At 26.7% G+C, this 57,671-nt stretch carries 48 protein-coding genes, 1 riboswitch and 3 other annotated features; of the genes, 42 read left to right on the top strand and 6 right to left on the bottom strand.

The features are described from left to right. Positions 1–250: 250 nt before the first annotated feature. Positions 251–2,296: a methyl-accepting chemotaxis protein gene (locus QOZ93_RS11175; protein WP_307356513.1), complete on the bottom strand. Its 2,046-nt coding sequence runs from the start codon at positions 2,294–2,296 to the stop codon at positions 251–253. Between the two features lie 366 nt (positions 2,297–2,662). Beyond that, entirely contained in the window at positions 2,663–4,705 is a 2,043-nt protein-coding gene (locus QOZ93_RS11170) for a methyl-accepting chemotaxis protein (RefSeq protein WP_307356511.1), read from the bottom strand. Positions 4,706–5,099: 394 nt separating this feature from the next. On the opposite strand from QOZ93_RS11170, the gene QOZ93_RS11165 reads away from it, so the two are divergent. The 12 genes from QOZ93_RS11165 (at position 5,100) to QOZ93_RS11110 (ending at position 24,997) form a co-directional block, all read left to right on the top strand. Continuing rightward, positions 5,100–5,807, top strand: a complete 708-nt coding sequence (locus tag QOZ93_RS11165; RefSeq protein ID WP_307356509.1) for a response regulator transcription factor — start codon at positions 5,100–5,102, stop codon at positions 5,805–5,807. After that, the gene (locus QOZ93_RS11160; protein ID WP_307356507.1) at positions 5,797–7,158 is read left to right on the top strand and encodes a HAMP domain-containing sensor histidine kinase; all 1,362 of its coding nucleotides are present in this window, start codon (positions 5,797–5,799) and stop codon (positions 7,156–7,158) included. The genes QOZ93_RS11165 and QOZ93_RS11160 overlap by 11 nt, the downstream gene beginning before the upstream one ends. A 118-nt stretch (positions 7,159–7,276) precedes the next feature. Further along, positions 7,277–7,885, top strand: coding sequence for a signal peptidase I (gene lepB, locus QOZ93_RS11155; protein ID WP_307356505.1), 609 nt, complete (start codon positions 7,277–7,279; stop codon positions 7,883–7,885). A 306-nt stretch (positions 7,886–8,191) separates the two neighbouring features. Further along, a complete protein-coding gene (locus QOZ93_RS11150; protein ID WP_307356502.1) occupies positions 8,192–9,049 on the top strand; it encodes a hypothetical protein in 858 nt (285 codons plus the stop codon). 27 nt (positions 9,050–9,076) lie between these two features. Further along, positions 9,077–10,450: an aldehyde dehydrogenase gene (locus tag QOZ93_RS11145; protein ID WP_307356500.1), complete on the top strand. Its 1,374-nt coding sequence runs from the start codon at positions 9,077–9,079 to the stop codon at positions 10,448–10,450. A 192-nt stretch (positions 10,451–10,642) separates the two neighbouring features. Continuing rightward, positions 10,643–13,678, top strand: a complete 3,036-nt coding sequence (locus QOZ93_RS11140; protein WP_307356499.1) for an insulinase family protein — start codon at positions 10,643–10,645, stop codon at positions 13,676–13,678. 253 nt (positions 13,679–13,931) lie between these two features. After that, positions 13,932–14,462, top strand: coding sequence for a hypothetical protein (locus QOZ93_RS11135; RefSeq protein WP_307356497.1), 531 nt, complete (start codon positions 13,932–13,934; stop codon positions 14,460–14,462). A gap of 218 nt (positions 14,463–14,680) precedes the next feature. Next, positions 14,681–15,541 (top strand): SDR family oxidoreductase, encoded by an 861-nt coding sequence (locus tag QOZ93_RS11130; RefSeq protein WP_307356514.1) that lies wholly within the window; start codon positions 14,681–14,683, stop codon positions 15,539–15,541. Between the two features lie 124 nt (positions 15,542–15,665). Further along, positions 15,666–15,936: a binding site (T-box leader), on the top strand. Between the two features lie 207 nt (positions 15,937–16,143). Continuing rightward, positions 16,144–17,484, top strand: a complete 1,341-nt coding sequence (locus QOZ93_RS11125; RefSeq protein WP_307356496.1) for a sodium-dependent transporter — start codon at positions 16,144–16,146, stop codon at positions 17,482–17,484. Between the two features lie 149 nt (positions 17,485–17,633). Next, a complete protein-coding gene (locus QOZ93_RS11120; RefSeq protein WP_307356494.1) occupies positions 17,634–22,163 on the top strand; it encodes a S8 family serine peptidase in 4,530 nt (1,509 codons plus the stop codon). An 82-nt stretch (positions 22,164–22,245) separates the two neighbouring features. After that, positions 22,246–22,484: a binding site (T-box leader), on the top strand. Between the two features lie 47 nt (positions 22,485–22,531). Beyond that, on the top strand, positions 22,532–23,965 hold the full coding sequence (gene proS / locus QOZ93_RS11115; RefSeq protein WP_307356492.1) for a proline--tRNA ligase: 1,434 nt from the start codon (positions 22,532–22,534) through the stop codon (positions 23,963–23,965). A gap of 81 nt (positions 23,966–24,046) precedes the next feature. Continuing rightward, positions 24,047–24,997 carry a hypothetical protein gene (locus QOZ93_RS11110; RefSeq protein WP_111940740.1) on the top strand — a complete coding sequence of 317 codons (951 nt, stop codon included), beginning with the start codon at positions 24,047–24,049 and terminating at the stop codon, positions 24,995–24,997. Between the two features lie 41 nt (positions 24,998–25,038). Here the strand turns inward: QOZ93_RS11110 and QOZ93_RS11105 are convergent, their stop codons facing one another. Beyond that, entirely contained in the window at positions 25,039–26,592 is a 1,554-nt protein-coding gene (locus QOZ93_RS11105; protein WP_307356491.1) for an ABC transporter permease/substrate-binding protein, read from the bottom strand. After that, positions 26,585–27,715 (bottom strand): ABC transporter ATP-binding protein, encoded by a 1,131-nt coding sequence (locus QOZ93_RS11100; RefSeq protein WP_307356490.1) that lies wholly within the window; start codon positions 27,713–27,715, stop codon positions 26,585–26,587. The genes QOZ93_RS11105 and QOZ93_RS11100 overlap by 8 nt, the downstream gene beginning before the upstream one ends. A 273-nt stretch (positions 27,716–27,988) precedes the next feature. On the opposite strand from QOZ93_RS11100, the gene QOZ93_RS11095 reads away from it, so the two are divergent. The 3 genes from QOZ93_RS11095 (at position 27,989) to tyrS (ending at position 33,436) form a co-directional block, all read left to right on the top strand. After that, positions 27,989–29,785 carry an ABC transporter ATP-binding protein gene (locus tag QOZ93_RS11095; protein ID WP_307356489.1) on the top strand — a complete coding sequence of 599 codons (1,797 nt, stop codon included), beginning with the start codon at positions 27,989–27,991 and terminating at the stop codon, positions 29,783–29,785. Continuing rightward, the gene (locus QOZ93_RS11090) at positions 29,782–31,608 is read left to right on the top strand and encodes an ABC transporter ATP-binding protein (protein WP_307356487.1); all 1,827 of its coding nucleotides are present in this window, start codon (positions 29,782–29,784) and stop codon (positions 31,606–31,608) included. Before QOZ93_RS11095 ends, QOZ93_RS11090 begins: the two co-directional genes overlap by 4 nt. Positions 31,609–31,842: 234 nt before the next feature. Next, positions 31,843–32,124: a binding site (T-box leader), on the top strand. Between the two features lie 109 nt (positions 32,125–32,233). Next, positions 32,234–33,436 carry a tyrosine--tRNA ligase gene (gene tyrS / locus QOZ93_RS11085; RefSeq protein ID WP_307356486.1) on the top strand — a complete coding sequence of 401 codons (1,203 nt, stop codon included), beginning with the start codon at positions 32,234–32,236 and terminating at the stop codon, positions 33,434–33,436. 121 nt (positions 33,437–33,557) lie between these two features. On the opposite strand, the gene QOZ93_RS11080 is transcribed toward tyrS, so the two are convergent. After that, entirely contained in the window at positions 33,558–33,686 is a 129-nt protein-coding gene (locus tag QOZ93_RS11080) for a hypothetical protein (RefSeq protein WP_307356484.1), read from the bottom strand. 104 nt (positions 33,687–33,790) lie between these two features. After that, positions 33,791–33,925: a hypothetical protein gene (locus QOZ93_RS14080; protein ID WP_425544920.1), complete on the bottom strand. Its 135-nt coding sequence runs from the start codon at positions 33,923–33,925 to the stop codon at positions 33,791–33,793. A gap of 146 nt (positions 33,926–34,071) precedes the next feature. Here QOZ93_RS14080 and QOZ93_RS11075 point away from each other — a divergent pair, with 146 nt between their 5' ends. The 27 genes from QOZ93_RS11075 to deoD all read left to right on the top strand — a co-directional run bounded on the left by QOZ93_RS11075 (position 34,072) and on the right by deoD (position 57,345). Next, complete coding sequence (locus tag QOZ93_RS11075; RefSeq protein ID WP_307356482.1) at positions 34,072–34,461, top strand: hypothetical protein; 390 nt, start codon at positions 34,072–34,074, stop codon at positions 34,459–34,461. Positions 34,462–34,502: 41 nt separating this feature from the next. Next, positions 34,503–35,180, top strand: coding sequence for an SMI1/KNR4 family protein (locus QOZ93_RS11070; RefSeq protein ID WP_307356480.1), 678 nt, complete (start codon positions 34,503–34,505; stop codon positions 35,178–35,180). 51 nt (positions 35,181–35,231) lie between these two features. Beyond that, positions 35,232–35,738, top strand: coding sequence for a hypothetical protein (locus tag QOZ93_RS11065; protein ID WP_307356479.1), 507 nt, complete (start codon positions 35,232–35,234; stop codon positions 35,736–35,738). A gap of 87 nt (positions 35,739–35,825) precedes the next feature. Then, on the top strand, positions 35,826–36,014 hold the full coding sequence (locus QOZ93_RS11060; protein WP_307356477.1) for a hypothetical protein: 189 nt from the start codon (positions 35,826–35,828) through the stop codon (positions 36,012–36,014). A 46-nt stretch (positions 36,015–36,060) separates the two neighbouring features. Next, the gene (locus QOZ93_RS11055; RefSeq protein WP_307356475.1) at positions 36,061–36,618 is read left to right on the top strand and encodes a hypothetical protein; all 558 of its coding nucleotides are present in this window, start codon (positions 36,061–36,063) and stop codon (positions 36,616–36,618) included. A 20-nt stretch (positions 36,619–36,638) separates the two neighbouring features. Beyond that, a complete protein-coding gene (locus QOZ93_RS11050) occupies positions 36,639–36,764 on the top strand; it encodes a hypothetical protein (protein ID WP_307356473.1) in 126 nt (41 codons plus the stop codon). A gap of 77 nt (positions 36,765–36,841) precedes the next feature. Further along, entirely contained in the window at positions 36,842–37,510 is a 669-nt protein-coding gene (locus tag QOZ93_RS11045) for an ankyrin repeat domain-containing protein (RefSeq protein ID WP_307356471.1), read from the top strand. 91 nt (positions 37,511–37,601) lie between these two features. Beyond that, positions 37,602–38,234 (top strand): hypothetical protein, encoded by a 633-nt coding sequence (locus QOZ93_RS11040; protein WP_307356469.1) that lies wholly within the window; start codon positions 37,602–37,604, stop codon positions 38,232–38,234. A 242-nt stretch (positions 38,235–38,476) separates the two neighbouring features. Then, positions 38,477–38,851: a hypothetical protein gene (locus tag QOZ93_RS11035; protein WP_307356467.1), complete on the top strand. Its 375-nt coding sequence runs from the start codon at positions 38,477–38,479 to the stop codon at positions 38,849–38,851. A 17-nt stretch (positions 38,852–38,868) separates the two neighbouring features. After that, positions 38,869–39,474, top strand: a complete 606-nt coding sequence (locus tag QOZ93_RS11030; RefSeq protein WP_307356466.1) for a hypothetical protein — start codon at positions 38,869–38,871, stop codon at positions 39,472–39,474. A 343-nt stretch (positions 39,475–39,817) separates the two neighbouring features. After that, entirely contained in the window at positions 39,818–40,546 is a 729-nt protein-coding gene (locus QOZ93_RS11025) for a gamma-glutamyl-gamma-aminobutyrate hydrolase family protein (protein WP_111940752.1), read from the top strand. A 328-nt stretch (positions 40,547–40,874) separates the two neighbouring features. Continuing rightward, a complete protein-coding gene (gene aroB, locus QOZ93_RS11020) occupies positions 40,875–41,945 on the top strand; it encodes a 3-dehydroquinate synthase (protein WP_307356465.1) in 1,071 nt (356 codons plus the stop codon). Positions 41,946–41,995: 50 nt separating this feature from the next. After that, complete coding sequence (aroA, locus tag QOZ93_RS11015) at positions 41,996–43,273, top strand: 3-phosphoshikimate 1-carboxyvinyltransferase (RefSeq protein ID WP_111940756.1); 1,278 nt, start codon at positions 41,996–41,998, stop codon at positions 43,271–43,273. Next, positions 43,251–44,357, top strand: a complete 1,107-nt coding sequence (aroC, locus tag QOZ93_RS11010; RefSeq protein WP_307356463.1) for a chorismate synthase — start codon at positions 43,251–43,253, stop codon at positions 44,355–44,357. Before aroA ends, aroC begins: the two co-directional genes overlap by 23 nt. Beyond that, entirely contained in the window at positions 44,342–44,626 is a 285-nt protein-coding gene (locus QOZ93_RS11005) for a chorismate mutase (RefSeq protein ID WP_162630326.1), read from the top strand. Before aroC ends, QOZ93_RS11005 begins: the two co-directional genes overlap by 16 nt. 76 nt (positions 44,627–44,702) lie before the next feature. Continuing rightward, positions 44,703–45,962, top strand: a complete 1,260-nt coding sequence (locus QOZ93_RS11000; RefSeq protein ID WP_307356462.1) for a hypothetical protein — start codon at positions 44,703–44,705, stop codon at positions 45,960–45,962. 96 nt (positions 45,963–46,058) lie between these two features. Next, the gene (gene aroE, locus QOZ93_RS10995) at positions 46,059–46,868 is read left to right on the top strand and encodes a shikimate dehydrogenase (RefSeq protein WP_307356460.1); all 810 of its coding nucleotides are present in this window, start codon (positions 46,059–46,061) and stop codon (positions 46,866–46,868) included. A gap of 21 nt (positions 46,869–46,889) precedes the next feature. Next, complete coding sequence (locus QOZ93_RS10990; RefSeq protein WP_162630327.1) at positions 46,890–47,390, top strand: shikimate kinase; 501 nt, start codon at positions 46,890–46,892, stop codon at positions 47,388–47,390. 1 nt (position 47,391) lies between these two features. Then, positions 47,392–47,826, top strand: coding sequence for a type II 3-dehydroquinate dehydratase (gene aroQ / locus QOZ93_RS10985; protein ID WP_307356458.1), 435 nt, complete (start codon positions 47,392–47,394; stop codon positions 47,824–47,826). A gap of 88 nt (positions 47,827–47,914) precedes the next feature. Further along, entirely contained in the window at positions 47,915–48,382 is a 468-nt protein-coding gene (locus QOZ93_RS10980; protein WP_307356456.1) for a hypothetical protein, read from the top strand. A gap of 282 nt (positions 48,383–48,664) precedes the next feature. Next, a riboswitch (TPP riboswitch) is annotated at positions 48,665–48,779 on the top strand. Between the two features lie 125 nt (positions 48,780–48,904). Continuing rightward, complete coding sequence (thiD, locus tag QOZ93_RS10975) at positions 48,905–49,708, top strand: bifunctional hydroxymethylpyrimidine kinase/phosphomethylpyrimidine kinase (RefSeq protein ID WP_307356454.1); 804 nt, start codon at positions 48,905–48,907, stop codon at positions 49,706–49,708. 36 nt (positions 49,709–49,744) lie between these two features. Next, positions 49,745–50,578: a hydroxyethylthiazole kinase gene (gene thiM, locus QOZ93_RS10970; RefSeq protein ID WP_307356452.1), complete on the top strand. Its 834-nt coding sequence runs from the start codon at positions 49,745–49,747 to the stop codon at positions 50,576–50,578. Positions 50,579–50,593: 15 nt separating this feature from the next. Next, the gene (gene thiE, locus QOZ93_RS10965) at positions 50,594–51,226 is read left to right on the top strand and encodes a thiamine phosphate synthase (protein WP_307356450.1); all 633 of its coding nucleotides are present in this window, start codon (positions 50,594–50,596) and stop codon (positions 51,224–51,226) included. Between the two features lie 608 nt (positions 51,227–51,834). After that, positions 51,835–53,013, top strand: a complete 1,179-nt coding sequence (gene rpsA, locus QOZ93_RS10960) for a 30S ribosomal protein S1 (protein ID WP_307356448.1) — start codon at positions 51,835–51,837, stop codon at positions 53,011–53,013. A 296-nt stretch (positions 53,014–53,309) separates the two neighbouring features. Further along, entirely contained in the window at positions 53,310–54,617 is a 1,308-nt protein-coding gene (locus QOZ93_RS10955; protein WP_307356446.1) for an amidohydrolase, read from the top strand. A 24-nt stretch (positions 54,618–54,641) separates the two neighbouring features. Then, on the top strand, positions 54,642–56,507 hold the full coding sequence (locus QOZ93_RS10950; protein WP_307356444.1) for a sensor histidine kinase: 1,866 nt from the start codon (positions 54,642–54,644) through the stop codon (positions 56,505–56,507). Between the two features lie 136 nt (positions 56,508–56,643). Then, a complete protein-coding gene (gene deoD, locus QOZ93_RS10945) occupies positions 56,644–57,345 on the top strand; it encodes a purine-nucleoside phosphorylase (protein ID WP_111940777.1) in 702 nt (233 codons plus the stop codon). The last annotated feature ends 326 nt before the right edge of the window (positions 57,346–57,671 follow it).

The raw sequence follows: 57,671 nt of genomic DNA, 5'->3' as shown, positions 1-57,671 counted from the left end.
ATAAATATTAATAGGTAGTATTTAATTTAAGATTTAATTTTATTGTAATATTTGTGAATACTATCATAAGTTTACTATATATATCGAGTTAAATATCAAAATTATAAGAAACAAGAAGAAAAAAATATAAAAATTGTAATGTATGTATAAGTATGTTTTTTGTTGTAAAAAACAAATTTATATAGTAAGAATTAAAAAATAATATCTAATAAAAAACATGATGTCATAAACATCATGTTTTTTATTAGAGTTAATCTATTTTAAATTTATTAACTTGAGCAGTCATATCCGTAGTTCTAGCAGTAAGAGATTGAGCACTTGATGCTACCTCAGTACTGGATTTATTTAATTCATCAGATGAAGCTGCGATTTCTTCAGAGGATGCAGATATTTCTTGAGAAATTGAAGATATATTTTCTATATTGTCTAATATATTTTCTTTATTGGAATTAATACTATCAAATGCAATTGAAATCTCATTAATTCTAGGAGATATTTTTTCAACAGAAGTAGAAATATCTTTAAATGATTTAATGGAACTTTCAACAGTTTGTTTTTGAATATCTAAATCATTATTCATTTTTTCCGTTTGAGTTACTATAACGTTAGTTTTATTTAACAAGTTGCCAATTATGTTATAGATATTAGTTGAAGATTCTTTACTACGTTCTGCTAATACTCTTATTTCATCCGCAACAACAGCAAAGCCTTTACCAGATTCACCAGCTCTAGCGGCTTCAATTGCAGCATTTAGAGCAAGTAGATTAGTTTGTTCAGCTATACTATTTATTAAATCAGTAATTTCGTTTACTGTTTTAATATCTGTATTCATATCTGAAATATTATTTGAAAAATCGGCAAAGTTATTATTGAAGGTTTCTAGTGAAATAATTAAGTTTTCCATATCGGTATTACTTTTATGAGAGTTTTTATTAATGTCATCTGACATTAAATTAATGTTATCAACATGGTTCTTCATTTCATTTATTTGGTTTCCGAAATCATTAAGAGTTTGTAAAATACTACTTAAATCTGAAGCTTGTTTAGTTGTACCAGAGGCAACCTCGTTTATAGCAGTGGATATATTTTGAGTCAATGCCGATAATTCTTCAGAAATAGCAGCTAAATTTGTAGAGTTAGAATCTATATCTAGTGAAGAATCTTTAATAGATTTAATCATAGAACGTATAGAATGTTGAGAGTGTTCCATAGTTCTACAGATATCACCTATTTCATCTTTATTATTTTTTAGTTTTTCATTAGATGCCATGGTGAAATCTCCGTCAGCTATCTTTTTCATATGTTCTTTAATAGAAATTAAACCTTTAGAAAGTACTGAACTAAAGAAAATAATTAAAATGCTCATAATAATTAAAATAGTTATGGTTATCAAAAAACAACTATATTTTAAAGCATCTAATCTACTTAATAATACATCTTCAGGAATATACACTCCAAAAGACCAACCAGTAAGTTTAATAGGACTATATGCAACATACTTAGTTACACCATCAAAAGTATATTTTCCGAATCCCTTTTGTCCTGCAATCATTCTTTTTTCTATTTCAATAAAATCTTTATAAGATTTATCATTGGCACGAGCTTTAATAGTATTTTCACGAGTATCCACTAATTTTTGTACTCTACTAGCTATGTAAATTCCATCTCTATCTAATATAAAAGCTTCGCCTTTAGATAAGAATGAAATTTTATTACACATCTTACTTAATTCATCCCCGGTTTTTACAACAACTAATACACCTACAACTTTATTTTCAAATTTTATAGGAACATTATATGATATAGTAAGTTTGTTATTTATATCATTTACAAAAGGTTCCGAGATATTGCTTTTACCATCTAAAGCTTTCTTAAAGTATTTAGCATCTTTTATATTTACATTCACTCCGTCAGTATATAGTAGGTTCCCAGAAACATCTGAAATACCTATAGCCATATATTTATTTATTTGTAAGTTAGAAGATAGAAATTGTTTTTTTACCTTCCATGGAGTTTTAGGATTTGCAACTGATGGAACATTTGCTAGTGATTCTAAATTTTTCAAGGTCTCATTTAATTCAATTTCAATTTTTTCATTAGCAGTTTGACTAAGTTCCGACATAAGGTCAATGCTACTATCAACCAAAGTTTTTTTTGCATTAAAATAAGAAAAAGAGGAAAGGGTAATACAGGTTATAAGTACAAGTGGTAATAAACAGGTTAACATTTTAGCTTTAATTGTAGTAAGATGAAATGTTGAAAATTTTCCTTTCTTCTTTGAATGTTTAATTTTCATTAATAATCCCCCCGAGTAACTATATGTTTTAGAAAACTATATTAATGGTTTATTTTTATATACAGATCTTAATTTCTAAAAGTTAAAATCCTGTGAGAATTTTTATAAAAATAAACTAAAAATATAAATTCATTTAAAAAGTAATTAATTAGGTTTATTTAAATACTTAAGTTTAAAGTCAACAATATAATATATCGAGTTAATAAAAGAAAATTAAAGACAAAATTGTAGAAAAGTTAAAAAAATTGAAAAAATGAAACGATATAAGCAAAAAATTAAATGTATAGTAATAAAATTTGTCTATAAATAGAGAAAAAATGTAATAAAAAGGCATAAACCCTTTTTAGATCTATGCCTTAAAAAATTTTAATTTATTTTAAATTTATTTATCTCTGTAGTCATTTCAGAAGTTCTAGTAGTAAGAGATTGAGCACTATATGCAACTTCAGAACTTGACTTATTCAATTCATCGGAAGATGCTGCAATTTCTTGTGATGCTGCAGAAATTTCTTCTGAAATGGATGATAAATTTTCTACGTTATTTAATATATTTTCTTTACTTAAATCAATATTATCAAAAGCAATTGTTATTTCATTAATTCTTGGGGTTATGTCTGCAACAGAGGTAGAAATATCATTAAATGATTCTAATGAACTTTCTACAGTGGACCTTTGTTCATTTAATTCTAAATTCATTTTTTCAGTTTCATTAACAATAGCTTTAGTTTTATTTAATAAATTTCCTATGATATTGTATATGTTAGTTGAAGATTCTCTACTTCTTTCAGCTAAAACTCTTATTTCATCTGCAACAACAGCAAAACCTTTGCCTGATTCACCAGCTCTTGCAGCTTCAATAGCTGCATTTAATGCAAGTAAGTTAGTTTGTTCAGCTATACTATTTATTAAATCAGTAATTTCATTTACAGTTTTTATATCTCCATTCATTTCATTAATATTATTAGAGAAATTAGCAAAGTTTTTATTAAAGTTTTCAAGGGAATTTATTAATTTTTGCATATCTTTATTACTCTTTTCAGAGTTTTTATTAATATTTATAGACATTATATTAATTTTATCAACATGTGCTCTAATATCTGAAATTTGATCTCCAAACTCATTTAAATCTTCTAATATAGTCGTTAGGTCAGAAGATTGTTTACTAGTTCCAGAGGCGACTTCCTCAATAGCTGTAGTTATATTTTGAGTTAAAGCAGATAGTTCTTCAGAAATTGCAGCTAAATTGGTTGAGTTAGTGTCTATATCAAAAGCTGATTCTTTAATAGAATTAATCATATTACTGATAGAAAGTTGAGTTTGTTCCATTGTCATACAAATATCACCAACTTCATCCTTATTCTTAGTAAGTTTTTCATCAATACTATTAGTAAAATCTCCACTAGCAATTATGTTCATGTGATTTCTTAAAGTTTTTAATGAATTAGAAAGAACAGAACTAATTAAAAGTATTATAAAACTCATAAAAATTAAAATTACTATGGTAATAAATATGCAACTATATTTTAAAGTGTTAAGTCTACTTAATAAATCCCCATGAGGAATATATACACATAAAGACCAACCTGTTGTTTTTATAGGAGTATATGCCCCAAATTTTTTTACACTATCAAAATTATATGTTTTAATTCCAGTTTTCCCAGCGATCATTTCTTTTTCAAGATCAATAAAACCATTATAGGAACTATCATTACCGTGAGACTTAATAGCATTTTCTCTTTTATCTACCAAGGACTGACTTTTGTCTGCAATATAAGTACCTTCTTTATCTAACATAAAACATTCACCCGTAGATAGGAAAGAAATGTTATTGGTTATTTTGCTTAAATCATCTCCAGCCCTTATTGCGACTAATACTCCAATAACCTTATTGTTCTTATCTTTTATAGGGGTAGAGTAGGCCACTCGTAATTTTTTATCTATATTGCTTACAAAGGGTTCAGAAATAAAACAGGTACCTTCCATTGCTTTTGTGAAAAAGTTTCTGTCACTTATGTTTAGTGAATTACCATTAGTATAAACTATCTTACCAGTAGTATCAGCAATACCTATTAATTCATGTTTATTTATTTCTAAATTAGTATTTAAAAAATCTTTTTTTACTGTCCAAGAAGTTTTGGGATCACAGATACTCGGGGAGCTTGCAAGTACTTCTAAATCTTTTAGTATATCTATTAATTGAGTATCAATTTTGTTAGCGGCATTATTTGCTACTTGTAACATTAATTCAGTACTACTTTCTACTAAAGTTTTTTTTGCATTTATATATGCAAAAGATGATAAAGTAATACAAGTTATAAGTATAATTGGCAATAAACACAATAGCATTTTAGTCTTTATACTTGTAATATTAGTAAGTTGAAATCTTAACTTTTGTTTTGTAGTATTCATTTTTTTCCTCCGTGTTAATTAAGTTTTGTGTAATGTTATTTTTAGAAATATATATATGAATAAGGTAATCTTAGTTAGGTAAATAAATTAAGTTTATATTATGATAAATGCTTCTATAAAATATAATTTTAATTAACCTATAATATGATTTAAAGTTCAATCAGGGATAGTATATATATCGATGAGTTAAAATTGAATTAAAGTATAAATGAATTTAAGATTAAATTGTTAATACAAAATTAAAAAAAATTTAACAAATAATAAGTTATTAAAAAATTTGAGCCAATAGTAGTGACATGGTAAAATAATCAATGAAAGTATGGCACAATATATAAATAAAAAATATGCTAAACAGGATATTAAAATAGATTATAAGTTTAAAGGAGAATAATTTATGAAAAAAATTCTTGTAGTTGATGACGAAAGAGAAATTGTAGATTTAATAGATTTGTATTCTAAAAATAATTATAAAATAATAAAGGCGTATGATGGTATAGAGGCATTGGGAAAGTTAGAAAATGAAAAAGTCGATTTAGCTATTGTTGACATAATGATGCCTAACATGGATGGGTATAATCTAATAAAGAATATAAGAAAAAGCAAAGATTTCCCAATTATAATTATATCGGCAAAAGGAGAAGGATTTGATAAAATTATAGGACTTGATCTAGGCGCTGATGATTATGTAACAAAACCTTTTGATCCATTAGAACTTATGGCAAGGGTAAATGCCCAATTAAGAAGATATAATATAAATGTAGATAGGGAAGAAGCTAATAGTAAAAAAGATGTAATAACAATAGGTGATTTAGTTTTAGATAAAGAAGGATTTTCACTAAAGAAGAATGGAGAAGAGGTTCAATTAACATCAACAGAATATAAAATTGTAGAATTGTTTATGACAAATCCTAATAAAGTATTTACAAAGAAAAATTTATTTGAATCTGTATGGAATGAACCATATTTTTATGAAGATAATGCTATTATGGTACATATAAGCAAGGTTAGAGAAAAGATAGAGGATGATACAAAATCTCCTCAATATTTAAAAACAATAAGAGGCTTAGGTTATAGATTTGAGGGAAATAAGGATGAAGATTAAAAAAAGTATTATACATATTTTTTTGAGTAATTATTTGATTTTTTTTATATCTTTAATTTTAGCCATTTTTATATTTGGTATATCATTTATATATCAAATAGGTTTAAATTTTAATGATGTAGATACTAATGAAACTATTTTCAAAGAACATTATAATGATTTAGATAAAGAAGTAATTTTAAAGAATGAAGGTTGGATTGAAGTAGTTAAAGATAACAAGATTATAAATGTTATAGGAAATAAAAAGGATAATATAAAAGAATATAGTATTGAATCTGTTCTTAATAATGAAAAGCTTAAATCAGATTTTGATATAAAGGTATATGATAAAGATAAAAAAAATCACAATATTATTTATATAGTTAAAATACCTAAGGAGGAAAATAAAGAGCAGAATCAAGTAAAGTTTAAAAAGTTAAATAGATTTACTGTAAATTCTCTGATGGTTTCTATAATATTTATAATTTTAATCATAGTAATTATGGCAACCACATCTATAAATGCAATAACTAAGCCCTTAAACAAAATTAAAATAGCTTTAAAGGAAATGACAGAAGGAAATACTAAGGTTAGATTAAAGTTTAAAAGTTATAAAGAAATAGAGCAAATAAGAGATTCTTTTAACTATATGGCGGATGAATTAGAAAGGGTAAACAAGGAAAAAATCTTGGCAGAAGAAAGTAAGAAAAAGATTATTAGAGATATTTCACATGATATAAAAACTCCAATAACATCTATTATGGGATATTCTAAGGCATTAAGTGAGGATAGGGTAGAAGATAATGAGGAAAGGAAAATTTATTTAGGATATATATATAATAAAACTAGAAAAATAGATTATCTAGTCAATGAATTATTTACCTTTGCAAAATTAGATAGTATTAATTATGTTTTAAATAAAAAAGAAGAAGATTTTTGTGAGTTTTTAAGAGAAACTATTTTATTCTATTATGGAGATATAGAAGAAAAAAATTTTCAACTAGATTTAGATATTCCTGAAAAGGTAATAAAACTTAATTTTGATTCAAAAGAAATGGAAAGAGCAATAGGTAATTTAATACTTAATTCATTAAAATATAATAAAGAAGGTACAAAGTTAGATATATTCTTAAAAGAGCTACAAGATAAAGTTGTACTACATATAAGAGATAATGGTATAGGAATAAAGAAAGAATTAGTATCTACGGTATTTCAAGAGTTCGTAAAAGTTGATGAATCAAGAAACTCTAAAGAGGGAAGTGGATTAGGACTTGCTATAACGAAAAAAATAGTTGAACTTCATAATGGAAAAATAAATTTGATTACAGAAGAAGGAGTAGGTACAGAATTTAAAATTATACTAAATAAGTAAAGACTTATAGTAGGATTATTATAAGATCATGAAAATACTAGTGTATTGCATTGATATTATATAAAGAATATAATATAAGTTATCATAAATCTAGATGTGTGAATAGGAGGGTTTTTGAATGGATAAAGATAATAGTAATAACATAGATAACATTAATGAATCTAGTGATCGAAGTAGAGATGGTGTTTTTCGAGGAAGAAAAGTTAATGAGAAAAAAGGTGTTAAATATTATTTAAAAGAATGGATTTTACCAATAGCCATAGCATTCGTACTTGCTATGATAATACATAAAACTTGGTTTTATCTTATAAAGATACCATCAGGTTCTATGCGTCCTACTATAATGGAAGGAGATAAAATTTTAGTTACAAGAGTTCATAATACAGATAAGCTTAAAAGAGGAGATATTATTGTATTTCACTCAGATGAATTACAACTAGATTTAATAAAAAGATTAATAGGACTTCCAGGAGATAGAATTGAAATAAAAGAAAATGGAGATTTATATATAAATGGACAAAAGCAAAATGAACCTTATGTGGTAAATCAATTGGGAATTGAAAGTAAATTTGAGGTACCAGAAGATAAGTTCTTATTTTTAGGTGATAATAGGGCAAATTCAAAGGATGCAAGGTTATGGGATGAACCTTATATTAGTAAAGATAAAGTTATGGGAAAAGCACAGTTTATCGTTACACCAATAAAAAGATTTGGAAAGTTAAAATAAAAATTAAGTAGATTAAAATAACTATTAAAAAGCCATGTAAATTTATAAAATTTATATGGCTTTTATTTTTTTTTAAATATATAATAATATTGCTATTTAAACATCTATAAATAAAGATGAAAACTTTGGATAAATTAATAATTCTGTAACCATTCAGTGTACGGGTATAGGTATAATATATAGTAGATATGTTAATATTTAATTTTTAGATAAATATATTTTAAATTAATTAAAAAAAATATACCTGTAAAGTTAAAATTATTAAGATATTAAGTAAAGTTGTCTTAAAGGAATAGGAGAATAAGAATGGAAAAAAAGAAGATAATTTTAACAGTTGCTGTGGCTTCAATTATGATTTTAACAGTGACAACAATGGTATTTTTGGGACATAATAAAAAAGAAAATAACAGTGCTACTGATAAAATAGAGATTAAAGAAAGTAAAAATGATAATAAATTTAATGGAGAAAATAAAGGAGAACAAGCCAAAATAGAGAAACATATAAATAAGGAAGAAAGTAAAAATGATATAGAAAAACAAACTCAGAATGAAAAAAAAGAAATAGAAAATAGAAATTCCATAAATGAGAAAAAGAACACTGAAAATAATAAGCATAAAGTAGAAAAAAGTGAAAATAAGAAAAAAGATAATATAAAATTAGACGTAGATAAGGTAGACTTAGATTCTGAAAAAGATCTGATTAATTTAATTAGTAAAGCCTTTAAAAAATATTATGAAGTAAATGTTCCTACAGATGGGAGCATTAAATTTAAACTTAAGCAACCTGTAGTACAAGAAAATAAGGGGGATATAATTTCTGCCGATTGGGTTGGAAAATTAAATGGAACACAATATTATCTTAATATAGTAATAAATAAGGGAAGTAAAAAGATAGAACGTATAGATATGTATGATTATTCAATAGAAGAAAAAGAAAATGAAATATCTGAAGAAGAGGCTAAAAAAATTGCAGAAGACTTTTTTAAGAGAACAGAAAATGAGAAATTAAAGGATATAGAAAGTGTTACTGTCTTACAAAGTTCAAAAGATGGATATAGTGTTGTATTCAAGAAAAAAAATTTTGAAAATAATAAACAAGCTATTATAATAGCAGTTAATCCATATGCCTCAGTTGTAAGTTCTTTTAGTTCATATTGGGATTAAAAATAATTAGTCTAAAGGAGAAAGAAGATGAACTTAGAATTACTTTTAAAAAAGCAAAAGGAGTTCTTTTCTAGTGGTACAACAAAAAATATTCAATATAGAATAAATAAGCTTAAAGATTTAAAGATAGGTATTGAAAAAAATGAACAATTAATATACGAAGCTTTAAAAGCTGATTTAAATAAATCAGCTTTTGAAGCCTATGAAACAGAAGTTGGCATGGTAATTGAAGAAATTAATATAGCTATTAGAAATTTGAAAAAATGGAGCAAAGTTGAAAAAGTAAAAACACCATTAATTCATTTTGGAACTAAAAGTTATATTTATAAAGAGCCTTATGGAATAGTATTAAATATATCTCCTTGGAACTATCCTTTTCAACTTAGTTTAAGTCCATTGGTAGGGGCTATAGCCGCAGGAAATTGTGTTATGTTAAAACCTTCCAGATACTCTAGGAATACTTCTGATGTTTTAGAAAAAATAATAAAAGAAGTTTTTGATGAAGAATATGTAGCCGTAGTAGAAAAAGATGGAGGAAGAGAATCTATATCGAATTTATTAAATTATAAATTTAACTATATTTTCTTTACAGGTAGCCCTTCTGTTGGAAAAGTTATAATGGAAAAGGCTTCTAAATATTTAACCCCTGTAACATTAGAACTGGGGGGTAAAAGTCCATGTATTGTTCATAAGGATGCCGATTTGAGAAAAGCTTCTAAAAGAATAATTTGGGGAAAATTTTTAAATGCAGGTCAAACTTGTGTAGCACCAGATTTTTTAATGGTTCACGAGGAGGTAAAATCAGAACTAATTGGATATATGAAGGAAGATATAGAAGAGTTTTTTGGGATGGAACCTTTTATTAGTGAGGATTTTGGTAGAATCATAAATGAAAGACAATTTGAAAGATTGAAAACATATTTACCAGAAGGATATATAATTAAAGGTGGAGATTATGATGTCAAGCAAAGATATATAAGTCCAACATTAATGGATGGAGTGTCTTTTAGTAGTTCCATAATGAAAGAAGAAATTTTTGGGCCAATTTTACCAATATTAACTTATAATGATATGGATGCATTAATAAAGACATTACATAATAGACCAAAGTCACTAGCTTTATACCTATTTACCCAAAGTAAAACAATCGAAACTAAAGTGTTAGATAGTATATCATTTGGAGGAGGATGTGTTAATGATACTATAATTCATGTTGCATCACCATATATTCCCTTTGGAGGAGTAGGAAATAGTGGTATGGGTGCGTATCATGGAAAAGCTAGTTTTGACTTATTTACACATAATAAATCTATATTAAAGAAAAGTAATATTTTCGATATTAAATTTAGATATGCGCCCTATAAGGGAAAATTGAAATTATTAAAGAAATTTTTAAAATAGAATATAAAAGTTATATTTTGTAAGAGCTTTGTTTAGTTAAAGACGGTATAAAACTAAACAAAGTTTTTTCTTTATAACTTTAAATAGAGCAAAATATTGAAAAATAGTGTTAGAAAAAGAATAGATTACATATAAAATACACAAACTAAGGTACTAGTTAAACAAAGAATATGAAAGGGGAACTTTAAGAGAATGATTAAAAGAAAAAATAAGAGTTTGTGTATTGCTTTAGTAATTATTTTGTCAATGTTTTTTAATATTTGTGCACCTTGTGTTTTAGAAGTAAAAGCATATACACAGGAGGAAAATTCTATAGGAAATTTTACACAAGGGAAAAGATATTATGGTTTTAAATTAGTAGATCAAAAAAAAATACATAATGGAACTGATATATGTAGGAATTTTATTCATGAAAAAAGTGGAGCAAGATTGTTTTCGGTACAAAATAAAGATCCTAATAAACATTTTTCTATATCTTTTAGAACCCCATCCTATAATGATAAAGGAGCTGCACATATTTTAGAACATTGTGTACTTGTAGGAGGATCAAAAAAATATCCCGTAAAACAACTTTTAAAAGAAGTGCTAGAAACTTCCCTAAGTAAGAATTTAAATGGAATGACAACTCCGGATACAACAATATATCCATTTAGTACAACTAATGAAAAAGAATTTTCTAATATTATGGATATATATTTAGATATGGTTTTTAATCCTAGTTTTTATAATGATCAAAGGATTTTTAAAGAAGAAGGATGGTATTATGATATTAACAATGAAGATTTAAAATATAATGGTGTAGTATATAACGAAATGAAAGGATCATTGTCATCACCTGCTAGTCATTTATATAATTCAATTTGCAAAAGTTTATATCCTAATACTACATATGCTTTTATATCAGGTGGAGATCCTAAGCATATACCCGACCTTACTTTTGCAGAGTTAAAGCAATTTCATAAAAAATATTATAAGCCATCAAATAGTTATATATTTTTATATGGAGATATGAATATTAAAGATAAATTAAAATCCTTAGATGAACATTATTTAAATAAATATAAAAAAGAAAAAGTTAACTCAACTATTAGTGAACAAAAACCTTTTAAACAAAAAAGATACGATATTCATAAATATCCTATATTAAAAACTGAAAATGAAAGTGGTAAAAGTTTTTTAACATATAATTTTAGTATAAATACTAAAAGTGCGGAATTAGATATGGCCTTTCAACTTTTAAATGAAATGCTTTTAAATAATCCTAACTCACCTTTACTTAGAAATTTAAGAAAGCATGGATTTAATAATGTATCAGGAGCATATATACCTAATCAAAGACAGGGATTTTATTCTATAATAGTAGGAAATACAGACTATAAAAAAGCTAGTGAGTTCGAAAATGTTGTAAACGCTACATTGAAGGAAATTTGTAATAAAGGCTTAGATAAACAAATTATATTGAATACAATAAATTTTATGGATTTAAATTCAAGATGGAATAGTTCTTATAGGGAAACTACAGGTGATGATTATAATAATGCTGTTTTAAGTAGATGGATTTATGATGAGGATCCTATGAGTGCATTTATAAAACCTTATGAATTTGCAAGAATTTTAACATCTTTAAAGAGACCCTATTTTGAACATATAATAAATAAGTTTTTATTAAATAATACTCATAGCAGTATAATGATTTTACGACCAGAAAAAGGTATGTTGGAGCAACAAAAAATAGATGAATATAGAAGATTAAAACAATATAAAGATTCATTAAGTGAAGATGAATATAAGAAATTAAGAGAAAATACAAGGGAACTTAGAACTTGGCTTAATACTCAAAGCAACGAAAAAGATATAGATAAAATTCCTAGGTTAAAATTAAAAGATATTAATCCTAGGTTAGAGTTAATATCTTTATATAGAAAAAAAGAAAATGGAATACCTATTTTATATCATCAATGGGATACAAAAGGTACTTCATATATAAATTTATATTTTAACTCTTCTTCAATAAAAAAGGAAGAAGTGCCTTATATGCAATTATTAGCTACAATTTTAGGAAATGTATCAACTAAAAAAAGTAGAATAGGTGAATTATATAATAAGGAAATGAATTTAACTACAGGAATAAAATATGAAATAAATTCTTTTTCTTCAGCAAAACAAGAAGGAATAATTAATCCACAGTTTAAAATAGAAGCTCTAACATTATCAGAAAATACAAAAGCAACCCTAGATCTAATAAAAGAGGAAATAACGAAGAGTAAATATAAAGATAAAAAATTACTAAAAAAAATAATTAAGAATATTAGGTTAGAATCAGCAGAAAAGGTGTATGAATATCCACATATCTTAGCATTAACAAGAAATTTTTCTTACTATTCAAAAGGAGAAAAGTATAATGATTCGCTAATTGGAATTGGATACATGGAGTTTATTAAAAGTTTAGATGAACATTTTGATGAAAAATATGAAGATATAGTTAAGAACTTAGATAAGGTTAGTAATAAAATATTTAATAAACACAATTTAACAATTAGTTTAACTTCAGATAAATCTGGATATGCATATTTAAAAAAGGATTTATTAAGTTTTACAAGAGATTTAGAAAAAGAAAAATTAAATAAAGAGGAAATCGAGTTTGTATATAAAAAAAATCAAGAAGCATTCAATCAAAACACAGATGTATTGTATAATGTTCAAGGTTTTAATTATAGAGCATTAGGAGAAAAATATAAAGGATCTATGAAAGTTCTAAAAAATATTTTAGATTTAGACTATCTATGGCCTAAAGTTAGGGTTAAAGGTGGAGCCTATGGAGTAAATTTTCTTTTAAATAAAAGTGGGGTTATGGGGATAGTTTCTTATAGGGATCCTAACTTAAAAGAGACTCTAGAGGCATATAAGGGTATACCTGAATATTTAAAAAAACTTTCTTTAAATGATAAGGAACTAGAAAGTTATAAAATAAGCTCACTTGCAGAGTATTGTCATACAAAAACTACGGAAGAAAAAGTTAAGATTGCAGATAACATGTATTTTTCAGGTATAAAACGTGATGATTTAGAAAAAGAATTAAAAGAAATTAAGAACACCACGTTAAAGGATGTAAAAGGATATGAAGAATTATTTAATAAGGGTTTAAAACAAAATAATATAACCGTTATAGGTAATAGAAGTAAAATACAAAAGCAAAAAGATATATTTAATAAAATAAAAGGCATTTAAAATTAAATACTTATAAAAATGTGTTTATATTGCGTTTTGTAAAATGTAGTATAGACACATTTTTATTATAAGTTATATCAATATTAGCAAGAGTAAGGCGATATAATGAAGAAACAATAGGTAATGTAATATATATTAAAAAATAGAATACAGATTATTTAAATTTAGGTTGTTTAAAATTTAAATAAATGGTAAATTTAAAAAGGAAATTGTAAAAAAAAATTTACAAACTGAGGTATAAGGGTGAAAAAAATTGAGTAAAAGCTTAAATGAAATAATTTCTAATGTAATTATAAGTGTGTTTTTAAGTATATTAATCTTTAATATTCCTACAGTAGTAGTTAAAGTTCAGGCAAAGGATGCTAAAGTAATTAATAAAGAATATGCAAGTAAAGATAAGTTTAATAATATATTTAATATTAGCCAGTGTAAAAGTAATATTTCAAACTTTAATAAGGGAATTAAAAATGTTAATACTAACGTTTTTAAAAATGATAATAAAAAAAATAATTTTAAAACACATGATGAAATTAATATAATTTTAGATGAAATTCAAAATTCTATAGAAATAGAAAAATTAGAAGAAGATCATATATTAAAAAAAAATAATGCAAAAAATCAGAATGGGATTAATAAAGTTAAAGATAATGATTATGAAAAGAAACAACAATTAGAAAAAAATAAGGATAATAAGTTTAAAGTTATCTTTAGTATTTTAGGAGCTATTATTATAGGACTAACATTAGTAATGATTTATGAAAAAAGAAAAGAGGATAAGGAATGATTTTTCTTAAAATCTTAAATAAAATAATTTAATTGATACTTATACAATACTTATTATTAAAGGTATTATGTAAGTATTTTTTATTATAAATTTTCAATATAGATGATTTTAAATTAATAGTTTATATAGTTTTAAAGGAATATATTTTTTTTATTATAACACACTAATCTTATAAGTAATTTTTATTTATAAGGAGAGATAAAATGAGTAATACTAATATAAATTTTCCTACGACCTTTCCAAAACAACATCAAAATCAAAAACCAGGAAAAGAATATAAAATGAATCCAAGACCAATTTTTGAACATGAAGCCTTTAACGGAGTAGGTAAGAGTTTGGATGGAAAGGTAGCAATTATAACAGGTGGAGATAGTGGAATAGGAAGAACCGTGGCAATAGCATATGCCAATGAGGGTGCTGATGTTGTAATTATATATTTAAATGAGATAGAAGATGCAGAAGAGACTAAAAATATAATAGAGGATAGAGGTAAAAAGTGTCTATTAATCGAGGGAGATATAAGTTGTGAACAATTTTGTTATACAGCTGTAAAAAAGGTTATAGAAGCATTTAAGAAAATTGATATTTTAATAAATAATACTGGATATCAGTGTGAACAACAAGGTATTTTAGATATATCAAATGAGCAGTTAGAAAAAACTTTTAAAACAAATATTTTTTCTATGTTTTATATGACTAAAGCAGTTCTTCCACATTTAAGGGAAGGATCAAGTATTATAAATACAGCATCAATTACAGCATATGAGGGACATGAAACTCTTATAGATTATTCTTCGAGTAAAGGAGCAGTAGTTAGTTTTACAAGATCATTATCAACTTCATTAGCTAAACAAAAGATAAGAGTAAATGCAGTAGCACCAGGACCTATATGGACACCGCTTATTGTAGATACGTTTGATGAAAATAAGGTTGAAACTTTTGGACAAAATACACCTATGGGAAGGGCAGGGCAACCAGTAGAACTTGCAGGTGCCTATGTATTTCTAGCAAGTAATAATGCATCATATATAACAGGCCAAGTAATTCATGTTAATGGTGGAAAAATAGTTAATGGATAAGTATTATATAATAATTAAAAAAAATTAAATAGTATTTTATATAAAAAAATTAAAAAACAAAAAAATATTGACATTAAATATTTATCACATTATAATATTCATTAAATTAATAAAATATAAATTATTTATAGCTATGACGGAGAGAAAAATATCAGGAATTTAACTACAGAGAGCTAACGGTTGGTGTGAGTTAGTGTTAAATGATATATAATAATCACTCCAGAGCTTCAAGCCAAACAAAAACTGTTAGTTTTTTAGTAGGTGTAGACGGGTGCTACCGATATATGGCTAGGATTCAAATTAAAGTTTAAACTATAATTTCGATCTGATATGAAAGAGGCAATATTAATTATTGCAAATAGAGTGGTACCGCGAATACAACTTTCGTCTCTATAGATATCCTAAATATATCTATAGGAACGGAAGTTTTTTTATTTTATAAAAATTTTTAGTCTAGCTAGCTAAAAAATTATTTTTATATAGGCCTATTTATTATAAAAATATCATGATAAGAAAATAATTAGTTGTATATCAGATATTGAAGGGAGGCGAATTTTAGTGGGAATTTATTAAAAAGTATAATATCTCACTAAAGATAAAATATGAGAAGAGAAGGATTTGGAACTAAGTTAGGAATATTAGCAGCTACCGCTGGGTCAGCAGTAGGTTTGGGAAATATATGGAAGTTCCCTTATATAACGGGAGTAAATGGGGGAGCAGCATTTTTAATTGTGTATTTGTTTTTTGTTTTTTTAATTGGTATGCCAATTGTAGTAGGTGAATTTGCTTTAGGTAGAAAAGGACAAGCTAATGCAGTTCAGTGTTTTAAGAATATCATGCCTAAGAAATTTTGGCATTTAGTAGGAGGACTATCTACATTTACTGCATTTATAATATTATCTTTTTATTCAATGATAGCAGGATGGGTTTTGGCTTATATAGGTAGATCTTTAACAGGAATACTTATAAAAGTACCTGTAGAAAACTTAGAAAGCTATTTTACCTCTATTACATCAAGTTATGAACCTTTAATTTGGACATTTGTTGTACTTTTAATAACAGGATTAGTGGTAGTTTCGGGAGTTAAAAATGGAATTGAAAAATATAGTAAAATTTTAATGCCAATATTGTTTGGACTTTTAATTGTATTAATGATTAGATCGTTAACCTTAGATGGTGCATATAAAGGTGTTGAATTTCTATTTAAGCCAGATTTTTCAAAGCTTACGGGTAAAAGCATATTAGAAGCTTTAGGACATTCGTTTTATACATTAAGTATAGCAATGGGAATATTGATTACTTTTGGAAGTTACATAGATAAAAAAGAAAATTTAGTAGGATTAACTGCATCTATAACTGTAGCGGATACATTGGTAGCATTAATGGCAGGAATGGTTATTTTCCCAGCGGTATTTGCATATGGATTAGAGCCAGCAGCAGGTCCAAAGTTAATTTTTATCACAATACCCGCAGTTTTTAAATCTATGCCTTTAGGAAACTTGTTTGAAATTTTATTTTTTATTTTAATAGCTGTAGCAGCTATTACATCTACAATTGCATTATTAGAGGTTGTTGTTGCAGCCTTAACTGAACAATTAAAGATGAATCGAAAAAAGGTTACATTTATAGTTGTCTTATTAATATTTTTCTTATCTATACCAAGTGTTTTATCCTTTGGAGTTTGGAGTAATGTTAAGATTTTTGGGAAAGTATTTTTTGATTTATTTGATTTTATTGCATCTAATGTTTTCTTACCTTTAGGTGGATTACTTATTTGTATATTTATTGGTTGGATATGGGGAATAGATGAAGCTGAAAAAGAAATTACATCTGATGGAACATATAAGTTACCATTAAAAAGTTTATATGCATTTATAATAAAATTTGCAGCCCCTATTTGTATTGTAGTAATATTTTTATATTCAATAGGAGTAATAGGATAATAATTTAAAATAAGAACGGTCGTAAAATTTACGGCTGTTTTTGTTTTTTTATTGAAAAAGATATTGTTTAAAAAATAACATATCTATGTAGTTCAAGGGCATATAAATAAAATATTAATAGAATATTAATATAAAGGAGAAAGTGGTATATGAATAAAAAGCTTAAAACTTTAATTTCGTGTATTGTAGTTACGGTGTTTTTTACTTCAAATTTAAGCTCCATATCAGCGGTATATGCAGAATCAGCAAAAACAAAAGTAGATGCTAATCAATTAATAAAGGAAGCACAACAAAAGTTAATAGAAGAAGAGATTAATAATAGTAAGCATAATCAGAAAATTGAAAATAATTCACAACAAGAATATGATGAAAAAGATAAAAAGGTAACAGTGACGGTAGAAACATATGATGGAATAATTAATAATAGTAAATCAGTTGAAAAAAAATTAAAAAGAGAGATCGGTGGAACAGTTAAACATGAATTTAAAAATGTAATAAAAGGTTTTAGTGTAGAGGTGGACAAAAATGATGTAGAGAAAATAAAAAAAATATCAGGAGTAAGAAAGGTAACTAAAGCTAGAAGATATAAACCTTTGATGAATAATGCTATTGATTTAGGACAAGCAGCTAAAGTATGGGAAAAACATAAATATAAAGGTAAAGGTATGGTAATTTCTATTGTAGATACTGGAATTGATTATAATCATAAAGATATGAAAATAAAAGATGACAGTGCAGTTAAATTAACTAAGAAAGATATTAAGTTAGGCGATAAAGGAAAATATTTTACAGAAAAAGTTCCTTATGGATATAATTTTGCAGATAAAAATACAGATGTAATAGATAGGACATCTAGCATGCATGGTATGCATGTGGCGGGAATTACAGCAGCCAATGGTGATGATAAAGAAGTAAAAAATGATAAGGCAGTAAAGGGGGTAGCACCAGAGGCACAATTATTAGCTATGAAAGTTTTTTCAAATAATCCAAGTAAATATGCTAGAGGTGCATTAAGTGATGATATTGTTGCAGCTATAGATAGCTCAGTAGAACATGGGGCAGATATAATTAATATGAGTTTGGGTGGAGATGCTGGATTTGTTAATGAAGAAGAGCCAGAATTGAAAGCTATAAAAAGAGCTACTGAAAAAGGGGTAGTTGTAGTTGTTGCAGGGGGGAATTCTTCTTTTGCATTTAAAAATCCTAAAGGTAATAAAATTAAAGGTTACGTAGATACAGGGCTTATAAGTACACCGGGGTTAGGGAAGGATGCTATTCAAGTCGCATCTTATGAGAATAATAAAGAAATAAAACCAGTTTTAAATTGTAAATATGATAAGGAGGAATTAAGTATTCCTTTTACTATATCAGAAATAAGTCCTAACAATGTATTTGAGAATAAAGAACAATTTAGTTTGGTGGATTGTGGTTATGGAAGAAAAGTTGGAGATGATGAAAAGGACAAAAAAATTGATGATTTTAAAGGGAAAGACCTAAAGGGAAAAATAGCACTTATTAAAAGAGGAGAAATAGATTTTATAACTAAAAAGAAGAATGCTCAAAGTTTGGGGGCAGTAGGAGTAATTGTATACAATAATATAGATAAAAATGAAGAAATGCATATGATGGAGGATGAATCAATAAAGATACCTTGTATTTTTATTAATAAGGATTCAGGGGAAAAAATTCTTAGAAATATAAAAAATAATTTAGTTATTAGTTTCAAAAGAGATACCATAACAGTTAATAATCCAGAAAAAGGGCAAATGTCTAATTTTACATCATGGGGACCTACTCCGGATTTACAATTTAAACCAGAAATAAGTGCGCCAGGAGGAAAAATATATTCTACTATTAATAATAATAGATATGATGTAAAGAGTGGAACATCTATGGCTACACCTTATGTTGCAGGTTCAGTAGCATTAATAAAACAAGCAATAAAAGATAAAAAATTAAATCTAAAAGGTGTAGAAATTTCAAGATTTATGAAAAATAATATGATAAATACAGCTAAAATATTAAATCAAGGAAAATTACCTTATTCACCAAGAATTCAAGGTGGTGGATTAATTCAAATAGATGATTTTATTAATAATGATGTCTTAATAACAGGTGAAGATGGAAAATCAGCTATAACATTAAATCAAATAGAAAATAATAAAGAATTCAAGTTGATATTAAAAAATTACAGCAATGAAGATAAAACTTATTCTTTAGAAAATGTTGAAGTTTACACAGAAGAGAAAGATAAAGCCGAGGAAAAAGTTATAAGTGGTGCTAAAGTAAATTTTTCACAAGATAAAGTCACTATAAAAGCAAATAGTAAAAAATCAATAAAAGTTAAATTAAATGTTCCTAATAACTTTGATAAAAATAAATTTGTGGAAGGATTTATAAAATTTAAATCAGAGAATAAAAATTTACCATCTTTAAGTGTGCCTTTTATAAGTTTTTATGGACAATGGGGAGAATTACAAAATATAGATCAACCTCTTTGGAAAAATCCAAAGGCAGTTGGCTCTGTTATAGCTAGTAATATTCCAAATTCTAAGGAACCAATTGTGGATTTAGGAATAGATAGAGTTAAAAGTATAAATGGTATGCAAGTTATAAATCCAGATGATATAGCATTTTCACCAGATGGTGATGGTGTATATGATTATGCGTTTCCAAGATTATGTCTACTTAGAAATTTAAATGAGATTAAAGTTGACATTTTAAATAAAGATAAAAAAGTTATAAAAACAAGTGGATTAAAACAATTTTTAAAGAAAAATAAAGATTTAAATTTTCAAAAAGGACGTAAATTATTAAGTTCTTTAAAATGGGATGGAAAAATGTATGACAGAAAATCAGGAAAAAGTGTAAAAGTAAAAGATGGTCAATATTATATGAAAATTACTAGCAATGCTGTAAGTAAAACATCTAAACCTCAAAGCTTTGAAATGCCTTTAAAGGTAGATACACAGGCACCTAAAGTAGAGATTTTATCAAGTAACAGATCATATTCAAATGAAAAATATGTATTAAAATGGAAAGCAAATGACGGTGGCGTAGGATTAAGAAAAGATAAAAATGGTATTGCTAATGGAGAACCATTTGTTTTTATAGATGGAGAGATGGTAAAAGATTTAAAAGTAAAAAGTGAGGGAAATAGTATATTTAGTACGGAGATAAAATTATCAAATGGAAATAAAACAATTTCATTAGTAGTTAATGATAATATTTTAAATTCAGAAGTAAAACAAAAAGATGTATTAGTTGATTCTAATATAAAAAATATTAATGATATAGGCTTAAGTTTACATGAAGGCTCTGTAATTACTAATAAAGGAATGATAGATGGTAAATACAATTTAACAGGTAAAATTTCTTCAAGAGTTAGAAGGGTCACAGCAAATGGAATAGATGCAGAAATTAGTAATGTAAAGAATAATTTTAATGTTAAAATGCCAGTTAAGGAAGGAAAAAATATAGTTAATATAAAGGCTTATGATGAAAATAATAATCTCTTAAAAGAAATGAAATTTAATGTTACCGCATATATAACAGAACCAGAGTTAATAGTTACAACTAAATTACCAATGGAAGGTAGTAAAGAAGAAAATGTTTTAGGATTGATTAATACAAAAGAAAATAAAATTAATATAAAAGGAAAAATTAACCCTGAAGAAAAAATAATTAAAGCAACTGTAAATAAAAAAGAGGTGAAAATCAATAAAGAGGGTATTTTTGAAACTGAAACAAATTTAAAACAAGGAGTAAATTATGTTGAAGTTGAAGTAGAAAATTTTAGAGGAACAATTAACAAAAAAATTATAAAGATATTATCTGATACTAAAGTTGAAGATCTTGATTTTGAAATTCAATATTTTGATGAAACAAATAAAGAATATAAAAAATTATATCCGAATACTACTTTTAATGAGGAGTATAAAAACTTAAAAATCAAAGTTGTAACAAATCAAGAAATCAACAAAGTTATGCTTAATAATCAAAATATGAAAAAAGAAAACATTATGGAATATAGAAAGAATATTAGATTGGGACAAGGATTAAATAAGGTATGTATATATGTGCAAAATTCTAAGGGAAAGGTAATGGCTAATTATGCTATAAATATATATTATGATAATGAAAAGCCAGTTATATATTTAAAAACACCTAAAGTGATAGAAAATAAAATTTATACAAATCAACATACAATAACTTTAGAAGGAAATGTAGCAGATAATACATTGGGCTATGAATTTTATATAAATGATAATCAAGTTTTAAATGTAGAGCAAAATGGAGAGTTTGGAATAGAGAAAACTAGAAGAAGTTTTGTTAAAAAAATAAATGTAGAAAATGGAGACAAAATAAAACTAAGTGTTATAGATAGATGTGGAAATGAAGATGTAAAGATATATGATGTCATAGTTGATAAAGTAGCTCCAGAAATAATAGTAAATGGTGTGCAAAATAAAAAGATATATAAAAATGGAGTTAATATAAAACCTATTATTACAACAAATAAAAAAGACGTTAAGATAGAAACATATATAGATGGAGTTAGTAGGATATACAAGGGAGAAACAATATATACTGTTGGAAAACACAGTTTAGTGATTAGAGCTAAAGATCTATCAGGAAATGAAAAAATAAAAATAATTACTTTTGAAATTAGAGGTTAAAATTTACAAGTATGTATATACTAAAGTTAGTTGACAAATAACTTTTATGTTGTATAATAAAAAATTATAAGAGAATCAAATAATAAAAACTATGAAGAGGAATAGTAGAAATAAAAACTTTTTTCAGAGAGAGAATTGATTGCTGAGAGATTCTTAAAAAGTATATTTTGAACCAGCCTTGGAGTTCTGTACCGAAATAATAGTAGGCTACAGCGGAACAATCCGTTAACGAGTTGAGAGAATATATTTTATTTACGAAGACTATTTATAAAATATATTAATTAGGGTGGCATCGCCGAATATTATACCTCGGTCCCTTTATGGGACTGGGGTTTTTTTATATAAAAAAATAAATGGAGGTAGTGAAAATGGCAAAAGAAAAGTTAGTTAAAGATATTACGTCAAGAGATGTTGATTTTGCACAGTGGTATACAGATATCGTTAAAAAAGCTGAATTAGTTGATTATGCAAGTGTTAAAGGATGTATGATTATTCGTCCTTATGGTTATGGAATTTGGGAACTTATTCAAAAAGATTTAGATACAAGATTTAAGGCTACAGGACATGAAAATGTTTATATGCCAATGTTTATACCAGAAAGTTTACTTCAAAAGGAAAAAGATCATATAGAAGGATTTGCTCCAGAAGTTGCTTGGGTAACTCAAGGTGGAAATGAAGAATTAGCAGAGAGATTATGTGTTCGTCCAACATCTGAAACGTTATTCTGTGAGCACTATGCTAAAATAGTTCAATCACATAAAGATCTTCCAAAGCTATATAATCAATGGTGTTCAGTAGTAAGATGGGAAAAAACAACACGTCCATTCCTAAGAACAACTGAATTTTTATGGCAAGAAGGACACACAGTTCATGCAACATTAGAAGAATCAAGAAAAGAAACTATAGATATGTTAAACCTTTATGCCGATTTTTGTAAGGATGTACTTGCAATGCCAGTTATTAAAGGTCAAAAAACTGAGAAAGAAAAGTTTGCTGGGGCAGAGGCAACTTATTCAATTGAAAGTTTAATGCATGATGGTAAAGCACTTCAAGCTGGTACATCTCATAACTTTAGTGATAATTTTGCAAAGGCATTCAATATTAGATATTCTGATAAAGAAGGAAAACTTCAATATGTTCATGAAACATCATGGGGTGTTACAACAAGATTAATAGGAGCTATTATAATGGTTCATGGAGATGATGATGGGCTTGTATTGCCTCCAAGAGTAGCACCAATTCAAGTTATGATTGTGCCAATAGCTCAACATAAAGAGGGTGTATTAGATAAAGCTAATGAATTAAAAGAGAGAATATCTAAAGTAGCTAGAGTTAGACTTGATGATAGTGATAAGATGCCAGGATGGAAATTTAGTGAATGTGAAATGAAGGGTATTCCAGTTCGTGTAGAAGTTGGACCAAAGGATATAGAAAATAATCAAGTTGTCTTAGTTAGAAGGGATACAAGAGAAAAAGTAGTTGTATCTATGGATGAATTAGAAACTAAAGTACAAGAATTATTAGATGATATTCATAATAATATGTATGAAAGAGCAAAAGCTCATAGAGATGAAAATACTCGTGTAGCACATACATTAGAAGAAATGGTTGATATAGCAGATAATCATCCAGGATTTATAAAAGCTATGTGGTGTGAAGATAGAGCTTGTGAAGAAAAAATAAAAGAAGAAACAGGTATAACTTCAAGATGTATGCCATTCGAACAAGAAAATCTTGGTGATACATGTGTATGTTGTGGAAAGAAAGCAACTAAGATGGTTTACTGGGGAAGAGCATACTAAAATAAATATTAATGTAAAAATAGAAAGAAGTTTTTCTTATCTTCTTTCTATTTTTATATAAATTTTAAACGAGGTAATAGTATGGGCGTTAAAAGTGATAAAAGAAGTTTAGAATGGTTATGGCTTACATCAATAGCAAACTTTATTATCAATTTAAGCTTATTTTTAGATGTTTTATTAGGAGATCATCTATGTAATTTTTTTAAAGCACGAGGATTTGAAATTTTAAGAATATGTAATTGGATTAATATTATAAGTATACATTTAATTTTTCTTTCACTTTTCTTTACAAGAGATCTAATAAGAGCTTATAGAGGGGTAATAAATAATAAAAAGTTTATAAAACCTTTAATTAGCATAAGCATAATATTTTTAGGCTATATATGTTTTTGGTATTTTGGTAAAGATGATATATTAAAAAATACATGTTTAAATTTTCTTTTAAGTTTTATCCCATTTTCTTTTATACTAAGTGCTAAAAAAATTAGTGAAATAGATAATAGAAAAGTTAATTGGGATAAAGAGATAGGAATAAAACATAATGAAATAAGTGCAACTACCTCTTTTTTATGGCGATTTAAAATATCTTTTAAAAATAGATCTAATAGAATTAATAGGAATGATATTTTAAATAAGTCACTTAATTGGATATTAACAAGAGGAATAATTCTTATAATATTATCTAATCAACTATCTATTTTTTTTCAAGAAGATATGGACTTGACTTTTAAAACTTTTATTATAATTATAAGATATAATCCTTTAGTAATTATTGATATAATAATTGCCATTAGCTTTATAATATTTATCACAGAAGTTGTTTTTAATCTTAATACTTGTTTTACTGGAGAATGTACTGGGGTATATGAAATTAAAAATAAAAATGATTATATATATTATAAATATATAATAACCAGTTATGAGGATAAGAAAGAAATAAAAATTGATTCCGATATTCCAATGTACACTGAAGGAGATTATGTAACTGTTACTTATACTCCTATAACTAAAATTGTATTATCTTATTTTTAAAATAATATAAATGCTCGCCCTTGTATTAGGACGAGCATTGTTTATTTTTTTAGTAATTTTTTAGAGATTAAATATTCCTTAGCTACCTTTTCAGGAGCTTCATGGAGTTTGTCTACTTTATGATTAAGTGTCTGCATAGTATCTTCTGAAATTGTGTCAGATAGTTTATTCAGTATTTTTTTTAGTTCAGGATGTTTTTTTACAGTATCTTCTCTTATAACAGGAATACCATAGGTATTAGTAAAGAAATCCTTATTATCTTTTAAAACTTTTAAATTAAATGCTTTTAATAGTCCTTCCGTAGAGGTTGCATCTATAACCTGACAGTTATTTTCTTCTATAGCAGAATATCTAAGACTACCATCCATAGGTTTTATATCCTTAAATTTTATACCGTATTTTTTTTCTAATCCCTTTAAGCCATCTTCTCTATTAGCGAATTCTAAGGTACAACATAGTGTTAAGTCTTTACTTACTTTTGCAAGATCAGATATGGATTCAATATTATATTGTTCGGCTATTTTGGGAGTCATTGCTAAAGACCAATTATTACTAAATCCTAATAAGGGTAATAAGTCTATGTTATATTTAGTATTCATTAATTTTCTTGTTTCAGAATAAGCAAGATCTTTATCACCAATTATAGGTTTTTTCAATACATTCATTAATAGAGTACCTGTGTAATCGGGATATATATCAACCTCTTTAGCTTGCATTGCAGACATAATAACGGAGCTTCCTCCTAAATTAAGTTTTCTATCTACTCTTAAATCTGTATATTCTTCAATTAAATCAGCAAACATATTTCCAAGAATCAATTGTTCCGAAAAATTTTTAGAACCTACAACAATAGTATCTTTTTTAGGTTTTATAATATTAGATACCATTAAAAAAAGAAAACTTATAAGAATAATTATAGAAACTATTTTTAAAGGTTTTGATATGGATTTTTTAGGTGTTTTGCTTATCCCTTTAGGAGTAACAGCTAGTTCTATTTTACTAAAGATAAAATCAATCAAAAGAGCAAGCACACAACAAGGAATTGCACCAGCTAAAATCATAAAATTATTTACAGTTTGAATACCAGAGAATACAAGATATCCTAATCCCCCAGCCCCTATAAAAGCCGCCAAGGTCATAAGACCAACAGCAGTAACGGCAGAGATCCTAATACCAGACATTATTATTGGAAGTGCTAATGGAAATTGTATTAATCTAAGAGTTTGTGAACCTGTAAGTCCCATACCATGTGAAGCTTCTAGTATGTTTGGATCTATACTGGTTAAACCTACATAAGTATTTTTTATTATAGGTAATAGTGAATAAAGGACTACAGTAGTAATTGCTGGGACAGTTCCAATACCTAATATTGGAATGAATAATCCTAATAATGCCATGGAGGGGATTGCTTGAACTAAGTTAATAAAGTTTAAAATTGGTTTTCTGCAAGGTTTTGATTTAGTTATTAATATTCCAAGTGGTATACCAATTAAGACAGAAATTAAAATAGCACCTAAAGTAAGGTACATATGTTGGAGTAAAAGTCTTACTATTTCTTCTTTTTTATCTATTAGAAAAGAAAAAAAGTTATTCATTTAAATCACCGCCTTCTAGGAATTGTTCACTTAATACGGAGATCAAACTACTCTTGGTTATAAGACCTACCAGTTGGTTTTTATTATTTGTAACAGGAATATAACCAAAGGAGTGTTCGCTAACTAATTCTAGAAGTTCAACGATATTATCTTCTTCATTAATGGAAACCACATTATGTTCCATAATTTGATTTAGTTTTGTTTCCTTAGGTATATTTCTTCTAATGCTTTTTAGAGTAACTAAACCTTTTAAAATATATTCTTTATCAACAATTAATAAGCTATCTACCTTATTAGATTTCATTATTTCTATAGCTTGAAGAATATTTCTAGATGGACTAACACATATAGGAGAATTAATCATAATATCTTTAGCTTTTATAAATTCTGGACTATTCCAAATTTTATTCGATCCAATAAAATCTGAAACAAAATCATTAGCAGGATTTTTTAATATATTTTCTGGCGTATCATATTGAGCAATAGAACCATTATTCATAATACAAATTTTATCAGCTAATTTTATAGCTTCATCCATATCATGGGTTACGAAAATTATAGTTTTTTTCAGTTTTTCTTGAGTTTCAAATAATTCTTCTTGTAAAGAATTACGGGTTATGGGGTCTAATGCACTAAAAGGCTCGTCCATTAATATGATATCTGCATCTGTTGCAAAGGCACGGGCAACCCCTACACGTTGTTGTTGACCACCACTTAATTCATTGGGATATTTATTTAAATATTCATGTGAATTTAAACCAACTAATGCTAAGAGATCTAAGGTTTTTTTGTGAATTTTATTTAAGGGTTCTTTTTTTAACTTAGGGAGTAGTTCAATGTTTTCTTTAATCGTAAGATGAGGAAAAAGACCGGTGTTTTGAATTACATAGCCAATATTACGACGTAATGAGATAGTATTTTCTTTAGAAATTGGTTTAGAGTCTATATAAATCTCTCCTGAAGATGGTTTGATAAGTTTGTTTATCATTTTTAGCGTAGTAGTTTTTCCACAACCACTGGGACCTATTAGTACAATAAGTTTACCCTTTTCAATATTTAAATTAATGTTGTTTAGTATAATTTTAGAATCAATTTTTTTTGTTATATTTTTGAATTCTATCAATAAAACACCTCCTGAAAAATTAACAACTTCTAAAACTTTCAGAAGTTGTTAAAAATATTATAACATAAATGATATATAAGTTCCAGTAAGGCTTGTTTTAGAAGAATTTAAAGAGAAGCTTATAAGTTTTATGTGGATTTCTAGAATAACAAAAGAATGATAAAATGTATAGAATATTCAGAAAATATGATATAATTTTTGTGATCAATGTTTAATATGTTAGCTTTTATAAATAAAAATTTAAGTATTTATAAAAAGAAAGAAGGGGGTAAAATGGGGGTTAAAGAAAAAAAATATGGTGTTAAAGATATTATAGGAATTCCATTTAAATATGCACCTAAAAGTTCTATAGTCATAGTTATTCAAAAATTAATAGATGGTATAGTTCCTACAGTAGAAGTTATAGTTACTGCTAAATTTTTAGACATTTCTATTTTAGTAGTTCGAGGTGAAAAGAGTATTAAAAATATATTTTTACCTATGTTTATTATAATAACACTTATTGCTTATAAGTGGATTTCACAACAACTTGTAAAGTTTGTTGAAGCAAAGTTACAATTAAAACTTAAAGAAACTTTTAGAGTTAAGATCATAGAAAAGGTAGCTAAGCTAAAGTATAAGTATATAGAGAATCAGGATATTTGGGATTTAATATCTAGGGTATCTAGGAATCCAGATGTTAGAATAAAAGAGGCTTATAGTGATTTGTTGGAAATGATATCTATGGTGATTATAATTTTAGGCTTGCTTTTAGTTTTAGTTATGCAGGTATGGTGGGCAACCTTAATTATTTTAGGAATTTCCATTCCATTGTTTTATCTTGCCATAAAGGGTGGAAAAGATATTTATGAAGCTAATAGAGAAGTATCAAAATATGAAAGAAGAACAGAGTATTTAAGAAAAGTTATTACAGGAAGAGAATTCGTGGAGGAAAGAACTCTTTTTCATTATACGGATAAAATAAATAAAAAATGGGATGAACAATATGAAATTAAAAGAAAGGTAGAAGTTAAAGCAGATTTAAAGTATTTTATAAAAATGAAAAGTAGTAGTATAATTACTGCAATTATATCTATGTTAACAGTTTTAGTGCTTATATACCCTGTGAATGATGGAAGATTAAGTGTAGGTATGTTTATTTCTATTGTAAATGGAGTATTTAGACTTATAACAATGATGTCTTGGAATATTACCTACTATATTAAACACCTATCTTCTAATATTGAATATTTAAAGGATTTTACTAAGTTTTCAAATTTGGAAGAAAGTGAAGGGGCATTAGATGAACCTTCTAAGAAATTATTAAAATTAAAAACTTTAGAATTTAAAAGTGTATCTTTTAAGTATCCAGGTACAGAGAACTATATATTAAAGGATATTTCCTTTCTTATAGAGGAGGGGAAACATTATTCAGTTGTAGGGGCAAATGGATCAGGAAAAACCACTATAACAAAACTTATAACAGGATTATATGATGAGTTTGAAGGAGAAATTTTAATAAATAATAAAAGCATTAGGGAATATAAACAAAGTGAATTAAAGGCATTGAGTTCAGTTGTATATCAAGACTTTGCGAAATATGCTATAAAATTTAAAGACAATATAGCTTTAGGAAATGTTTCTACATTAAATGAAAAAGTCAATGAAAAATATATAGAAACTTCAATAGATATTTTAGATTTAAATGATTTAGTAAAAAAATTTCCGAATGGATTAAACACAATACTAGGTAAAATTAAAGATAATGGAGTAGATATATCAGGTGGACAATGGCAAAGGCTTGCAATGGCTAGGTCTATTATAAGTCCAGCATCACTTAGAATTCTAGATGAACCAACAGCTGCTTTAGATCCAATAAGTGAAAGTCAAGTATATGAACAATTCAATGAAATAAGTAAAGGAAATACAACGATTTTTATAAGTCATCGTCTTGGATCGACTAAGCTTGCAAATGAAATTTTAGTTATAGGGGATGGCACCATTGTAGAAAGTGGTTCTCATGATAAACTTATGAAGAAAAATGGTTTATATGCAAAAATGTATGAGAGTCAAAGGAGCTGGTATTTATGATAGATTCTAAATCTCGAAAAGATATTTCTCTTTTTAAAGTATTAGATGAAATTTTTAGAATGATTATTAAATCAAGTCCAGTATATTTTATTATCGCCATTTTATTAGGAATACTTCATGGTGTTTCAACAGGATTTAATATATTTATGACCCAGAAATTTTTTGATACGGTTTCAAAAGAAATTGGTAAAAAAGGTGCTATAAATTCAATGATTTTAATGGGATGTTTATTAGGAATAACATTAATTATTGAAGAAGTATTGAATGGGACTCACAATTTTACAGTGAATAATTTTGCTAAAATACAATTAGGTTATATGGGCAAAAAAATAAATAAAAAAACTGGTAACTTAGATCCTATTTATTTTGAACAGTCTAGTTTTTTAGATGATATTAATAAGGCTAATGAAGGTATGGAAAATTGTATATCTGTATTAACAGTAATTATGGTATTATTTAGTTTCTATTTACCATATTTTATATTTATGTCAATATATTTGTATAAATTGAAACCTATTCTTGCTGCATCCTTAATATTAATTTTCATACCAGTTGCAATAACACAAATCATTAAAATTAAGGTGTTTGCAGAATTAGAAGACAATGCAGCGCCTTTAAGAAGAGAATATGAGTATTATGAAAAATGTTTAATAGATAAGGAATACTATAAAGAAACAAGAATTTTGGGTGCATTTAATTATTTTAAAGATTTATATTTATCGACTTTAAAATTACTTAATATTAAGATGTGGAATGCAGAAAAAAAATCAGGACTTTTAGAACTAGGAATGAAAATGATAACGTTACTGGGATATATGTCGGTACTATATTTATTATTTACTGCATTATTAAAAGGGGAAATATCAATAGGAGCATTTGGAGCAGTTTTTGCCTCCATAGGAATGATGTTTTCATTAATGGAAGAAATAATATGTATGCATATAGGAAACATAACTAAAAGTTGGGGTACTATAAAGAATTTTATTAGGTTTGTTAATATGACAGAAAGAAAAGGTCAAAATGAAGAATTTCAAGGTATCCCTGAAATATATTTAGAAAATGTAAGTTTTACTTATCCTGGTATGGAGCAAATGTCTGTTTCAAATGTATCTTTAAAAATAAATAAAGGAGAAACTATTGCTATAGTAGGAGAAAATGGAGCAGGAAAAACTTCTCTAATAAAGCTTATTACAGGATTATATACACCTACAGAAGGAAAAGTTCTAATAGGAGGATTAGATACTAGTAAAGTTATATCAAAAAATATATATAAAAATATATCGGCAGTTTTTCAAAAATATGCGAAATATAAGATGACTTTAGTAGAAAATATATCTATAAGCTCTAACAAAGAAAGGTTTTTTAAAGATAATAAGGATATAAAAGAAAAATTACAATTAGCCGTTGAAAAATCAGATTTAGAAATAAATGAAGAAAAATTTAATAAAGGTTTTGATACCATGCTTTCAAGAGAATTTGATGGAATAGACTTATCGGGAGGTCAATGGCAACGAATAGCAATTGCAAGGGGATTTTATAAAGATCATAATATGATAATTTTAGATGAGCCAACAGCAGCTATAGATCCCGTAGAAGAGACAAAAATTTATAATAAATTTGCAGAAATGTCTAAAGGAAAAACAGCTATAATTGTTACTCATAGGTTAGGGTCAGCTAAAATAGCGGATAGAATAGTTGTTATGGACAAGGGTAAAATAATAGAAATTGGTACTCATGAAGAACTTATAAATAGTAAGGGTAAATATTCAGAGATGTATGAATCTCAAAGTAAATGGTATATGGATAAAAAGGTTATAGTATAAAGTTTAAGGCTTATCAGTAAAGGAATATGATTAGTAAGAAATAAAGCATTAGATCTTTTTAAGAAAATTAGGTTTATAAAAATACAAGAATAAAGTTAGAGATTCGGTATTAAATGAAGATTAACTGATTTAGTTTAAGTAAACTATGATTTTTATGTATTAAAGTTCTAATTTTTTAAATAAACTGATATTGACAAAAAAAAATAAGTGTTTTATAATGTGAAAAAAGAAAAACTTAAAGCTTTGAAGAGAACAAGTAGAATTAGTTATAGATTTACAGAGAGTTCCCGGTTAGTGAGAGGGGCAAAGATAGATTAATTTGAATACATCTCTGAGCAGCACTCCGAAAGATAACAACCAGTAGGCTGATGTCGGTTCCTGCACCCGTTATAGTGCTAGAGTATAACTAGAAAGTAAGGTTTTAATAATTACTTTTAGCGTACTTGATAAGGTTGTTATTGTGAGATATCAATAAATTAAGGTGGTAACACGGGAATATTCACTCTCGTCCTTTTATTAGGACGAGGGTTTTTTTATTTTATACATAATTTTTTACATTATGAAGTATACCGGTAGACTTTATAATTCTAAATGAAAAATAAAATTTTATAGGAGGAATATAAAAATGAAAAATGTTGAAGAACAAATTAAGATTATTCAAAAAGGAGCAGATGAAATAATAGGACTTGAAGATCTTAAAGAAAAACTTGAGAAAGCTAATAAAGAAAATAAGTCCTTAACTGTTAAATTAGGTTTAGATCCAAGTGCTCCTGATATTCATTTAGGACATACCGTTGTTTTAAGGAAAATTAAACAACTTGAAGATCTAGGACACAAAGCAATTATTTTAATTGGGGATTTTACAGGAATGATAGGAGATCCAACAGGAAAATCTAAAACTAGAAAACCATTAACAAAAGAACAAGTTTTAGAAAATGCTAGAACTTATGAAAAACAGATTTTTAAAGTTTTAGATAAGGATAAAACTACTGTAAGATTTAATAGTGAATGGTTATCAGAATTAAAATTAGAGCAAGTAGTTAAGTTAGCATCAACTATGACTGTAGCTAGAATGCTTGAAAGAGAAGATTTTAAAAAGAGATATGAAAATCAACAAGCAATAGGCATTCATGAATTTTTCTACCCATTAATGCAAGGCTATGATTCTGTGGAACTTAAAGCAGATATAGAACTTGGTGGAACAGATCAAAGATTCAATGTTCTTATGGGTAGAATGCTCCAAAAAGAATACGGACAAGAAAGTCAGGCTACTATTTTTATGCCCCTGTTAGAAGGTACTGATGGTGTAAATAAAATGAGTAAGAGTTTAGGAAATTACATTGGAATTGATGAAGCAGCAGAAGTTATGTATGAAAAGGCTATGTCAATTCCAGATGAATTAATTATTAAATATTATGATCTTGTAACAGATGTTCATCCAGATGATGTAGCTAAAATAGAAGAAAGATTAAAAAATGGAGAAAATCCAAGAAATATTAAAATGGAATTAGCAAAAGAAATAGTAAGATTATATCATGGAGAAGAAAAATCTATAGAGGCTCAAGAAAGATTTGTAAAAGTATTTAGTAAAAATGAAATTCCAGATGATATAAATACTATAGAAGTAGATGGGGCTAATTTCGATCTTATATCCATATTAGCTGAAAATAAAATAGTTAAAAGTAAAAGTGAAGTAAGAAGATTAGCTACACAAGGTGGGGTAAAAATTAATGATGAAAAAGTAACCGATTTATCAGAAGTAAAACCACACAATGAGATGATAGTTAAAATAGGAAAGAAAAATTTTGTAAAAATAATTTGCAAATAATTAAATAAATATAAATAAACTTTCATATTAATTTATATCTAAATTTTAAATAGATTTTTCAGTATCTTTATAAAGATTTATAAATGTCTGTAAATCCTTTGTTTTGAATGGTTACAGACATTTATATTATTAAGCCTCTCATTTCTTCATTATTGGTTTCTAAGAAAGAGAAGCCTTTCACAGCTCCTAAAAAGTGTTTTAAACCAACGCTCACATCTTCTAAATAGAGTTCCAAAAGTTTTCCTTTCACTTTCCGGTATTCCAAAAATATCATCACAACCTCGACCACTCATAACAAAGTAACAACCAAGTACTAGTGGATTATCTTCTACCATATATATAAATCTCGCCAATCTACCAACGGGTTTGATGTTTCTTAAATGCAACCTTAGATGGATATATGATAAAAATGTTTGATGGCAAATCTAGGATACGTACAATAATATCTTCTGCTCTTGCCGTATCAAAAATAATACCGATGTAATCAATTTTAATGTTTAAATTGCAAGTAGGTCTTTGTGTTATTAATAATTTAAATATGAGTGAGCCTATATGATATAGTTATAGAACAATAAGTTTGAATTTAGGGTATGAAGTATAGCGAATTAAACATAACTTATATTTTGGAGGTTATTATGAAAATTTTGGAATCACTAAAAGGTACAACAGACAAAGAGATGAATCTTTCTGAATTAGTAAATGCATTTAAAGAAATGTGTAAAATTACAATTGATGGGGTTAATGAAGAGGATGATATGCTCTTATTTGAAGTAGAAACATTTTCGGGGCAATCAATGACTCATTTTTCATTAGTAAGACAGTTTCCTAATGAAGAGGAAGAATATACTCAATTACATTTAGATATTCAATATAAAACAAATGCACAAAACAAGTTATTTTCACAAACTATATGGAGCGAAGATGTTGAAGATGATTTTTTGAAATTTATAAAAAATTCTCATGCATATTTGTTTTTGAAAGACAAACAAATTTACAAAGTAAATGTTTTTATGGACGAAACTTAAACAGATAGAATGAGAATGGTTTATATAATAAGGAGGTCAAAATGAATTATAGTAAATTAATAAAATCATTGGAACTACTTAAAGAAACACTTAATTCATCAAATAGTAAAGTTTTGTTTAATGTAGATGTTCCAGCAACAAAAGAGGAAATTGAAGAAACAGAGCGTAAATTAGGGAAACAACTTCCGAGGAGTCTAAAGGAGTTTTTCTTTACTGTATCTAAAGATATAAATTTTTTTATAGACCTTGATGAAACTTTATTTAAAGAAATCGAAAAAAATAAGAACTTAGCTTACGCTGGATTGTTTGAATTAAACATAAGTTTATCTGGTATTATTGATGCACAGGATAATATAGAAAACTGGATTAATTCATGTTTCAAGGACCCAGAAGATGCTTATGATAAGGTTTGGCACAATAAATTAGGAATTATGTGTATTGGTAATGGGGATGTAATAGCTTTTGATTTATTAAGCGATAAAGATGAGCCAACGGTTGTTTACCTAAGTCATGATGATGCAGAAGAACATGGGTGGATATTGGGGCTTAGTTTTGAAAGTTATATCATAAATTATGTTGGAATTGCTTGTAGTGGCTTAGAATTTTTTGCAACAGCACCTTTCATAACTGATTCTAAAACAGGAATTAATATGATGTGTGATAATGCGATTGCATTGAGGAAATTATTAGGTTTACCAGAAGAATATCTACAATACTAAAACTAATGGATGTATATAAAAACGATTAAAGAAAATACTAGGAGGAATATTATGAGTACATCAGATTTTAATGAAAGCATAGAAAATTATTATGATTATATATCAGATCTAGATGATAATACGAAAAACATATTAAAAGAAACTATAGCAACTGCAAGTAAAGTTTTTTGCATTAGCAACCTAAATTATGGGAAAATCATTGCAAGTGAAATAAGGTGCTGGATAGATAGAATTTTGGAAACAGGGACTTTCCCAGAAGAATATAAAAGCCTTGATGAAGTATGTATTGCGTTAGGTGCCTTATATGGTCATTCATTGAATATTAGTTATGGATGGAGTTGGAAAATATTTGGGAAAACAGAGGAAGAATCTATGTGTGGAGTAGTTTCTCCTGAAAAAAATTTTTGCAATCCTTCTTTTAATTATATCTATAGTATTCTAATAGGAAGTAATTATGGATCAGATGTAAAAAAAGAAAATACAGTACTTCTTTCTTATAATATGATGTCAGATATTGATAAAAAGCCGATGCACCTGAAGTATTATCCTATTTTATAACAAATATGATAATACATTCGAAATAGATAGTTTTTGAGATTAAATAAAGAAATGTGAATGAAATTTATATTTGAGAAGTATACGACTATGATAAAAAAAGAAATTATAGATAGAAGTATTGAGTTGGGCGGAACATTTGATTTTAATGGACAATCTTTGCAAAGTAATATTGAGAGTATCCATTTTAATAAATCCTATTTAGAAAAGGAATTTCAGGAATATCTACAAGATGAAGTTTTGGATAGAATAAAAGAAGAGGGAGTAATATATTTATAAATTACTTTGGCTACTACCAACTATCAATTTGGAGAGGAGTATAACAATGTCAAAAATAAAGGAATTTCAAAAAACAGCTGGTGGAACAATAGAGCTTGATTGGAACTCAGTTGAAGAAAAGATTGGCTTTAAATTACATAATAATCTAAAAAACTTTTATTCACGAATATTAGGTAGCAAAAATAAGTCAGGTATCATTTCAGGGATAATAAAATTTAATCCTACTGAATTTGTAAATCGATATGCAAACAATGATAACTGGTTGGATGATGCAAGTGTCAATAATAGTTATGCTGAGTTTACACTTTGTCTGTTAAAGCAGACAAATGACAACTATATTTGGAACTTTATTGAAGAGGCATTTAGAGGAGAATGGACAGGTGGAAATGATTTTGGGCATAGAGCATATGTCGGTGAAATTATTATTAATATGGGTCAAATAGCACTTCTTTTCAATAATGATACAGGAGAATTTGAATGGGTAGATTTTGGATATGGGAGTTTTGATACATATTCGGATAATCCATATGGTATCGTGGCTGATAATACTCAAGAGTTTCTTAATAAATTCAAACTTACAGATATTGGTATTGATTATTTATAGTTTATACAGGAGGGGCTTTTATGACAAATATTGAAGTTGTAAAAAGTCAGAGAGGAAAAAGAGGTTATTTAAGCAGTACTATTTATAGACATGCTATGATAAATATGAGGTTTGAAAGTTTCACGATAGAACATACAAATCACTAACATTTGATAAAATAACTAATTAGGCTAATTTATGTTTTTAAGGTTAGTGAAGTTCTAAAAATAGGAGATTAAATTTTATGGGTAAAAATATAGAAAATATAATTTTAAATTCAGTAGATATAGATAAAAAAGATAGCAGAGGAAGAACTCCACTTATATATGCAATAGTTCAAAGAAAAACAATAGATATTATAAATTCTATAATAAGGGCTGGAGCTAATTTAGAGTTAAAAGATAAATTAGGAGACACTGCATTAAAAAAAGCTATAAAATTCAAAAGGATAGATGTAGTAGAATTACTAATTAAACATGGAGTTAATATTCAAAGCGAAAATATAGAAAATTCTCCATGGTTTTACGCTCGAAAAAATAAAAAAATAGCAGATATATTATTAGATACAAAAGGAGCTATAAGATTAACATTAAGTGCAGATGAAGAAAATATATTAGAAGAACTTTTATATAATGAAGATATAGATGAAATATGTTCAAAAATAGAAAATTTAGATTTACCAGAGATATTACATGCATTTATATTAGAATTTAATTATGATGATGAGTGGTTACCTATAGTAACCGTTTTAAATAATGAAAACTGCAAAGAAATAACAGTAATAGAAATAATAGAATTATTAACAGATGGAAATATATCAGATTTAAAACTTATTGATGAAAAAATATTTAATTTAATTAATATTAAATATTCAGGTTTAATATTGAGATTAAAAGTTAATATGTATATATAAATATAATTAAGTTTCACAATTTTCGCGAATAATTTTATGAAAAAAATTTATATAATACGAACTTATAATGTTGAATACAGGAGGGATTTTTATGACCAATATTGAAGTTGTAAAAATTCAGATGGGAAAAAGAGGTTATTTAAGCAGTACTGTTTATAGAGATGCCATGATAAATATGAGATTTGAAAGTTTCACGATAGAAGACACAAATTTCTTTATTGATTATTATAAGACCGTAAAGGATATTTTCAGCCGCAATCAAATATTACAAACCTTTGTTTTGCAATGTCAAAAATATGATTTAAAAGAATTTTTTTTAATCGCTTTTAAAAAAGAGCGTTATCTTGAAATGCGTTTAACTGCCATCCGAGGGTACGCTACCTATGTATCAGAAAAAGAAGTTATTCCACTTATGAAAAAGTTTGTAGATATTTTAGTTAAAATACCAAGCCATACGCCATATAATTATCAAGAATATGAAATGCTTCGTTCTAAATTTGGATTACCATATTTAGTTGAAAAATACAAATATGATTGCTTTAAAGAAGCACTGGAGCAATTAGAAAAACAATATAATGACATGCCTGATGAGTGTAAGGGATTTTTTACTCTCGATGAAAATGGAATATATGTATCTTTAATGACGGGAGAGGAAATAGACAAAAATATTGATATATTATTTAAGAAAAATGAAAACAGTTTATATAATAAGAACGGTGTTTAATTATGGAAAATGATAACTCTTTGTTGTGTGCATGCTAAATAAATGATATGGATTTAATTAAAGAGCGAATAATTGGTGTAACACCTTCCCAATTAAAAAAGAGTACTTTAGAAACAAGTACACCCATACATACTACTGCTAAAAATGGGAATTTAGGGTTGAACAATTTTCTTTTTTAGTTCGTGCTATGGCTATAATTTTACGATTAACTAGTAAATAGAAATTTTATAGAGGATATAGATATGGATTTGATAGATGAACTTATAAATTGTATTAACAGAATTGACTATAGTACATTTGATGAAGACTATATAGATGAGTTACTTGATAGTAGGGATAGTGAGCAATTTGACACCGAATGGTGTCGAGTTAGTAAAAAAATTAATTCATTAAAAAATGATCAAAACTATGGGAATCTAAATAAAGAAGTACAAGTTAAAATAAGAGAAAAAGTATTTATGATAATTAAGCAAAATACTGGGAGTGAACTTTCAGATTATGTTTCTGATGACTTTGGACTAATTTATGATAGTTTAATAGTAAATTATAAGGATGAATGGCTAAATAAATTAATTAAGGAATATAAAAATATAAGGATTCCTGCTGGAGAACTTTAAAATAAAGGAGTAGTGTTTTGGAAAAGTTTGAGGGTTTTAAAGAAAAAGTATATTTAGAGATGCTAAATTTATTAAAAAATAAATTCACTAATTATGAAAAAGATATATATTCAATAGCATTAGAAATATTTTATGGAGAAGAATATGGTATAAAAGTCCGATATCAGACTAAAGATGATTTTAATGTTCAACTTAAAAAAGGGTTAGAAGTTCACAAATATGATGTGCAAGAATTTGAATATTTAAATGAAGTTGAGAATATATTTTTCTTAACAAATAATCACACAAGAGACTTTTGGGGATCAATACTTTATTATATGTATGACGATAGCGCTCCTATACCAAGGGGATATTATGATGACTTTGGTATACCGATGCAAAATGGAATATTAGATAGAATAGAGTTGCCTGGTGATACATTTACTTTTTTGGAAGACACAGCACTGTTTTGTGCTGAAAAGCTTAAGCATACAACTGAATTTATTAGGAAAGATGATGATTTCTTAATATTTGTGTGCCATGAGAGCACAATGTACTATAGATATCCTCTTTCTTTTATAAGAAGAACTGTTGATGAAGATAAACTGTATCTTTTAATGGATAGTGCTTCACAAGAACAATAGTGGACAATCTTACTAAAAAAGTAAGGATAAACATTTAATTTATAGAAAAAATTTAAATAGATAAAACTTAATGTTCATTTTGTAACTGTTTAAAAGGACACCATTTTTGGTGTCCTTGTCTCACTTTATGATGTCATATCAAGACTTTTTTATTCCTGGTAAATTAGTAGCAAAATAACTAAAATTTGATTTATCAATTGTTAATAAATATAGTATTTATATGGGTGACAGTATTTTAAATTTTAAATTTAATAAATCTAAATAAAAGCACGTTTACATGTATAGGCAATTAATTTATACTAAACTTAAGTAGAATGAGTATAAATTAAAGGGGATAATTTAAATGAAGAAAGCAGTCATAGGAATTTCAGGAAGTATAACTGTAGAAACTGATGGTGATATGCCAGGGTATGAAAGAGCTTATGCTACAGATGACTATGTTCAAGCAGTAGCAAGAGAGGGAGCAATTCCCGTTATTTTACCTATAGTTCAAGATGAAGATATAATAAAAGAACAGGTGAAGAATGTAGATGCAATAATTTTAAGTGGAGGCCATGACGTAAGTCCACTAGTGTATGGTGAGGAACCACTTTTAAAACAAGGTGAGATATTAGAAAAGAGAGATTATTTTGATATAAAACTTTTAAAAACTGCCTTAGAGTTAAAAAAACCTGTTTTAGGAATTTGTAGAGGACTTCAACTTTTAAATGCAGCTTTAGGTGGCACTAATTATCAAGACTTATCTTATATAGAAAGTTGTACTATAAAACATGATCAAGGAAGTTCTGGTCCAACAACTGCAACTCATACAGTAGAGACTAAAAAAGATAGTAAGTTAAATAAATTATTTGGTGATACATTTTTAGTTAATAGTTTTCATCATCAAGCTTTAAAAGAAATACCACAGGGGTTTGTAGTAAGTGCAAAAGCTAAAGACGGAGTTATAGAAGGTATAGAAAAGCTTGGAGAAGATTTTGTTGTAGGAGTACAATGGCATCCTGAAATGATGTCTGTAAAACATGAAAATATGAGAGTAATATTTAAAGAATTAATAAAAGAGGCTTTAAAATAAAAAAATATAAGGCAAAACATTTAAAAAATTAAATTTAAGTGTTTTGTTTTTTTGTCTAAGAAATAGTAGTATCTTAAAGTTTGGGTATAAATAATTCTAAGTTTTTCATATCTTTGTTTAGAAGTATTTAACCAAAATGATTCATAGAACTTTAGGTTATTAAAATTTTAGACCAATATGTTAAAAGTTTATTCGTATAAAGATATCCTTTTAATAAAAGTAATGAGGTTATAATTATATTGACATATGCTTTTTATTTTTTTGTCTAAATTTTTGATATAATTGAGTATGCAAATAAATTTATATAATGTGAAAGAAGTGATAGGTAATGAAAAACCTAACTGTTAGTTTAAAAGATAAAAGTTATGACATAATTATAGAAAATGGAATTTTGGAGAAAGTAGGCAAAGAGGTTAAGGATATATATAATGGAAACAAAATTTGTGTAGTTACAGATGAAAATGTTTATAAACTTTATGGAAAGAGAATTAAAAAAAGTTTAGAGTTAGAAGGATTTGATGTTTATTTTATTGTGGTTAAACCAGGTGAATGTAGCAAATCCTTTGAAATCTTAAATGAAGTATATAATGAATTTATAGAATTTAAATTAACTAGGGGAGATTTAGTAATAGCCTTTGGTGGAGGAGTTGTTGGGGATTTAGCTGGATTTGCAGCATCTACATATTTAAGAGGGATTTCATATATTCAAATTCCAACTTCTCTTTTAGCACAGATAGATAGTAGTATTGGAGGAAAAGTTGCTGTTAATTTACCACAAGGAAAAAATTTAGTAGGAAGTTTTTATCATCCTAAAAAGGTAATAATAGATCCTAAAGTTTTAGAAACTCTTTCTAATAGATTTTTAAAGGATGGGCTTGGAGAGGTTATAAAATATGCGTGTATTAAAGATAAAGAGTTATTTGAAATGTTAAATAATATAAAAAGTGAAGATGAACTTAATTCGAATATGTCTAATATAATATACACTTGTTGTAATATAAAAAGAGAGATTGTAGAAAAGGATGAAAAAGATTTGGGACTTAGAATGATTCTTAATTTTGGGCATACTTTTGGTCATGGAATAGAAAAATTTTTTAATTATGAAGGATATTCTCATGGGGAAGCAGTTGCACTTGGAATGTACTATATTACAAATAAAAGTGAATTGTTAGGTTTTACGGAAAAAGGAACCTCACAAAAAGTTAAAAATATATTAGAAAACTTTAATATAGATTATAATATACCAGATGTAAGTATGGATAAAATTAAGGACACAATTACCTTAGATAAAAAAAACATAGGAAGTTTTATAAACTTAATTTTACTAAAAAGAATAGGAGAGGCTTATATAGAAAAAATAAGTTCAAATGATATAAATATATTTTTTAGTATAGAGTAGAAAATATAAAATGTTAATTTAAAATATAGAAAGGCAAAGGAAGAAGTATAATGAATAGTATTAAAATAAAACCTTCTAAATTAAGAGGACATATTATTATTCCTCCTTCTAAAAGTTTAAGTCATAGGGCAATAATTTGTGCAGCACTTTGTAATAAAGGGGAAAGTATTATAAGTAATCTTATTTTATCAGAAGATATAAAAGCTACTATAGATGGAGTAAAAGCTCTAGGTGCTAATACGGAACTTATAAAGGAAGAGAATAATATATATAAATTAAAGGTAACTAAAAGTCAATATGATATTGATTTAAAAAAAGATAAAAAAATAAGTATAAATTGTAGGGAATCAGGTTCTACTTTAAGATTCTTAATTCCATTAGGGGTGGCATTAAAAGAAGAATGTGAATTTACTGGATACGGAAAATTAGTAGAAAGACCTTTAGAAGTATATTATAAAATTTTTGATGAACAGGGAATTGTTTATGAAAATAACAATGGTAAGCTTCCTTTAAAAGTTAAAGGAAAATTAAAAAGTGGTCAATTTAAAGTAGAAGGAAATATAAGTTCCCAATTTATATCAGGGTTATTTTTTACATTGCCATTGTTAAGTGATAATTCTCAGATCAAAATAATAAATAACCTGGAATCTAAGGGATATATTGATTTAACTTTAGATATTTTAAAGAAGTTTAATATACATATAGAAAATAATAATTATGAGGAATTTTTAGTTAAAGGAAATTCAGAATATAAAGCATTAAATTATAAAGTAGAGGGAGATTATTCGCAGGGAGCTTTTTTCTTAGTAGCTAAAGAATTAGGAAATAAGGTTTTATGTGAGGGTTTAGAAGAAAATTCTCTTCAGGGAGATAAAGAAATTTTAAATATTATAAGTAAATTTCAAGATTTAAAAGAGAATGAAATAGTTATAGATGCTTCTCAAATACCTGATTTAGTACCTATTTTAACGGTATTAGCTTGTTTGCAAGAGAACAAAATAACTAAAATAATTAAAGCAGAAAGACTTAGAATAAAGGAATCAGATAGATTAAAAGCAATAGCTACCGAATTAAATAAATTAGGTGGAGAAGTGAATGAGCTTCCGGATGGGTTAGTTATTAAGGGGAAGAACACTCTAAAAGGAGGGGCAAAAGTTAGTAGTTGGAATGATCATAGAATTGCTATGGCATTAGCTATTGCAGCCACTAGGTGTGAAGAAGAAGTAATATTAGAAGGATTTGAAGCTGTAAATAAATCCTATCCTGATTTTTGGAATGATTATAAATCTTTAGGAGGAGAAATTTATGAGCTCAGTTTGGGGAAATAAATTAAAACTTAGTATTTTTGGAGAATCCCATGGTGAAGGAATTGGTGTTGTAATAGATGGACTTCCAGCAGGAATTAAATTAGATTTAGACTATATAAATAAAGAAATGCAAAGAAGAGCACCAGGAAAAAGTAAGTTAGCTACAGGAAGATGTGAAAGTGATTTATATAATATTTTAAGTGGGTATTTTGATGGCAAAACAACAGGAACTCCATTATGTGCAACCATATTAAACAAAGATAAACGTTCTAAGGACTATAGTAAATTTAAAACACATATGCGACCTAGTCATGGTGATTATACAGGATTTCTAAAGTACTCAGGATTTAATGATTATAGAGGGGGAGGACACTTTTCAGGAAGAATAACTGCTCCTTTGGTATTTGCAGGAGCAATAGCTATGCAAATATTAGAAAAACATAAGAAAATTTTTATAGGAAGTCATATTAAAAGTATTTATACTATAGAAGAAGAGGAATTTTCATTAACTGATGTTACTAAAGAACAATTAAAAAACTTAAGAAATAGTGATTTTCCTGTTTTGTGTAATGAGGTTGGAGAAAAAATGAAAAATGAGATTTTAAAGGCTAAGCATGATGGTGATTCAGTAGGTGGTGTAGTTGAATGTACAGCTATAAATATTGAAGGTGGTTTTGGTGAACCTTTTTTTGATTCTATAGAAAGTAGACTTTCTCATATTCTGTTTTCTATTCCCGCTGTGAAAGGAATAGAATTTGGAAAGGGATTTAATATTAGTAAATTAAAAGGTTCTAATGCTAATGATTGTTATTACATTAATGAAGGAAAAATTTTAACTAAAACAAATAATAATGGTGGAGTTTTAGGTGGAATAACTAATGGAATGCCTTTAAATTTTAAAGTGTGTATAAAGCCGACTCCATCTATATCAAAAGTGCAAAATACTGTCGATATATCTAAGATGGAACAATCTCAACTTGTAATTGAAGGAAGACATGATCCATGTATAGTTCCTAGAGCAATTCCAGTTGTAGAAAGTGCTGTTGCTATTACTATTTTAGATTTTATTTTAGAAAGAGAGGGTGAATTGTGGATAAAAAATTAAATTTACAAGAACTTAGGGAAAAAATAAATAATATTGATAAAGAATTAGTGGGGTTGTTAGAACAACGCTTCCAGTGTGTTATGGAAATAGGAATGTATAAAAAAGAAAATTTAATTCCTGTGTTAGATTCAAAAAGGGAGTTAGAAGTTATTGAAAAGTCTAAAAATTTATTAAATAATCCACAATATGATAAATATTTAGAAAAGTTATACACAGAAATAATGAAAACTTGTAGACAACTTCAAAAAGATAATGTACTAGATAAGTAATGCATACTAAATAATACACTATTTAGTATTGCTTGTACACTAAAATATTAAAAAGTTAGCTATAAGGGGTAGAATCATGGTTATAACCAGCTTAGATAAAGATAAACTGAAGAAAGATTTTATTAGAATATGGATTGATGAAAGTAATGAATTTCCTGAATTTAAGGAAAAGATTAGTTTATATAAAAAAATAGAGAATGAAGAAAGATTAAATAAATGTATAGATCAAATATTTAAGTTAATAAAGGAATTTTCAAGTGATATAAATGAGCAAGGGGTATGGAAGACAAAGATTAAAGAAGTCTTAAAGAGAAGTTTTTTTATTTCTTATTCAGAAGACTTTCCACCTAGTATGGATGAGTTTGTAAATAAATTTTTTTATATTACGGAAACATTTTTTATGGAGGCAAGAACATTTGATAAAGAAATAAGCATAGAAGATATATTACAGGCTATGCGAAATGTATGGAGTATGTGTCTAATTCAACTTTTGTTAGAAGAAGAAATAGAGTTTACCCCATCTATATTTGCATATAGTATGTTATATCCTTATACAGATAATTATTTAGATGATTTAAATATTTCTGGAACCGAAAAGAATAAATTCAATTGTGATTTAAAAAAGCGTTTAAAAGGTGAATTACACATTGAAACAAATAAAAACAATGATAAAATCTTTAAGCTTATAGAAATGATAGAAGGACAATTTGAAAGGGATAAATATTTACAGGTTTTTGAAAGTCTTGTAGATATACAGGAGGCACAAGAAAGAAGTTTAATCCAACATAAGAAAAATATTAAATTAAATGAAAAAGAACTTTTAGATATTTCAGTTGAAAAGGGCGGATTTTCTGTATTAGCTTCGGGATATCTGATTAAAGGACTTCTAACAGAAAAACAAATCTTCTTTTTATACGGATATGGATTTTTACTGCAACTTTGTGATGATTTGCAAGATGTTAAAGTAGATATAAAAAATAATCATAATACCCTTATATCAAGGGTAGGTGAAAGATGGAATCTAGATAGTGTAACTAATAATTTGTTTAATTTTAATAATTTTATATCGAGCTTATTAAATGAATTTGACTTAAGTGGTATGGAATGGATAGAGGATTTTGTAGAGAAAAAGATGTTAAATTTGCTTTTTTTCTGTGTATGTAAAAATAAAAAATTCTATAGTAAAAAATATTTTAAATGTATGGAAGAGTATTTTCCATATAGAAGTAAATATATAATAAAATTAAATAAAAAAGTTAATAAAAAATATAAGAGATTAATAAAAAAGGTTGGACGTGAAAAAATTAATGAGGCTATTATTTGTGCTTTAAGTTAATATATATTTATATACAAAATAGCTTACAACAGTATACATAAAAAATAAAACATATTATTTTAAAATATACACGATATATATAGGGAGATGATATTTATGGAAAAGTTGTATGGTATAATTGGAGAAAAATTAGGACATACATATTCTCCAGAAATTCACAAAAAAATTTTGGAAGCAATTAATATTAAAGGGCAGTTTGGGGTTTTTCAAGTTAGGAAAGATCTTTTAATAGATGTTGTACCTGGATTAAAAGCATTAGGTTATAATGGGGTTACTGTTACGATTCCATATAAAGTGGATATAATGAAATATTTAGATGAGATAAGTATAGAAGCAAAAAATATTGGCGCTATAAATGTAGTTGATATAAAAAAAGGAAAAGCCATAGGGTATAATACGGATTATTATGGTTTTGGTATGACTTTAAAACATTTTGACATAGATATTCAGGGTGAAGAAGCAGTAATTTTAGGTACAGGGGGAGCATCTAGGGCTGTGGTGCAATATCTTGTGGATAATGGGATTAAAAATATTATTTTTGTAAGTAGAAATATTGAGGAAGCAAGAAAAAAATATCCTAAATATGAGATTATAAGTTATAAGGAGTTAGATACAATAAAAGAGAGTAAACTTGTAGTAAATTGTACTCCAGTTGGTATGTATCCTAAAAATGAGTTTACACCAATGGATAAGAAATATTTAAAAAAATTCAAAGCTGTTGTAGATATAATTTATAATCCATTAGAAACATTATTTTTAAAGGAAGCTAAGGAACAAGGTTTAAAAAGTGTAAATGGTATGTATATGTTGGTAGCTCAAGCTGTTAGAGCACAAGAAATTTGGAATGATATTGAAATTCCTTATGAGGTTGTAGATAAGATCTATGAATATATGATACAAAAATAAGTAATGGAGTAAAGTGTGAATATGAATATTGTTTTAATTGGTATGCCAGGGTGTGGAAAAAGCACCTTGGGTTCTTTTTTATCTAGAAGATTAAATTTAAGATTTATTGATTTAGATGAATATATAGAAAATAAACAAGAAAAAACTATAAAAGAAATCTTTAATAATGGAGAAGAGTATTTTAGAGATATAGAAACTGATGTGGTGAAAGAAGTAAGTATATTTAATTCTACTATAATTTCAACAGGTGGAGGAGTTGTAAAAAGATATGAGAATATACTACAACTTAAAAAAAATTCTATAATCATTTTTATAAATAGGCCTATAGAAGAAATTTTAAAGGATATAGATTGTGAAAGTCGTCCACTTTTAAAAAAAGGAAAAGAAAAATTATATAGGCTATATGAAGAAAGGTTACCATTGTATAAAAAGTATTGTGATGTAGAGATATTAAATGATAAACATATAGATTTAGTTTTAGGAGATATTATTAAATTACTTAAAAGAAAGGAAATAATTTAGAATGAGAATCTTAGTTATTAATGGACCAAATTTAAATTTTTTAGGTATTAGAGAAAAGGGGGTTTATGGCAAGGAAACTTATGAAGAATTATGCAATTTTATAGAAAACGAAGCTAAAAATCTTGGAATTGATATTGATATACGTCAAAGTAATATAGAGGGAGAGATTATAAATTTTATACAAGAAGCTTATGAAAATATTGATGGAATCATTATAAATCCAGGTGCATATACTCATTATAGTATAGCTATATTTGATGCATTAAAGTCTGTAAATATTGATACTATAGAAGTTCATTTAAGTAATATATATAAACGTGAAGAATTTAGACATAAATCAGTAACAGCTCCTGCTTGTGTTGGACAAATTTCAGGATTAGGTTTTTTAGGATATAAGTTAGCAATGGAAGCACTATATTATAGAAAAAATAAATAGATTTAATATAAATTATAAATAATAAATATTAGATTATACCACTGTTAAAGTTTAAAATAAAATTATAAAAGCTTTAGGAGGGGATTTTATGCATAAAGATCAATTAATAAACTTAGAACCTTCAGTTAGAGAACAAGTTATGAGAGAGGAACTTGGAGAAGAAAAGTGTAAGATTTTAGATAAGTATGGATTGCACCCTAATGAGAGAATATATTGGGAAAAAGTACAAGAAAAATATCCTACACAAGAATATTTTAGTCATAAATTTGCAGTAAAAAGTTCAGTACTAGGTATGATTTTTCATATATATAGATTATGTTTTGCTAAGACTAAATATTTTGAAAATAATTGGGATAAGTTTATTCCGTGTGTTTATACCCTTCGAGAAGGATTTATAGAAACAGAACTGTACAATATGGAATTTATTAAACATAAAAAAACAGGATTAATTATAGATCTAAGAGAACTATCTAAAATTCATTGGATTCAAGATTTTAAAGACTTATGCTTATATATAGAAAATAAAGAAAAAGAGTTAGAAAGAAAAATTGGATAGTATATAAAAATAAAAGATATAGATAACTTTTAATTAGAAATATATATAGTTATAAAAATGCAAATTCATATAAGGTGGATTTGCATTTTTATATTATTGAGTTAAATATTAAAAAATGTGGTCATTATTCATTTATAGAAAAAACTGAAGAGATTTTAGAAAGTATAGATAAATTTTTATTAAAACATTAAGTTATTATATAAATCATAGTAATTAATGATAACTTTTATTAAGATAATTAGTTGAATCTCTAAATGGGTTGTGATAATATGGAAGCAAAGTTAAATAAAACAGGGGTGCTAGAATATGGCTAGCTGAGATAAAGATCCTTAAAATCTTTGACTCTTTGACCTGATCTGGATAATGCCAGCGTAGGAAACATATTTATAAATTAATTTGTTTTTGTTACAAATTATATTTGTTTATGATAATGCAAATCCGAAACTGGATTTGCATTTTTGATTTTAAATTAAAAAATAAAAAGTTAGAGTAACAATATATTTACAATTAGGAGGAAATGATATGAAAAATGTTTTAACTATTGCAGGATCAGATAGCTGTGGGGGAGCAGGTATTCAAGCGGATTTAAAAACTTTTTCAGCGCATGGAGTTTATGGTATGTCTGTCATTACAGCTGTTACTGCGCAAAACACTATGGGAGTTCTAGCAGTTCAAGACATAGAAAGAGATATCATTGAAAAACAAATAAGCTGCATATATGAAGATATAGAAGTGAGTGCAGTAAAAATTGGTATGGTATCTAAGATAGAAACTATAGAAGCAATTGCAGAAGGTCTTTTAAAGTATAGAGCAAAAAACATTGTTGTAGATCCTGTAATGATTTCTAAAAGTGGATATGACTTATTAAAACCGGAATCAAAAGACACATTAATTAAAAAATTACTTCCTATAGCTACAATTGTTACACCTAATTTACCAGAAGCAGAAGTTATCTTAGAGAGAAAAATAACAACATTGGATGAAATGATTGAAGCAGCTAAAGAAATACATAGTAAAGGACCTAAAACTGTTTTAGTTAAAGGTGGTCATTTAGAAAATGATGCTACTGATGTTTTATATGATGGAAAAGAAATTTATTTATTAAAGGGTACAAGAATAGATACTAAAAATACACATGGAACAGGATGTACATTATCTTCAGCTATAGCTTCAAATTTGGCAAATGGTTATGATGTAAAAGAAGCAGTACAAAAAGCTAAGGAGTATATAACAATGGCTATTGAACATTCCTTTGCAATAGGACATGGAGTCGGTCCTACAAATCATTTTTATAAGTTATATAAAAGTTCAGGATTAATAGATTAATAAAATAAATTTTCGGTGTAAGGAGGGGAAATTTAAATGATAGAGGAGAATAGGGAAGTAAATGGAAGTATACTACAATCTTGTTGTGATACACTTACTGCTTTAAGAGAAAAAAAACCACTAATTCATCATATAACTAATTATGTTACAGTGAATGATTGTGCAAATATTACTTTAGCCATAGGGGCATCTCCTGTAATGGCAGATGATATAAATGAAGTTGAAGAAATGACATCAATAGCGGGAGCTTTAGTTATAAATATAGGTACATTAAATACAAGAACTGTTGATTCTATGATTAAAGCGGGAAAAAAAGCAAATGAACTTAATATACCAGTAATCCTAGATCCAGTAGGAGTAGGGGCTACAAAATATAGATTAGAAGTTGCAAAGAAACTTTTAGAAAATGTTAAGTTTACTGTGGTTAGAGGCAATATGTCAGAAATTAAAATATTATCGGGAATAAAATCAGGGATAAAAGGTGTTGATTCAACGGAGAGTTTAGACGGTAAAGAGAAAATAGCTAAAAATTTGGCTTTAAAATTAAAATCAGTTGTAGCAATAACAGGAGCCATAGATTGTATTTCTGATGGAAAAAGAATTGTTTCTATAGAAAATGGACATTCTATGTTATCTAATGTTACAGGGACAGGATGTATGAGTACTTCTTTAATAGCTTCGTATACTTCTATTTTCAAAGATGGTTTTATAGGTGCAATAGGTGGGTTAGTATCAATGGGTATAGCTGGAGAAAAAAGTTTTGAAAGTTTAGTAGATGGAGACGGAATAGGAACTTTTAGAATAAGAATTTTCGATAATATATATAATTTAACAGAGAGTGAACTTTTAAATAAAGCAAAGATATATTAAGAAGAAGGTGAGTATATGAAAAAATCTAATATAGATTATACTTTATATTTAGTAACGGATAGAGAAATTTTGGGAAATAGAAACTTAGAAGATGCTGTAGAAGAAGCTATTTTAGGTGGAGTTACCTTGGTTCAATTAAGGGAAAAAAATTGTTCAAGTTTAGAGTTTTATAATACTGCTAAAAATATAAAAGAAATTACACGTAAATATAATATACCTTTAATTATAAATGATCGATTAGACATAGCACAAGCAATAGACGCAGATGGAGTTCATATTGGACAAGAAGATATGCCAGTTGATCTTGCAAGGAAAATTTTGGGGCAACATAAGGTTATCGGAGTTTCAGCTCAAACATTGGAACAGGCACTTATAGCAGAAGAAGAAGGTGCAGATTATCTAGGTGTAGGAGCAATTTTTAATACTACTACTAAAAGAGATGCTATCCAAGATATGGGATTAAAAATATTGAAAGATATAAAAGTAAAAGTTAATATACCTATAGTTGGAATAGGTGGTATAGATCATAGTAATGCAAAAAGCGTAATCCAGACCGGTGCAGATGGAGTTGCTGTGGTTTCGTGTATTTTAAAAGAGACAGATATAAGAAATTCAAGTAAAAGATTATATGATATAGTTAAAAAATAAATATAATAATACTTTTTAAAAGTCCAAAAGTAACTTATATAAAATTACTTTTGGATTTTTTTATATATAAAAGATAATTTATTTCACTTAAAAAGTTACATATACTTTGAATTTATAAATTATGTAAGAAGAACTAAAGATAATTAAATATTTAGCCGAGAATCATAGAATAATCATTAGTTTTACAAATAAAATTTATAAGATAAGTAATATATAAAATCTTTTTTTAGAACTTGATAATACACTATGATAAAGTATAAAAAGATTTAAATGTTTTAAAAAGTTTATAATAATAAAATTTTTAAATAAAGTTATAGTATATAAAAGGCAATAATTTAAATATAAAGGTTATTTTAAGATTATATAGATTCTTATTTTTAAATCTAAAATATTATTATGTAGTTATATATTATAAAATACATATTTCACAAAAAATATTACAAAATTACTGAACCATTGAGATTAAATTTTTTATTAAAAGTTTAAAAAATTTGAAATTGTTATTGGATTATATGAGTTTTATACTTTAAATAAATTATAGAATTGGTATAATAAGTATAGAAATTTATTTTAGACTTCACTAGAATAAACAAAGGAGTTGTAAAAGCATGGATTTAAATAATAATGAGAACTTAACGATGGAAGAGGCTATGTTAGATATAGATAAGTCTATGAAAAAGATTAAGACAGGTGATATTGTAAAAGGAAAAGTAGTTTCTGTTTTAGAAAATGAAGTTATAGTAAACATAGGATATATGGCAGATGGAATAATTCCGGTTGAAGAGTTATCATTTGAAGATGTTGTACCAAGTGATGTAGTTAAAGAGACAGAAGAAATTTTTGTTTATATATTAAAGAGAGATGATGGAGAAGGAAATGTTCTTTTATCTAAAAAAAGAGCCGATGAAATTAAGCTTTGGAATTCTTTGACTGAACTTTATAACAGAAAAGAAAATGTAATATTTAAAGTTAAAGAGGTAGTAAAGGGAGGATTAAGAGGTTGTGTTAACGGACTAAAAGCTTTTATGCCGGCATCCCTAGTGTCAGCTGAATATACAGATGATTTAAATGTATACTTAGAAAAAGAATTAGAATGTAGAATAGATGAAATTAGTAAAAAAAATCAGAACATTGTTGTATCTAGGAAGGTTATAGAACTAGAAGAATTAAACAAAAAGAAAGAAATACTTTGGAATTCTATTAAAAAAGGGCAAAAAGTAAAAGGTGTTGTAACTAAAATAATGAATTTTGGTGCTTTTGTTGATTTAGGTGGAATAGAAGGTTTAATACATTTATCTGAATTAGCATGGAGAAAAGTTAAGAATGCTTCAGAAGTTGTTTCTATACGTCAACCGGTTAACGTATATGTATTAGATGTAGATAAAGATAAGAAAAGAATTGCTTTGAGTTTAAAACAATTAGGAGAAAATCCTTGGGACAATATTGAGGGAAGACTTATAGAAGGAAGTGTAGTAGAGGGTGTTATTACAAGACTTTTAGATTTTGGAGCATTTGTAGAGATAGAAGAAGGAATAGAAGGACTTGTACATGTAACTGAAATTTCTGATGAAAATATAGTTAAACCATCTAATATGCTTACAATTGGAGAAAGAGTTAAAGTTAAGATATTGTCCATAGATAAAGAAAATCATAGGTTGTCTTTAAGTATAAAGGAAGCTAAAGAAAAAGTAGTTGAAGATTTTTCAAGTTATGTGGATGATGAAGAAAATACAAATTCTTTAGGAGATTTATTTAAAGATAAACTAAAAAATTTAAATTTAAAATAATTTATATTATTGAATTTTATACAATAAGAATGAATTTTAACATTTAAATGTAGTAAGAAAGAGTATCTTAATTTTCCTAAAAATAAAGATACTCTTTTATTGTATTCTTATGCCATACAATACATAAAATGTAATAAATCTACGAAAATAAAAAGTAAGAACAAAAATAAAATTAAATAAATTTAAAATTTAATGAAATTATCCTTAAATATGATGAAATTACAGAAAGTTTAAATTATAATGTTAAGTGATAAATAAATTAATACATAATTTAAGAAAAATAGAGGGTGTTAATTGTGGATAATATAGATGAAATTTTAAAATTTAGAAGAGAATTTCATAAATGTGCAGAAGTAGGATGGTTAGAATTTGAAACAACTATAAAAATTATTGAATATTTAAATGAGTGGAACATAAAAACAATATATGGTAAAAAAGTACATAGTTTTAGAATGGGGTTACCTACAGAAGCACAGAAAGAGAAACATAAAAAGTGTGTTATAAAAAGAAATCCACAATTAAATCATAAAAAATATAAGGAAATTTTTGAAGGATATACTGGGGTAATAGGAGTTTTAGATACAAAGAGGCAAGGTAATAATACAATTTTACGTTTTGATATAGATGCCAATAATGTGGTAGAAACTGATGAAGAAAAGCACATACCAAACAAAGAGGATTTTGCCTCATATAATTATGGTATGATGCATGCTTGTGGACATGATGCACATATTGCAATAGGTCTTATGGTTGCAAAAGAAATAAGTAAACTTAAAAATGAACTTACAGGTAAAATATATTTTATTTTTCAACCGGCAGAAGAAGGTGTAAGAGGAGCAAGTAGTATAATAGATAGTGAAATAGGTGAAGAAATTTTTAAAAAAGCAGACTATTTTATTTCATCGCATATAGGATTTTCTGGAAAGGACAATGAAATTGTTTGTTGTACAGAGGGATTTTTAGGAACTACTAAATTAGATATAGAGTTTTATGGTAAAGCATCACATGCAGGTGCATGCCCTGAAAATGGTAGGAATGCCTTGTTAGGGGCTAGTAATTGTATTTTAGGATTATATAGTTTGACTCAATTTAGTGGAGGCATTAGTAGAATTAATGTGGGAACATTAATGGCTGGTACGGCCAGAAATGTAGTTCCAAGTATAGCAATTTTGGAAATAGAAACCCGATCAGATGAAGAAGAGATAAATATAGCATTAGTTAATAGAGTGAAAGATATTGTAAAGGGATCAGCTAATATGTATGGGCTAGATTATAAAATAAAAAAGCAGGGGATGACTAGTGCATATAAAATTGGTAATAGAAAATTTGGGTATGAGATTTACGACTGTTTAAGTAACTTAAATTTGAGTTTAATAAAAGTTAGTAATTTTGGAGCATCAGAAGATGCTACTTCTATGATGAGAAAAGTGGAGGAAAATGGAGGACAAGCAATATATATGATTATAGGTACAAATAGGGCAGATGAACATCATAATGAACATTTCGATATTAATGAAAAAAATCTTATTAATGGATTTAATGTTTATATGAGTATTTTAAAAAAACTAAATAACCCTGTTGAATCTACGAATATTAGGGGATAATGGATATGAAAAGGGGAAGCTGCAATGAAAAAAACTTTAAAAGGTAGATTTATGTTCCCAGTTCTTTTGTCAGCAGCTTTAGGCATATGTGTATTAATATTTATTTTTTATTCTCAGGCCAAGCAGATAATAACTAGTGATATAGAGAAGATGTCTAAAGACAAAGTTGAGAAAATGGTTGATAACGTTGATAACAAATTAAAGAATTGGAAAGAGATTCTACAAATACTTGCTACAGATGATGAAGCAAAAAGATTAAATGGAAAAGATCTTTTTAATGAAATAAGTAAACAGAAAAAAATTTTTGATGATTTTGAGTTAATGACTATTATCGATGAAAAAGGAAATTATTATGATAGTAAGCATAGAAGAGGAAATGTTAGTGATAGACAATATTTTAAGGATAGTATAGAAGGATATACTAGTATTTCAGAACCCATTATTTCCAAAAGGGATAATAAAGCTGTAATAGTTATTTCTACACCTATAAGTGATAAGAAAAATATTAAAGGAGTATTATGTGCGGAGGTAAGTCTTTCTTATTTAACGTATATTATTAACTGTGAAAAAATTGGAGAAAAAGGATATGCATTTATGATAGATTCAGTAGGTAGATTAATGGCATATCCAGATAAAAATAAACTGTTAACTACTAATATAATTGATATGAATGATGAAGATTTAAATTCTATATGTAAAGATATGATTAAAGGAATAGATGGAGTAGGCAGATATAATTATAATGGTGAATTAAAAATGGTGGCATACAAACATGTATTAGAAGCACCATGGTCTATAGCAATGACAGCAAATTATAAGGAAGTTTTTCATGATTTAGAAGTCTTTAAAAATTTTATTATAGTTATAGGAATTATAGTTTTAGCGATTATTATATATTTCATATATATAGTGGTAAATTCTGTTACTGAACCAATTAAAGAAATAAAGGATTGTATAGAAATTGCAACAACGGGAAATCTTGAAGTGCAATGTAATATTAATAGTAAAGATGAATTAGGGGTACTTGGAGATAGATTAAATAAGTTAATTAATGAAAATAAAAGGTTAATAGATGAAACTATAGAGTATGATAGAATTAAAATGGAGTTTTTTGCTAATATATCACATGAATTAAAGACACCTATAAATATCATTTTTTCCACTGTTCAATTGTTAAGCTTATATGCTAACAAAAATGAAGATGTTAGTTTTAATGATTTAGAACAAGATAAAATGAGGAAGTATCTTAAAATTATGGAACAGAATTCTTATAGACTAATAAGATGTGTTAATAATTTAATTGATTTAACGGAATTAGATTGTGGAGTATTAACACCTAAGCTAGTTAATACTAACATAGTTGAGGTAGTAGAGGAGATAACTATGGCCACTGTAGAATATGTAAAAAGTAAAGATAAAAAAATTATTTTTGATACAGATATAGAAGAAAAGTATATGGCTATTGATGTAGAGAAAATTGAAAGAATAATTTTAAATTTAATTTCTAACGCCTTAAAGTTTACGGAACCTAAGGATGTTATTATAGTAGGAATATATGATAAAGGTGAAGAAATCGATATTGTAGTTAAAGATAGTGGTAAGGGAATTCCACAAGATAAACAAAAAATTATTTTTGAGAGATTTAGGCAGGTTGATCAGTTATTAAATAGAGATCACGAAGGATCAGGAATAGGTCTTTCATTAGTAAAAGCCTTAGTAGAAATGCATAATGGAGAAATTAGGGTAAAAAGTAAAGTAGGAGAAGGTAGTGAGTTTATAATAACATTACCAGTACATTTTATTAAAGGGCAAGAGATAGAAGAAAATAAATTAGTTAGAGAACCTAAAATTCAAAAAATTGAAATTGAATTTTCAGATATATATGGATAAGATAATATGTAAGAATATATACTAATGGTACAATAACTATGAATTAAGAAATTTTTAAAGAATTATGGTAAAAGTTTTTAACAAAATTCAATTTATGTTATAATATTAATGAAAAATAAACTTTGGAGGGAAAAATATGAGCATACATATTGGAGCTAAACCAAACGAAATAGCAAGCACTGTACTATTACCAGGAGATCCTTTAAGAGCTAAATTTATAGCAGAAACTTTTTTAGAAGATGTGGTTTGCTACAATGAAATTAGAGGAATGTACGGTTTTACAGGAACTTATAAAGGAAAAAGAGTATCTGTTCAAGGTACAGGTATGGGTGTTCCATCAATTTCTATATATGCAGATGAGTTAATAAATAGTTATGGAGTAAAAAATCTTATAAGAATAGGTACATGTGGAACTATTCAAAAAGATGTTAATATAAGAGAAGTTATTATAGGAATGAGTGCATCAACTGATTCTAATATAAACAATATAAGATTTAGTGGAATGAATTTTGCGCCAACAGCTTCTTTTGAACTTTTAAAGAAAGCTTATGATAAGGCACAAGAGTTAGGTGTAAAAACTCATGTAGGAAATATATTAACTTCTGATACTTTCTATTATGATGAGCCAGATGCTTGGAAAATCTGGGCTAAGTTTGGGGTTTTAGGTGTCGAAATGGAAAGTGCTGCTCTATATACATTAGGAGCTAAATATGGAGTAAACACATTAGCATTATTAACAGTTAGTGATAATTTAATAACTGGAGATAAAGCAACTTCTGAAGAACGTCAAACAACATTTACTCAAATGATTGAAATTGCTTTAGGATTAGCAGAATAATTTTACTAAGAAGCTAAGCTCTATTTAGAGTTTAGCTTTTTTAAGTTAAATCTTTATAAAATTTGTTTACTAATTTAGCTTAGAAACATATAATACAAATATAGGTAAAAATATATATTTGAAATGTTTTTTAGGTGAGATTACTGCAATGAATATAAAGTACGACCTATACAGAAATCTTCATTTATCAATGTTAAAATGAGGATTTTTTTTTTATTTAATAATAAAAAAAGGTTCTGTTAATTAATTATGAAAGATTAACTATCTCAATCGCAAAATTACGAATTTAAGCGTTAGCTTGGAATAATTATATATATAAATTTAAA

The organism is Hathewaya limosa (genome assembly GCF_030815255.1).
GTDB classification, from domain to species: domain Bacteria; phylum Bacillota; class Clostridia; order Clostridiales; family Clostridiaceae; genus Hathewaya; species Hathewaya limosa.
This window is presented reverse-complemented; position numbering and strand designations above follow the sequence as displayed.

Bases quoted from the DNA above. Each gene is read 5' to 3' on its own strand.
- QOZ93_RS11175 (WP_307356513.1), bottom strand. From the start codon at position 2,296: ATGAAAATTAAACATTCAAAGAAGAAAGGAAAATTTTCAACATTTCAT.
- QOZ93_RS11170 (WP_307356511.1), bottom strand. From the start codon at position 4,705: ATGAATACTACAAAACAAAAGTTAAGATTTCAACTTACTAATATTACA.
- QOZ93_RS11165 (WP_307356509.1), top strand. From the start codon at position 5,100: ATGAAAAAAATTCTTGTAGTTGATGACGAAAGAGAAATTGTAGATTTA.
- QOZ93_RS11160 (WP_307356507.1), top strand. From the start codon at position 5,797: ATGAAGATTAAAAAAAGTATTATACATATTTTTTTGAGTAATTATTTG.
- lepB (WP_307356505.1), top strand. From the start codon at position 7,277: ATGGATAAAGATAATAGTAATAACATAGATAACATTAATGAATCTAGT.
- QOZ93_RS11150 (WP_307356502.1), top strand. From the start codon at position 8,192: ATGGAAAAAAAGAAGATAATTTTAACAGTTGCTGTGGCTTCAATTATG.
- QOZ93_RS11145 (WP_307356500.1), top strand. From the start codon at position 9,077: ATGAACTTAGAATTACTTTTAAAAAAGCAAAAGGAGTTCTTTTCTAGT.
- QOZ93_RS11140 (WP_307356499.1), top strand. From the start codon at position 10,643: ATGATTAAAAGAAAAAATAAGAGTTTGTGTATTGCTTTAGTAATTATT.
- QOZ93_RS11125 (WP_307356496.1), top strand. From the start codon at position 16,144: ATGAGAAGAGAAGGATTTGGAACTAAGTTAGGAATATTAGCAGCTACC.
- QOZ93_RS11120 (WP_307356494.1), top strand. From the start codon at position 17,634: ATGAATAAAAAGCTTAAAACTTTAATTTCGTGTATTGTAGTTACGGTG.
- proS (WP_307356492.1), top strand. From the start codon at position 22,532: ATGGCAAAAGAAAAGTTAGTTAAAGATATTACGTCAAGAGATGTTGAT.
- QOZ93_RS11110 (WP_111940740.1), top strand. From the start codon at position 24,047: ATGGGCGTTAAAAGTGATAAAAGAAGTTTAGAATGGTTATGGCTTACA.
- QOZ93_RS11105 (WP_307356491.1), bottom strand. From the start codon at position 26,592: ATGAATAACTTTTTTTCTTTTCTAATAGATAAAAAAGAAGAAATAGTA.
- QOZ93_RS11095 (WP_307356489.1), top strand. From the start codon at position 27,989: ATGGGGGTTAAAGAAAAAAAATATGGTGTTAAAGATATTATAGGAATT.
- QOZ93_RS11090 (WP_307356487.1), top strand. From the start codon at position 29,782: ATGATAGATTCTAAATCTCGAAAAGATATTTCTCTTTTTAAAGTATTA.
- tyrS (WP_307356486.1), top strand. From the start codon at position 32,234: ATGAAAAATGTTGAAGAACAAATTAAGATTATTCAAAAAGGAGCAGAT.
- QOZ93_RS11075 (WP_307356482.1), top strand. From the start codon at position 34,072: ATGAAAATTTTGGAATCACTAAAAGGTACAACAGACAAAGAGATGAAT.
- QOZ93_RS11070 (WP_307356480.1), top strand. From the start codon at position 34,503: ATGAATTATAGTAAATTAATAAAATCATTGGAACTACTTAAAGAAACA.
- QOZ93_RS11065 (WP_307356479.1), top strand. From the start codon at position 35,232: ATGAGTACATCAGATTTTAATGAAAGCATAGAAAATTATTATGATTAT.
- QOZ93_RS11060 (WP_307356477.1), top strand. From the start codon at position 35,826: ATGATAAAAAAAGAAATTATAGATAGAAGTATTGAGTTGGGCGGAACA.
- QOZ93_RS11055 (WP_307356475.1), top strand. From the start codon at position 36,061: ATGTCAAAAATAAAGGAATTTCAAAAAACAGCTGGTGGAACAATAGAG.
- QOZ93_RS11050 (WP_307356473.1), top strand. From the start codon at position 36,639: ATGACAAATATTGAAGTTGTAAAAAGTCAGAGAGGAAAAAGAGGTTAT.
- QOZ93_RS11045 (WP_307356471.1), top strand. From the start codon at position 36,842: ATGGGTAAAAATATAGAAAATATAATTTTAAATTCAGTAGATATAGAT.
- QOZ93_RS11040 (WP_307356469.1), top strand. From the start codon at position 37,602: ATGACCAATATTGAAGTTGTAAAAATTCAGATGGGAAAAAGAGGTTAT.
- QOZ93_RS11035 (WP_307356467.1), top strand. From the start codon at position 38,477: ATGGATTTGATAGATGAACTTATAAATTGTATTAACAGAATTGACTAT.
- QOZ93_RS11025 (WP_111940752.1), top strand. From the start codon at position 39,818: ATGAAGAAAGCAGTCATAGGAATTTCAGGAAGTATAACTGTAGAAACT.
- aroB (WP_307356465.1), top strand. From the start codon at position 40,875: ATGAAAAACCTAACTGTTAGTTTAAAAGATAAAAGTTATGACATAATT.
- aroA (WP_111940756.1), top strand. From the start codon at position 41,996: ATGAATAGTATTAAAATAAAACCTTCTAAATTAAGAGGACATATTATT.
- aroC (WP_307356463.1), top strand. From the start codon at position 43,251: ATGAGCTCAGTTTGGGGAAATAAATTAAAACTTAGTATTTTTGGAGAA.
- QOZ93_RS11000 (WP_307356462.1), top strand. From the start codon at position 44,703: ATGGTTATAACCAGCTTAGATAAAGATAAACTGAAGAAAGATTTTATT.
- aroE (WP_307356460.1), top strand. From the start codon at position 46,059: ATGGAAAAGTTGTATGGTATAATTGGAGAAAAATTAGGACATACATAT.
- QOZ93_RS10990 (WP_162630327.1), top strand. From the start codon at position 46,890: ATGAATATTGTTTTAATTGGTATGCCAGGGTGTGGAAAAAGCACCTTG.
- aroQ (WP_307356458.1), top strand. From the start codon at position 47,392: ATGAGAATCTTAGTTATTAATGGACCAAATTTAAATTTTTTAGGTATT.
- QOZ93_RS10980 (WP_307356456.1), top strand. From the start codon at position 47,915: ATGCATAAAGATCAATTAATAAACTTAGAACCTTCAGTTAGAGAACAA.
- thiD (WP_307356454.1), top strand. From the start codon at position 48,905: ATGAAAAATGTTTTAACTATTGCAGGATCAGATAGCTGTGGGGGAGCA.
- thiM (WP_307356452.1), top strand. From the start codon at position 49,745: ATGATAGAGGAGAATAGGGAAGTAAATGGAAGTATACTACAATCTTGT.
- thiE (WP_307356450.1), top strand. From the start codon at position 50,594: ATGAAAAAATCTAATATAGATTATACTTTATATTTAGTAACGGATAGA.
- rpsA (WP_307356448.1), top strand. From the start codon at position 51,835: ATGGATTTAAATAATAATGAGAACTTAACGATGGAAGAGGCTATGTTA.
- QOZ93_RS10950 (WP_307356444.1), top strand. From the start codon at position 54,642: ATGAAAAAAACTTTAAAAGGTAGATTTATGTTCCCAGTTCTTTTGTCA.
- deoD (WP_111940777.1), top strand. From the start codon at position 56,644: ATGAGCATACATATTGGAGCTAAACCAAACGAAATAGCAAGCACTGTA.